This window comes from Pseudomonas sp. NFACC14 (assembly GCF_900106885.1).
In the GTDB taxonomy this organism is placed as follows: domain Bacteria; phylum Pseudomonadota; class Gammaproteobacteria; order Pseudomonadales; family Pseudomonadaceae; genus Aquipseudomonas; species Aquipseudomonas fluorescens_AA.
This window is the reverse complement of record NZ_FNOA01000007.1, coordinates 235102-280544: the sequence shown is the minus strand read 5'-3', so window position 1 is coordinate 280544 and position 45443 is coordinate 235102. Positions and strand designations below refer to the sequence as shown.

The 45443-nt window shown below is 59.1% G+C and carries 38 protein-coding genes and 2 pseudogenes (1 of these 40 running past the window's edge); 24 read left to right on the top strand and 16 right to left on the bottom strand.

The genetic code is table 11. The annotated features are described in order from the left end of the window. Positions 1 to 2208, bottom strand: a 2208-nt coding sequence (locus tag BLU85_RS13975) for a condensation domain-containing protein (RefSeq protein ID WP_139208000.1), incomplete at its 3' end; no start/stop codon positions are given. On the opposite strand from BLU85_RS13975, the gene BLU85_RS30535 reads away from it, so the two are divergent. After that, positions 2174 to 2407 carry a hypothetical protein gene (locus tag BLU85_RS30535; protein WP_139208001.1) on the top strand — a complete coding sequence of 78 codons (234 nt, stop codon included), beginning with the start codon at positions 2174 to 2176 and terminating at the stop codon, positions 2405 to 2407. The genes BLU85_RS13975 and BLU85_RS30535 overlap by 35 nt on opposite strands. Before the next feature lie 429 nt (positions 2408 to 2836). Here the strand turns inward: BLU85_RS30535 and BLU85_RS30530 are convergent, their stop codons facing one another. Beyond that, a complete protein-coding gene (locus BLU85_RS30530) occupies positions 2837 to 3298 on the bottom strand; it encodes a hypothetical protein (RefSeq protein WP_139208003.1) in 462 nt (153 codons plus the stop codon). Between the two features lie 529 nt (positions 3299 to 3827). On the opposite strand from BLU85_RS30530, the gene fdhF reads away from it, so the two are divergent. From fdhF to BLU85_RS31155, 5 genes are all read left to right on the top strand, one after another. Continuing rightward, positions 3828 to 6803 (top strand): formate dehydrogenase subunit alpha, encoded by a 2976-nt coding sequence (fdhF, locus tag BLU85_RS13970; RefSeq protein WP_092202859.1) that lies wholly within the window; start codon positions 3828 to 3830, stop codon positions 6801 to 6803. Next, positions 6803 to 7285: a helical membrane plugin domain-containing protein gene (locus tag BLU85_RS13965; RefSeq protein WP_092202861.1), complete on the top strand. Its 483-nt coding sequence runs from the start codon at positions 6803 to 6805 to the stop codon at positions 7283 to 7285. Before fdhF ends, BLU85_RS13965 begins: the two co-directional genes overlap by 1 nt. A gap of 13 nt (positions 7286 to 7298) precedes the next feature. After that, the gene (locus BLU85_RS13960) at positions 7299 to 8672 is read left to right on the top strand and encodes a cytochrome ubiquinol oxidase subunit I (RefSeq protein ID WP_092202863.1); all 1374 of its coding nucleotides are present in this window, start codon (positions 7299 to 7301) and stop codon (positions 8670 to 8672) included. Beyond that, on the top strand, positions 8672 to 9679 hold the full coding sequence (gene cydB / locus BLU85_RS13955) for a cytochrome d ubiquinol oxidase subunit II (RefSeq protein ID WP_092202865.1): 1008 nt from the start codon (positions 8672 to 8674) through the stop codon (positions 9677 to 9679). Before BLU85_RS13960 ends, cydB begins: the two co-directional genes overlap by 1 nt. A gap of 162 nt (positions 9680 to 9841) precedes the next feature. Further along, on the top strand, positions 9842 to 10150 hold the full coding sequence (locus BLU85_RS31155; protein ID WP_170847607.1) for a hypothetical protein: 309 nt from the start codon (positions 9842 to 9844) through the stop codon (positions 10148 to 10150). Here the strand turns inward: BLU85_RS31155 and BLU85_RS13950 are convergent. Together BLU85_RS13950 and BLU85_RS13945 are read right to left on the bottom strand one after the other, a co-directional pair. Next, positions 10076 to 10381, bottom strand: coding sequence for an NIPSNAP family protein (locus BLU85_RS13950; RefSeq protein ID WP_092202867.1), 306 nt, complete (start codon positions 10379 to 10381; stop codon positions 10076 to 10078). The genes BLU85_RS31155 and BLU85_RS13950 overlap by 75 nt on opposite strands. A gap of 28 nt (positions 10382 to 10409) precedes the next feature. Then, a complete protein-coding gene (locus BLU85_RS13945; protein WP_092202869.1) occupies positions 10410 to 11318 on the bottom strand; it encodes an AraC family transcriptional regulator in 909 nt (302 codons plus the stop codon). Between the two features lie 99 nt (positions 11319 to 11417). On the opposite strand from BLU85_RS13945, the gene BLU85_RS13940 reads away from it, so the two are divergent. After that, positions 11418 to 12173, top strand: coding sequence for an SDR family oxidoreductase (locus tag BLU85_RS13940; protein WP_092202871.1), 756 nt, complete (start codon positions 11418 to 11420; stop codon positions 12171 to 12173). Positions 12174 to 12417: 244 nt separating this feature from the next. Here the strand turns inward: BLU85_RS13940 and BLU85_RS13935 are convergent, their stop codons facing one another. The 5 genes from BLU85_RS13935 to BLU85_RS13915 form a co-directional block, all read right to left on the bottom strand. Further along, entirely contained in the window at positions 12418 to 13491 is a 1074-nt protein-coding gene (locus BLU85_RS13935) for a polyamine ABC transporter substrate-binding protein (RefSeq protein WP_092202873.1), read from the bottom strand. Positions 13492 to 13535: 44 nt separating this feature from the next. Beyond that, positions 13536 to 13877 carry a cupin domain-containing protein gene (locus tag BLU85_RS13930; protein ID WP_092168971.1) on the bottom strand — a complete coding sequence of 114 codons (342 nt, stop codon included), beginning with the start codon at positions 13875 to 13877 and terminating at the stop codon, positions 13536 to 13538. Beyond that, complete coding sequence (locus BLU85_RS13925) at positions 13874 to 15298, bottom strand: NAD(P)/FAD-dependent oxidoreductase (protein ID WP_092202875.1); 1425 nt, start codon at positions 15296 to 15298, stop codon at positions 13874 to 13876. Before BLU85_RS13925 ends, BLU85_RS13930 begins: the two co-directional genes overlap by 4 nt. Positions 15299 to 15355: 57 nt before the next feature. Continuing rightward, positions 15356 to 16156 carry a helix-turn-helix domain-containing protein gene (locus BLU85_RS13920; protein WP_092202877.1) on the bottom strand — a complete coding sequence of 267 codons (801 nt, stop codon included), beginning with the start codon at positions 16154 to 16156 and terminating at the stop codon, positions 15356 to 15358. A 277-nt stretch (positions 16157 to 16433) separates the two neighbouring features. After that, positions 16434 to 17135 carry a hypothetical protein gene (locus tag BLU85_RS13915; protein ID WP_092202879.1) on the bottom strand — a complete coding sequence of 234 codons (702 nt, stop codon included), beginning with the start codon at positions 17133 to 17135 and terminating at the stop codon, positions 16434 to 16436. Between the two features lie 400 nt (positions 17136 to 17535). Here BLU85_RS13915 and BLU85_RS13910 point away from each other — a divergent pair, with 400 nt between their 5' ends. The 12 genes and pseudogenes from BLU85_RS13910 to BLU85_RS13860 all read left to right on the top strand — a co-directional run bounded on the left by BLU85_RS13910 (position 17536) and on the right by BLU85_RS13860 (position 28505). Further along, positions 17536 to 18789 carry a cyclic di-GMP phosphodiesterase gene (locus BLU85_RS13910; RefSeq protein WP_092203048.1) on the top strand — a complete coding sequence of 418 codons (1254 nt, stop codon included), beginning with the start codon at positions 17536 to 17538 and terminating at the stop codon, positions 18787 to 18789. A 248-nt stretch (positions 18790 to 19037) separates the two neighbouring features. Continuing rightward, positions 19038 to 19718, top strand: a complete 681-nt coding sequence (locus BLU85_RS13905; protein WP_256326578.1) for a hypothetical protein — start codon at positions 19038 to 19040, stop codon at positions 19716 to 19718. An 11-nt stretch (positions 19719 to 19729) separates the two neighbouring features. Beyond that, entirely contained in the window at positions 19730 to 20098 is a 369-nt protein-coding gene (locus BLU85_RS13900; protein ID WP_013692986.1) for a response regulator, read from the top strand. A gap of 32 nt (positions 20099 to 20130) precedes the next feature. Continuing rightward, positions 20131 to 20445, top strand: coding sequence for an STAS domain-containing protein (locus BLU85_RS13895; protein ID WP_092202881.1), 315 nt, complete (start codon positions 20131 to 20133; stop codon positions 20443 to 20445). 16 nt (positions 20446 to 20461) lie between these two features. Further along, the gene (locus BLU85_RS13890) at positions 20462 to 22591 is read left to right on the top strand and encodes a chemotaxis protein CheA (RefSeq protein ID WP_092202883.1); all 2130 of its coding nucleotides are present in this window, start codon (positions 20462 to 20464) and stop codon (positions 22589 to 22591) included. A 21-nt stretch (positions 22592 to 22612) separates the two neighbouring features. Next, positions 22613 to 24106: pseudogene (locus BLU85_RS31730) on the top strand (methyl-accepting chemotaxis protein); the annotation flags it as partial. A gap of 63 nt (positions 24107 to 24169) precedes the next feature. Beyond that, positions 24170 to 25003: pseudogene (locus BLU85_RS31725) on the top strand (methyl-accepting chemotaxis protein); the annotation flags it as partial. Positions 25004 to 25006: 3 nt separating this feature from the next. After that, positions 25007 to 25519 carry a chemotaxis protein CheW gene (locus BLU85_RS13880; protein WP_092202887.1) on the top strand — a complete coding sequence of 171 codons (513 nt, stop codon included), beginning with the start codon at positions 25007 to 25009 and terminating at the stop codon, positions 25517 to 25519. Positions 25520 to 25593: 74 nt separating this feature from the next. Continuing rightward, a complete protein-coding gene (locus tag BLU85_RS13875) occupies positions 25594 to 26118 on the top strand; it encodes a chemotaxis protein CheW (protein ID WP_092202888.1) in 525 nt (174 codons plus the stop codon). Beyond that, positions 26115 to 26918, top strand: coding sequence for a CheR family methyltransferase (locus tag BLU85_RS13870; protein WP_092202890.1), 804 nt, complete (start codon positions 26115 to 26117; stop codon positions 26916 to 26918). The genes BLU85_RS13875 and BLU85_RS13870 overlap by 4 nt, the downstream gene beginning before the upstream one ends. Position 26919: 1 nt before the next feature. Next, complete coding sequence (locus tag BLU85_RS13865) at positions 26920 to 27429, top strand: chemotaxis protein CheD (RefSeq protein ID WP_170847609.1); 510 nt, start codon at positions 26920 to 26922, stop codon at positions 27427 to 27429. Next, positions 27429 to 28505 carry a protein-glutamate methylesterase/protein-glutamine glutaminase gene (locus BLU85_RS13860; protein ID WP_092202892.1) on the top strand — a complete coding sequence of 359 codons (1077 nt, stop codon included), beginning with the start codon at positions 27429 to 27431 and terminating at the stop codon, positions 28503 to 28505. Before BLU85_RS13865 ends, BLU85_RS13860 begins: the two co-directional genes overlap by 1 nt. Before the next feature lie 12 nt (positions 28506 to 28517). Here the strand turns inward: BLU85_RS13860 and BLU85_RS13855 are convergent, their stop codons facing one another. Together BLU85_RS13855 and BLU85_RS13850 are read right to left on the bottom strand one after the other, a co-directional pair. Beyond that, entirely contained in the window at positions 28518 to 29147 is a 630-nt protein-coding gene (locus tag BLU85_RS13855; RefSeq protein ID WP_092142311.1) for a response regulator, read from the bottom strand. Further along, positions 29144 to 32128: a PAS domain S-box protein gene (locus tag BLU85_RS13850; protein ID WP_256572867.1), complete on the bottom strand. Its 2985-nt coding sequence runs from the start codon at positions 32126 to 32128 to the stop codon at positions 29144 to 29146. Before BLU85_RS13850 ends, BLU85_RS13855 begins: the two co-directional genes overlap by 4 nt. Positions 32129 to 32376: 248 nt before the next feature. Here BLU85_RS13850 and BLU85_RS13845 point away from each other — a divergent pair, with 248 nt between their 5' ends. The 3 genes from BLU85_RS13845 to BLU85_RS13835 all read left to right on the top strand — a co-directional run bounded on the left by BLU85_RS13845 (position 32377) and on the right by BLU85_RS13835 (position 37285). Next, positions 32377 to 35274 (top strand): sensor histidine kinase, encoded by a 2898-nt coding sequence (locus tag BLU85_RS13845; protein WP_092202897.1) that lies wholly within the window; start codon positions 32377 to 32379, stop codon positions 35272 to 35274. Next, positions 35259 to 36320: an HD-GYP domain-containing protein gene (locus tag BLU85_RS13840; protein ID WP_092202899.1), complete on the top strand. Its 1062-nt coding sequence runs from the start codon at positions 35259 to 35261 to the stop codon at positions 36318 to 36320. The genes BLU85_RS13845 and BLU85_RS13840 overlap by 16 nt, the downstream gene beginning before the upstream one ends. A gap of 182 nt (positions 36321 to 36502) precedes the next feature. Further along, positions 36503 to 37285 (top strand): DUF4253 domain-containing protein, encoded by a 783-nt coding sequence (locus tag BLU85_RS13835; RefSeq protein WP_256572868.1) that lies wholly within the window; start codon positions 36503 to 36505, stop codon positions 37283 to 37285. Positions 37286 to 37344: 59 nt separating this feature from the next. Here the strand turns inward: BLU85_RS13835 and BLU85_RS13830 are convergent, their stop codons facing one another. From BLU85_RS13830 to BLU85_RS13815, 4 genes are all read right to left on the bottom strand, one after another. After that, positions 37345 to 38457, bottom strand: coding sequence for an alkene reductase (locus BLU85_RS13830; protein WP_092202901.1), 1113 nt, complete (start codon positions 38455 to 38457; stop codon positions 37345 to 37347). 147 nt (positions 38458 to 38604) lie between these two features. Beyond that, the gene (locus BLU85_RS13825) at positions 38605 to 40842 is read right to left on the bottom strand and encodes a xanthine dehydrogenase family protein molybdopterin-binding subunit (protein WP_092202903.1); all 2238 of its coding nucleotides are present in this window, start codon (positions 40840 to 40842) and stop codon (positions 38605 to 38607) included. After that, the gene (locus BLU85_RS13820; RefSeq protein WP_092202905.1) at positions 40839 to 41312 is read right to left on the bottom strand and encodes a (2Fe-2S)-binding protein; all 474 of its coding nucleotides are present in this window, start codon (positions 41310 to 41312) and stop codon (positions 40839 to 40841) included. The genes BLU85_RS13825 and BLU85_RS13820 overlap by 4 nt, the downstream gene beginning before the upstream one ends. After that, positions 41309 to 42574 (bottom strand): c-type cytochrome, encoded by a 1266-nt coding sequence (locus BLU85_RS13815; RefSeq protein WP_092203057.1) that lies wholly within the window; start codon positions 42572 to 42574, stop codon positions 41309 to 41311. Before BLU85_RS13815 ends, BLU85_RS13820 begins: the two co-directional genes overlap by 4 nt. Positions 42575 to 42885: 311 nt before the next feature. Between BLU85_RS13815 and BLU85_RS13810 the strand changes: the two genes are divergently transcribed. Then, positions 42886 to 44085, top strand: a complete 1200-nt coding sequence (locus tag BLU85_RS13810) for an MFS transporter (RefSeq protein ID WP_092202907.1) — start codon at positions 42886 to 42888, stop codon at positions 44083 to 44085. Positions 44086 to 44185: 100 nt separating this feature from the next. Beyond that, positions 44186 to 45100, top strand: coding sequence for a LysR family transcriptional regulator (locus BLU85_RS13805; RefSeq protein ID WP_092202909.1), 915 nt, complete (start codon positions 44186 to 44188; stop codon positions 45098 to 45100). A gap of 98 nt (positions 45101 to 45198) precedes the next feature. Here the strand turns inward: BLU85_RS13805 and BLU85_RS13800 are convergent, their stop codons facing one another. Beyond that, positions 45199 to 45443, bottom strand: partial view of a hypothetical protein gene (locus tag BLU85_RS13800; protein WP_092202911.1) — the 3' portion only. It continues 55 nt past the right edge of the window; the window shows 245 of its 300 coding nt (coding positions 56-300); its start codon lies off the right edge, out of view; it ends in the stop codon at positions 45199 to 45201.

The window sequence follows — 45443 nt, the reverse complement described above, 5'->3', positions numbered from 1 at the left end:
CAGGACCTTTTCGATGCGCCGCGGATCGAGCACGTCGCCGCCGACCATCAGGTAGCGCAGCGCGCCGAAGGCCGGCGCCAGGGCCTCGGCGTACTGATGGAACAGCCCGGCGGTGAGCCAGAGCACGCTGACTTCGTGGCGCAGCAGGTGCTCGTTGAAGCGGGCCGCGTCCAGCAGTGTTTCCCTCGGGCAGACCACCAGGCAGCCACCGTTGAGCAGCGCGCCCCAGATCTCCAGGGTACTGGCGTCGAAGGCCGGGTTGGCGGCGAGGGCGAAGCGGTCCTGGGCGGTGAACCCGGCGAAGCCGTTGTTGCGCACCAGTCGGGTGATGGCGCGGTGCGGCACCTGCACGCCCTTGGGCGTTCCGGTGGAACCGGAGGTGTACATGATGTAGGCGACATCGCCGGCCCGGCGGGCCGGGTGGGATTCAGCCAATCCATGGTCCGGCGCTGCAACGTCAATGAAGCGGACGTTTTCCAGTGCGGGCCGATCGTCGCCCGCCACCAGCAACCAGGCGCTGCCGCAGTCCGCCAGTACCCTTGCCTGATGGGCCGTCGGGGCCTCCCGGTCGATGGGTACGTAGCATGCGCCGCGCTTGAGGATCGCCAGGATCGACACGATCAATGCCGCGCCCCGGGCCAGGCACAGCGCCACCGCATCACCGGTGCCAATCCCACAGGCCGCCAAATGCCCAGCCAGGCGCTCGGCCCGTTGGTCGAGCTGGCGATAGCTCAGGGTCTGCGCGCCGTCCACCAATGCACACGCATCGGGGCGCTGTTGCACCTGCCCGGCGAAGAGCGCCGGCAGCGGTTCATCGGCCGGGTAGTCACGGCTGGTGGCATTGAAATCGTCAAGGATCTGCTGCCGTTCGGCTGTGTCCAGCAGCACCCAGTCGCCCAGGGCCCGGGTTGGCTCGGCGAGGACCTGATCGGTCAAGCACTCCAGGCGCCGCAGGTGCGTGACCATCTGCTCGGCACTGAACAGTCGCGGGTCGTAGTTGAATTCCAGGAAGGGTTCGACTTGGGCTTCGTAATGCCGCAGATAGATCGCCAGCGGATAGCGCTCATAACCATTGTGCCAGGTGCGCAGAGCGCAGCGGGCCGAGGCAAGGTTGACGTCGCCGGGGTACTGTTCGACCGACAGCATCAGCTCGAACAACTGGCCGGGGTGGCCGGCGCGGGCCCGCAACTCACGATGCAGACTTTGCAGGGGGTAGCGTTGGTGGCGGTAGCTGCGCAGGGTCTGGCTGGCTACCTTTTGCACGGTCTCGACGAAGCTGGCGGCGGGATCGACCTCGACCGTCAGCGGCAGCACCGAGGAGAACATGCCCACCGTCCGTTTCTGCAGGGGATTGCTGCGGTTGTGCACCGGAACGCCGATGACCAGCCGCTCACGCTGGTCGGTCACCCGGCTGAAGTAGCCGGCCAGCAATGCGCTCAGACAATGGCTCAATGTCGCGCCCTGGGTTCTTGCCCACTGGGTCATGAGGGCCAGGCGCTGGTGGCCCAGGATCCAGATCGCCTGGGCACTGGGCTGCGGCTCGCTGGCGCTGGCCGGATCGCGGGACGGCGAAGCGCTCTGGAACAACGGTTCCGGCAGTGCCGGGAACTGCTCCAGCCAGAAATCCCGCGCCTTGGCGTGGCGCGCCGAATCGAGGTAATCGCGGTCGCTGGCGACAAAGCTGCGATAGCCCTGAGCCAACACCGGGTCCAGTTGGAGTGGCTCGCCGACGAGCAGTTGGTTGTAGGCGGCGCTGACAGCCTGGCCGACCAGGCCCACCGAAGTGCCGTCGCTGATCAGGTGGTGGTAGCGGCTGTTCCACAATGCATGGGTGTCGGACAGTTGAAACCATTCCATGCCCCACAGAGGTTGCCCGCGGAGCGAGAACGGCGTGCGATTCAATTGCTCGATGGCGGCCATAGCCCGGCCTTCGGACTCATCGCGCCAATCGTGGAAGGTGAACGGCACCTGCAAGTGCTCGGCGACCTGCTGCTGCACCTGCCCATTGCCGTCGCTGATTATCAGCCGCAACGCATCGAATTGGGCCACCACGGCTCGCAGCGCCGCGGCGAACAGCGCGTGGTCCACCGTGCCGTGGATTTCCACGGTTACGCCGATGTTGTAGGAGGGCGTGTCGGGCGATAGCAGTTGGTCGAGCCAGACGGATTGTTGCGTGGAACTCAACGAAAAGCATCGCGGTTCGATCATGACACCTCCTTGTGCAGGGGTCGTGCCCCTGGGTCGACGCGGCAAGGCTTGTGGCCTGCGCGATACGGACCGGTCCTGTTTAGAAAACAACGGCAGACAAGCCTCGACGCCGATCCCCTGGCCGGATATGGCCGCGCTGGAAACGGTTTTCCGGCGTCTTTCGATGGGGTGGGGCGGGCTCGATGCGCATTTAAAATAACAGCGCTTTTGCGAATGGGAAGCTCTTTTTTAATCGTTGTACGATGTCATATCGCAATCATTTTCCCACCCCGCCGCGGACTAGAGCCGCCGCGCAGGCTTGAGCCCGGGCGTTGTCCGATCGCTAACCAAGGACGAGGGACATTGAGAGGCGAGCGTAGGAGCGGTCACTAGGATGCAACGGCGAACGGTGGAGCCCTGACACCTAGAATGGGCTGAATCGCCCGATTGGCACCGAAGGAACACCCCCTTTTAATGCTGACCGAACCTTGGTTGCCGAAACCGAACTATCCCTGCGAAGCCCTTCGCCAAGGGATTCCACCAGATAATCAGTTGCCCTGCCTCAATTGCCTGTTGAACGGTCTCTGCACGGTCATCTGTTTCAGCAGGCTTGACGGCAATCAAAGTTTTTAGAGATTGCTCAATATTTTTAATTGATGCCCATGTAATGAAGCGCTCCAGTGTTTCCTAGCCCTGACCCAAATATTCCACAATTCCCCTTTACCTCATAATAATCTATTACACTACTGTTATTATTAACCCAGAATGCGACGGTGCAGCGCTCCTGAATATTTTTTGTTTGAATCTGCTGGACATTGACTAGTTGTCCGGATGAAGTGTCCATGTTGGAGCCTACAACTGTTTGCTGGTCGTAATTGGTTCCATAGCGGTCGAATACATATATTTTTTGTCCATATAATTCATGGCTTGAGCTTACTGAATGCTCTGTCAAGGTCAAAGAGGGTTTGCCAAATTTTTTATAGGCTTCCTGAATGTTTTTTCCCATAAGTTCACTTGCGGCGGAACGCTCGGGTGCGATTGTAGAACACCCTGTTGATGAGAGTGCAAGCACAGAGAGGAGTGTGAGTAATGGTGTTTTATAAGAAAACATACAGTCTTTCCTTGGCTGGGTTGGAAGTTTTTAAAGGTGTGAAGCTGAACTGCGTCGCTTTGTTTTAGAATGAGTGCTTGTTAGTCAGGAAGCTAAAAGTGGGCGCTACAGTCTTGCTGGGGCATTGCATTATTTTTCAATGCCCCAATGAGTGGCAAGTACAGAAACACTATTGAATCAGCGAGCACGCTCCTCAGGTCCATTTGATGATGGAGAGTCATCTATATCAATAGTGCAAGTGACCTAGTCGTTCGCCGCAAAGGGACAGAGGAACGCCAGAATTAGCTTGGGTATGAATGGCACTTTCCTTACGGCGATTCATGACCGAGCCGGTTATCACGCCAAAGGGCCTCTCATCGGACACCCTCTGGGCAGAAGTGACCGCCGGTGTCACCACCTAGCAAAATTAATGAACAATCTCAGCGCTCAGATATCGATTCTGTAACCGAACATTTCCGTCCAGGCATCCGGCCTCAAGCTTCGCAGGGGCGCTGTAACGGCGGTGAGTTGGCTAATGAGGCGAGTTTCCATGAGCGTCAATAACCAGTGCAGTGTCGAATACAATGGTCTTACCCTTCGTGGACAGGCTGATCAGCCGCTGATCGATTTCTTGGCAGAGCAGGGCATCGACCTGCCTCACGTCTGCTATCACCGAGCCCTCGGGCCGATTCAGACTTGCGATGTTTGTTGGATCGAACACGACGGCGAAATGGTCCGCGGGTGCACCCTGCGTTCTGCCGACGGCATGAAGCTGGTGAGTGACACGCCCTCCGTAAAGGCGGCGCAGGAAGAAGGCATGGACCGGATCCTTGCCAAGCATGAGCTCTATTGCACGGTCTGCGAGCACAACACGGGTGATTGCACGCTCCATAATACCGTCGCCGACATGAACCCCGTGATCCAGCGCTACAAATACCAACGCAAGCCCTACAACAAGGATCATTCGAACCCTTTTTATACGTATGACCCCGATCAATGCATCCTCTGTGGCCGTTGCGTGGAGGCGTGCCAGAACATCGAAGTCAATGAAACGCTGAGCATCGATTTCACCATGGACCATCCACGTGTGTTGTGGGATGGCGGCACCGAGATAGAGGATTCCAGCTGCGTGAGCTGCGGTCATTGCGTCACGGTTTGTCCCTGCAATGCGTTGCTGGAGAAAACCATGCAGCCGGATGCCGGACCACTGACGTCGATACCCGAGAACATCAAGCGGCCGCTTATCGACGCGGTAAAGACCCTCGAGAATACGATTGGTGCACCCCCCATTACCGCTATTTCGGTCATGGACATGCATTGGCGGCAGCCCGAAATCAAGCGCACCAAAACCGTATGCACCTATTGCGGTGTGGGCTGTTCATTCGAAATGTGGACCCGTGACCGCAAACTGCTCAAGGTGCAGCCGGTGGTGGACGCACCGGCGAATGGCATATCGACCTGTATCAAAGGCAAGTTCGCCTGGGATTTCGTGAACAGCGAAAAGCGCCTGACGACGCCGCTGATCCGCGAGAACGGTCAGTTCCGTGAGGCAAGCTGGGATGAGGCGCTGACGAGGGTCGCGGGCCGCCTCTTGGCGATAAAACGTGAGCATGGTTCCGATGCCATTGGATTTATCGGTTCCAGCAAGGCCAGCAACGAAGAAGCTTATCTGACACAGAAAATCGCTCGCCTGATCATCGGTACCAACAGCGTCGACAACTCTTCGCGTTACTGCCAGAACCCCGCGACACAGGGGCTTTTCCGCACGGTCGGGTACGGTGGTGACGCCGGTACGATCAACGACCTCGAACAGGCGGACCTGATCGTCCTGGTTGGCAGCAACCTGGCGGAGAACCACCCGGTTATCGCTTCGAAAATCAAGGCCGCGCGCAAGCATCGGGGACAAAAGCTGCTGGTGGTCGATCCGCGCAAGCATGAAATGGCGGAGCGCGCCGACTTGTTCCTGCAGATCAGATCGAGCACGGACATTGTCTGGGCCAGCGCAATGTCACGTTACCTGTTTGACCATGGCATGGTGGACACGGCGTTTCTGCAAGCACGGGTGAGCCAGGTGGACGAGTACCGCCGCTCGCTGGAGCCTTTTACCCTGCCGTTCGCTTCGCAAGTCACCGGGTTGGCGGAGGCAGACCTGGTCAGCGCTGCGAACATGATCGGCAAGGCAAAACGTGTGTGTCTGTTATGGGCAATGGGCATTACTCAGCACAGCCATGGGGCCGATACCAGCACCGCTCTGTCCAATTTGCTGTTGGTCACCGGCAATTACGGACGCCCTGGCACCGGTGGTTACCCCATGCGCGGACACAACAACGTTCAGGGGGCCAGTGACTTCGGTTGCTTGAAGAATGTTTATCCAGGCTATGAAAGTGTTACTGACGAAGGCGTCCGGGCTAAATGGGCAAAGGCCTGGGGAGTTGTTCCCGAACGACTGTCCAACAAGGTCGGCGAAGACAATTTCCTGATGGTCCAGCACGCCGCCGAGCAGAAGATCAAGGCCATGTATGTCATTGGTGAGGAGACGGCCTTTTCCGACGCCGATACTGAAAATGTGCACGAGGCCTTCAAGAAGCTCGACTTCATGGTCGTGCAGGATATTTTCTTCAGTCGCACCGCGCAGTTTGCCGATGTCGTGCTGCCAGGCTGCCCAAGCGTTGAAAAGGACGGCACTTTCGTCAACACCGAGCGGCGGATCCAGCGCTTTTATGAGGTGTTTGCGCCGCTGGGAAACAGCCTGCCGGACTGGCGCATTCTGACCGAACTGGCCAAGAGGATGGGACATGATTGGGGGTATGAACATCCCTCGCAGATCTTTGCGGAGGTGGCTGGTATCTCCACATTGTTCGCCGGCGCGAGTTATGAGCGCCTGGAAGGTTGGAAATCACTCCTCTGGCCGGTGAAGCCGGATGGCACCGATACACCGTTGCTCTATACCGAGCGATTCCACACCGACGATGGCAAAGCCGTGCTGTACCCGCTCGAGTGGAAAGCCCCAGCGGAAGCACCCGACAGCGAATTCGACCTGATGCTGGACAACGGACGCATGCTGGAGCACTTCCAGGGCAACAATCAGACGGGACGTGGCGCCCGTCTCGATTCGTTGTCACCAAACTGGTTTGTCGAAATCAGTCCCGAGCTTGCCGCGGAACGAGGCCTCGTGGAAGGCACCCAGGTGCGGATCACGTCACGCCGAGGCTCGGTCGTGGTACCGGTGGTCATCACCGACCGGATGCGCGGAAAAGTCCTGTTCCTGCCAATTCACCAAGGCAAGCCCGGTATCAATGAGCTCACCGGGGAACACCATGATCCAGACGTCAACACGCCGGCTTATAAGGAAACCGCTGTGAAGATGACAATACTGAAGGAGCCTGTTCAGCCGTCGGCATTGCCTCGCGGCAATTTCCGAAACGGCCGCAGGACGCCGAATGAGGGCGTGGCTGTGGCGGTGAAGTGGGCCAGAGCTGATTACGCGCCGATCGATGCACCGGCGCCCCATCCGGAGAGGTTCTGATGGCCGAGCCTATTGATTACAACGTAAAACCGAGCAAGACCGAGCCTGATGCAAAAGACGAACTGGATCGTCTGATCCAGAACCTTCATGAGCACGGTGTGCTGCGCATGGCCAATGACCTGGTCTGTGCCAACACCGCGATCACCAAGGTGCTGGTGGACGGTTTGAACAAGGAAGGTACGCTCAACTTCATTCAGAACCTGTCGATCCTCGCGATGGCGCTTTCGCGCGTCCCGCCCGATGAGTTCTACCGGTTGGTCTTCGCGCTGAAGGATGCCGGCGCCGCGGTCAGTCAATGGACCTCGCCGGACAACGACGACATCGCGCCAGGCGTGCGAGGCGCCTACCGTTTGTTGCATGACGAATCGCTTTGGCGCGCGATCATGCCGCTGGTGGAAGGCTTGAAAGCGATGGGTGAGGGCATGAACAGGCCGGTCGACAAACCGATCAGCCAGTTCGCCGGCAAGCCCAGCGGCGCTTGAGCGGAGCTTGCACATGGAATCGGTGGATTCGGCGCTGATGCTGGCGCGGTACCAGTTCGCGTTCACCATCAGCTTTCATATCGTGCTTGCCGCATTTTCCATCGGCTTGGCCAATTACCTGATGGTACTGGAGGCACTCTGGTTGTGGCGCAAGCGTCAAGTCTATATGGATGTCTACCGATTCTGGCTGAAGATATTTGCCCTGACTGTCGCCGTGGGCACGGCATCCGGGCTGGTCATGGAATTCGAGTTCGGGACCAACTGGAGCGCGCTGGCCAGCAGGGCAGGAGGCATCCTCGGGCCTCTGATGTTCTATGAAGTCATGGTCGCGTTTTTTCTGGAGGCAGGCTTTATCGGGGTCATGCTGTTCGGCATGAACAAGGTCGGGCCGTGGTTACATTTTCTTTCTACGTGTGCCGTGGCCGTTGGCTCGCTGTTCAGTGCATTCTGGATATTGTCAGCGAACTCCTGGATGCACACCCCCGCAGGCTTCAGCATTGCCAGCGACGGTCGCTTCGTGGCCGAGGATTGGCTGCAGATCATATTCAATCCCTCGTTCCCCTACCGCATGGTGCACATGAGCCTCGCCGCATTTCTCGGCACAGCCACCCTGGTGGGCGGCGCGGGTGCTTGGCATCTCCTGCGCGATCATACCCATGCGCCTGCGCGGGTGATGTTTTCAATGGCATTGTGGATGGCGGCGGTGGTCGGACCTATCCAGCTCGTCGCGGGGGATCTGCACGGTGAAAACACCCGGGACCACCAACCGCAGAAGCTGGCCGCGATGGAAGGTTCCTGGCAGCGCCCGGAAGCGGGGCAGGGGGAGCCACTCAGGCTGTTTGCGATACCTGACCAAGCCAACCATAGAAATGATTTCGAACTGGCGATTCCCCATCTCGGCTCGCTTTATTTACGACACGATTGGACCGGCACCATACAGGGCCTCGATGAATTCGTGCCCGAAGACATCCCGCCAGTGGCCGCGGTCTTTTTCGCGTTTCGTATCATGGTGGGCATAGGCTTGCTCATCGTGGCACTCGGTGTCGCCAGTCTTTTTCTGCGCTGGCGCGGTGGGTTGTTCGAGTGTCGATGGTTGATGCGCTGTGCGGTTCTCATGGCTCCGGCCGGGTTTGTGGCCATGATCTGCGGGTGGATTGTCACCGAAGTCGGACGCCAGCCATTTACGGTCTATGGATTGATGCGCACTGTCCACAGCAGTTCGCAGCAACCGCTTCCATTCGTCGTGGGCAGCACGCTCGCTATCGTGGTCGTGTACCTGCTGGTTTTCGGCCTGGGGCTTTTCTATTTGCTGCGAGCGATCAGCCGACTGCCGGCGAAATCAACGGACATCACGGATAAACGGCAGCGCAACGCGGGGGAATCGTGATGTCCATATCTGAAGCGCTGTTACCCAATCTGGCGGCCGCTGCGATTGCATTTACCATCATTACCTATGTGATTCTGGATGGCACCGATCTGGGGGTCGGGATTCTCTTTGCAACCCGCCATGATCCTGATGAAAAGCAAATCATGGTCAACTCCATCCTGCCGATCTGGGATGGCAACGAAACCTGGCTGGTGCTTGGCGGCGGCGGTCTGCTCGCGCTGTTCCCCATGGTTTACGGCGTCTTGTTTTCCGCGCTCTATATCCCGGTCATTGCGATGCTGCTGGCGTTGATTACGAGAGCGGTAGCGTTGGAGTTCCGGGCTGACGCGTCCGCACGAATGAAGCGCTGGCTTGACATCAATCTCGTGACTGGCTCGTTAATCGCAACGCTTTGCCAAGGTGTCATCATGGGCTCCGTGATACAGGGCATCGATCAACAGGATGGCAAGTTTGCCGGAGACGGTTGGGAGTGGCTGAGCGCATTTCCGCTGGCGTGTGGCGCGGTGCTCGTGGTGGGCTACGCGTTGCTGGGCAGTTGCTGGCTGTACTGGCGTACTGAGGGAGCTCTACAAACGGCGGCCAGAAGACAGGCGCGGATGCTCGGGTGGCTGACGCTGACAGGCATTGCAACCATTTTGGCGTGGACCAGCTTGTTGGCACCGTTCTATCGAGAACATCTTCTTCTATCGAACCTGAGCCTGACGCTTTTGCTGATTCAGTGCGCTCTGCTGGTCGGGTTTCACCGGGCGTTTTCCAGCCGCTTCCACTTTCTTCCGCTGTTCGCGGTGCTGGGATGGTTCGGCACGGCGTTCATTGCTGCGATCATTGCGCTCTATCCATTGATTTTGCCTCCCTCGCTGACAATCAGCCAAGCATCTGCTCCAGCCTCAAGCCAGGGCTTCATGCTCATCGGTTTCGCTGTTCTGGTGCCCGTGACACTGGCTTACAACACATGGGGATTTTGGGTCTTTCGCGGTAAGGTCAAAGCTGAACCTGCGCATGAGTAGCCAGGTCTTCCTGCCGCTCAATAGCAAAAATAAAATATCTCATTCTGTTGGAAACTATGCCCGGTGAACGGGACAACACATTCAGCCACACCCGACGCGACTTTGGAGCCTGACTCAAGAGCGGCATGCATCCGTTTCTGCGAAAGCCAGCCAATCGCGGCCGTGCTTCGCAGCATCAAGCAGGGTGGATCTGAATGGGCGTACCGATATGTCACGCTGTGCTTCGCCGGTTCCGCCAATGGCTGGGGGTCGCTGTACCCGTTTCAGGGTTCGCAGGCGCCGTACTTTGACTTTATGTATGGTGCTAATGAGGATCCGCAGCAAGTGCTGGCGGCGCTGCTTGAAAGCCAAAAGCAACCTCTTTGGCGCGCCCGAGCGCGGCTGAAAACAGTCATTTCAATCAAGAATGGGACGAAGGAAACTGCGCTCGTAGCTCAGGATGAATTTTTGCTCGGTAGCCTGCGTCACTAATTGAACGCACTCAGGATCTACTCCGGCCTCCCTACGGTACTGCTCATAATCTGCCAGGCTGGAGAAGCTGAATAGACAGTAAGCGATGTTGTTGGGGCCTTCAGCTGGTAGAAAGTAGCCGTGGTGGCTCCCTCCCATACGGTTCACCACACGAATCCAATGGCGAGAATAGCTTTCGAAAGCCGGGATCTGGTAGGGATCGATTACATACCTGACGTGGCAAGTGATCACTGGATCATTCCTTTTAAAATGGGGGGAATCATGGAGTAGTGATTATTTCCCGTGAATAACGTCCAGGTGTAATCCCCGTATAGCGTGTAAATGCCACGCTGAAGGCGCTCACGGAGCTATAACCGACCCGTTGCGCGATTTCAGCAACGCTGTCGTCCTGAGTGCGTAGCAGATTTTTGGCCAGCGCCATTCGCCACGTCAGCAAATACTTCATTGGCGCCATGCCCATTGCTTGTTTGAAGCGTTCGAAGAAGATGGAGCGCGAGAGGGCGGCTTCTCTGGCTAGCTGCACCACTGTCCATGGCTGGTTCGGAAACTCGTGAATTCGACGTATCGCCGTAGCTAGACGTTCGTCGCCGAGTCCGCGCAGCAGGCCGGCCGGTGCGGCTTCGGTCGCGGTTGAACGCAGGGCTTCGATGAACAGCACTTCAAGCAGGTGTGCCAGGATGACATCTCGTGCTGGGCGCTGCCCGCGCGCTTCCTCGGTAACCAGTTCCACCAGCACTGCCAGCCGGCGTTCGCCGCGAACGTGTATCAGCTGGGGCAGCAGCGCTACCAGTAACGCAGCGTCCGGCGAGCCGAAGGTGCAGTGACCTACCAGTAATTGAACATCAGCCGCGACGTCGGGTGTGCCGAGACGAATGTCACGCGGCCGTATCTCGACGGGCACGGTATCGGTGTCTTCGGCTGCCATCGGCTGAAGACTCATCATCGTGAAATCATAGGCGGCCGGGACCAGCACGAAGTCGCCGGTCTTCAAGCTTATCGTCGGATTCCCGGCTACTGAAAACCGACATCCACCTTCAAGAATCGCGCAGTAAAAGGGCTGACCGTACACCGAGCGGCGAATACGCCAGGCTCCGGCGCCACTGACGACTTTGGAAAATGAGGCACCCGGTTGCAGCAGGGTGACTACCTCCGCGAGCGGATCGAACATCTCGGACTCCTGCGAAAGATTAGCGGACTGGCGATGATATTAAGTCCGGGTACGACAGCCTATCGTTGTAATCCTGTCAATCATTCAACGGAAACGCCCATGAAAACTGTGCTGATTACTGGCTGTTCCTCTGGCTTTGGTCTGGCCACCACCCGATATTTTCTCGAGCACAACTGGAAGGTTATCGCGACGATGCGGAGCCCAAACGAAAGGCTCTTTGAAGCATCCGAGCATCTGCGCGTGCTTGCCCTGGACGTCACCGATCCGAGCAGTATCCAACAGGTAATAGAGGCCGTGGGCCCCATCGACGTGCTGGTCAATAATGCCGGTATCGGGTTACTCGGCGCCCTCGAAGGCATCTCAATGGAAGCGATTCGTAGCCTTTTTGAGACCAACACCTTTGGCACCATGGCGATGATTCAGGCGGTGCTACCGCAGTTTCGGCAGCGTAGATCCGGGGTTGTCATTAACGTCACTTCAAGCGTAACGATAAAGTCGTTGCCGCTGCTCAGCATCTATACAGCCAGCAAGGCTGCGGTGAATGCGTTCACCGAGTCTCTCGCGCTCGAGCTTGAACCGTTTAATGTCCGGGTGAACCTGGTGCTTCCGGGGCGCGCTCCCTCGACCGATTTCGGTAAGAATGCACAACCACGGATGCAAGGCAGCATCCCGGAGGCGTACTCCGATCTGGCGCAGCAGGTGTTTGCAGAGTGGTCGCTATCAACCGTCGTCACTGAGGCCCAGGACGTCGTTGAAGCGATATGGCGTGCAGCGAATGACCCAGCCTCGCCAATGCGCATTGTTGCTGGTGCTGACGCCGTTGCTCTGGAAAGTGAGCAAAGGACATCTGCATAAATGCGTGATTGATGAAACTCGTGATTGAACTTGTATCAGTTGCCCATCGACTCTAGGAGCGCTTGCCCGGAGGCGCCCGAGTACCAATATGGAAGTGCGTCATCGTTTTGTGGGCGCCTAACGAGTCCAGCCTCTTCAAGTGTTCAGACTTGCGTCGATGCTGCTGCATTTGGCCACAGGCTTTTGAATGAGGCCTGGGAGATGTCGCCGATGATCCGGGTGCCTGCTTCATCGGCGACAGGTTTCATTGCCCGCTCTTAATCCGGCTCCAGACCCGTGTGCGCAGCCGGTCGTTCTCTAAGGGCATTGCCTCCAGTACAAAGAGTTTTTTCATCACGCTGTCAGGCGGGTACACCATCGGGTCGTTGAGGATGGCCTTGTCGACGAGCCCCTCGGCGGCGGTGTTGCCGTTGGCATAGTGCACATGATTGCTGATGCCAGCCATCACCTTGGGGTCCAGCAGGTAGTTGAGAAATTCGTAACCGGCGCTTTCATTCGGCGCATCGGCGGGCATGGCGACCATGTCGAACCACATCGGTGAGCCTTCCTTGGGGATGGCGTAGGCGATCTGCTGGCCGTTCCCGGCTTCATTAGCTCGCGCTGCGGCCTGCATCACGTCGCCGGAAAATCCCACGACCAGACAGACGTCACCCGTTGCAAGGTCGCTGGTGTACTTGGAATTGTGGAAGTAACTCACATAGGGGCGCACAGCGAGTAGTAGAGCCTGGGCCTTCTCGTAGTCGGCCTTGTCCTTGCTGTGATGCGGCAGGCCAAGGTAGTTCAAGGCGATGGGGAGGATCTCGGGACCATTGTCGAGCATAGCCACGCCGCATCGGGCGAGTTTCTTCATGTTTTCCGGCTTGAACACGATGTCCCAGGAGTCTATCGGTACATCGCCCAGGACTGCCTTGACCTTGGCCACGTTGTAGCCGATGCCGGTGCTGCCCCACAGGTAGGGAAAACCGTAGCGGTTACCAGGGTCATTGGCCTCCAGAACCTTCATCAGCGTCGGGTTGAGGTTGTGCCAGTTCGGGAGTTTGCCGCGGTCCAGCGGTTTGAGTGCGCCGGCCGTGATCTGTCGGGCCATGAAGTGGTTGGACGGAAACACCACGTCATACCCTGAATGGCCGGCCATCAGTTTGGCGTCGAGCACCTCGTTGCTGTCGTACAGGTCATATTGAGTCTGGTGCCCGGTCTGGGCGGTAAAGTTTTGCAGGGTATCTGGAGCGATGTAGCTGCTCCAGTTGTAGATCCTGACGGTGTCTGCTGCCTGAGCGGTAGACGCGATCAACAGTAACGGAAAGATCGACTTCAACATGCGAGACCTCAACCTTTGTTCTAGGCGTTATGGATGAAGGCAGTTCAGAAAATCAGTACGTAGCTCTTGCGAACGGTTTCTTGTACATCCCAGATTCCCGTCGTGTTCGCAGGGAACATCAACGCGTCGCCGGCCTGGATATGTAGGGCCTCACCACCGTCCGGGGTGAAGGTGCAACGCCCCTGGATGAAATGGCAGAACTCCTGTTGCACGATCTGGCGCCGCCAGCGGCCGGGGGTGCATTCCCACACGCCGGCCTCGACGCCGTCGTCGCGTTCGACGCATGCCGTGGCAACCTGTGAAAGCGGCTCGCCCAGCGGTACACCCACAGCGCCAGGCTCACCGAGAGGCAAACGGGCGGTGTCGCGGAAATGATCGATCTTCATGCAAACGGCTCCTTGGACTTCATTAGACGTTCCATGCAACCGGCCAGCCCTTCAGCCATCCAGCGACGCCAGCGTGGCGCATGGAGATTGGCCAATACCTGATCCTCGTGAACGAAGCTCTGGATAATGGCGTTGTAACCCAGCCAGCGCAGAGGCTCGGGCTCCCATCGTGGCAACGAGGCCAGGGGACGATCATCCAGCACCCAGGGTTGGCGAGTCAGTTCGTTGTCTTGGCCAAGAATCAACGCCGCCACGGTTCGGCCGCCCAGATTGCTGGCGCCTACACCTTCACCTCCGTAGCCACCCGCCAGTGCGATGCGCTGGCGACGGTCGGCGAGCATGTGCGGATGAAAGGACCGGGCAACCCCCAGATTGCCGCCCCAGGCATGGGTCAGGCGTACATTGCGCAGGATCGGAAAGAGTTCACTAAACAGGTGTTGCCGCAATGCTCGTTCGGCCTGAGTGAGGTTGAAGTCACTGCGCAGGCGACCGCCAAAGCGATATCCACCGCGGGCGCCAAACACCAGGCGATCGTCTCGGCTGCGCTGACCGTAGGTGACTTGTCGGCTGTTCTCGCTGAACGCCTGGCCACGGGTCAGGCCGATTTCGGCCCATACATCGGCCGGGAGTGGCTCAGTCGCGATGATCAGGCTTTGCGCGGCCAGTTGATGTTTGTTCAACGGGGGCAGGGTGCTGGCATAACCTTCGACTGCCGGCACCACCCAATCGGCGCTCACCCGACCGTGCTCGGTTCGGACCTGGCCTGGCTTCCAGTCGAGCACCGCGCTTTGCTCGTAAATGCGCACACCCATCCGTTCGACGGATTCGGCCAGCCCCCGTACCAACCGTGCAGGCTGGATGGTCGCGCAGTGAGGTGAGTACAGGGCGCCGTACGCCTGGGCCACATTCAACTGTTCATGCAAGGCCTGGGGGCTCAACCAGTGGTAGTCGTCTTCCCCCAGGCCTTGCGCACGGACAGCATCGAGTTGTTCGCGCAGGCGCCGTTCTTGCTCGGGATAACGTGCCGCGCAGTACAGCACGCCGCCTTTGCGCAGCTCGCAATCGATGCCTTCGAGGTGGCACACTCGCGCCACCTCGTCGGGGATTGCATGCAGCAGTTGGTAACCCGCGTGACGTTGCGCGGCAGGTAAGGGGCCCAGGAGCCGGTCTTCGCCCAGCAGGTTGCCCATCAACCAGCCGCCATTACGGCCGGAGGCGCCGAAGCCGGCAATCTGTGCTTCAACGATGACGATGTTCAGGTGCGGTGCTTGCTGTTTAAGGTAATAGGCCGTCCAGAGGCCACTGTAACCGGCGCCGATAATCACAACGTCTGCTTGCAGATCCTGATACAACGCCGGGCGCGGCGTCAGCGCCTCGCCGAGTTGCTCCATCCACAAACTCACACCACCCCAGCCAGACATCCCATGCTCCATCGGTTGATTGCCGATAGAGATTAATGCGCTGCGACGGGGGCTGTGTTATCTGCGGGCACGCGCGCAATTGGCTTTCAACCACGCCTTGGGTGTGCAGCCGGTATGACTTCGGAAGGCCTTGTAGAACGCCGAGGTGGAATTGAATCCGGCACTCGCCGCAAGGGCATCGATGGGCGCGTTTTCACCGTGATTGGCCAGGTGCTCAAGCAGGTAGGCCAACCGGGCTTGGGTCACGTAGCGATAGAAGCTTTGTCCCAGCACTTGATTCAGCAGGTAAGACAGCTGGTTGCGACTGTACCCGGTGGCGCTGGCAATCCGTGCAAGGTCCAGATCCGGGTCGAGGAAGGGCTGCTGGCGCGTGAAATAGTCGGCCAAGTCTCGCGCCATGAACGTCAGCTGACGCGCCGAGAGCCCCAGTTTACTGATGGCCGGGGCGTGGCGCCCAGTCTGGGGCTCGCTGTCGCGCACCAGTGAGGCATATTCGTTTATGCGAAGGATCAGGCCATCACATACCGTGATGGCTTCGCTGGTGCGAAAAACCACCCGCTCGCCACTGCCTTTCAGCGCTGTCTGGTACTGGATGAATGCGGTACAGCCATCTGCACGGATGCGGTCGTTGTGTTCAAGATACTCGTCGGGATGACGCGGTAGCGTGCTGGTGATGTAAGCGCGCAACTCGGTCAGGCCCATGCTGCGGTTCTGGAAAAAATCGTTGTACTGCACTTGCGGGTGATAAATCGCGAGAATCGCCTCCAAGTCGCGGCGTTTCCACGCCATGTGGTAACGCAGCACCACTTCGAGGGTCAGCGCTGTCTGTTCGGCGGTATCTGGCGGAAGAAGAGGCATTGGCTGACCGGCGTGACACTGAGGGCTAGCGCCAGTCTAGCCCTGCAGTGGCTCACTGGACAAATACAGCCGCCGCATACCTGAGCTCGCCAAGATTTCAATGGGGCGGACGCCAGATGCGAGTCTCGTTTCCCGCTCCAATTATTGTTCCATGGGCTCCACTGAACTCCATGGTGAAAGAAAAAAGGACCTTCGGGTAATGCCAGTCAGTTAAGGATCAAACGATACAAGCCTGTGGGAGCAAAGAGCTGCGCCATATCTGGCGCAGCCAGCACGGTTACAGCGAAGCGAGTGCGGCCTGTTTGGGTTTGACCAGTGCCAGATACACCCCCGCACCATTGCCAGGAGCGATGTAGTTGGCGTCGCACAGGTCGGTCACCAGGGTCGGGGCCATGGTCAGCTCAAGCGGGGGAGCTGTTGCGTATCGGGCAGCGCTGTCGCTCAGGCTTTCGCTGAAGGTGTTCAGAAACTCTTCGCAGGTCGCGAATTTTCCATAGCTGTAGCCACCCTGCTGGTCCCGGTAAAAGCGTGAGTAGACCAGCAGTACGATGCCCCAGCGCTCGATGATTTCGTTGGGCTCAGTCCAGGCAATGGGCTTGATCAGGTCTTTACGAATGCCCTTGATTTTGTTGTAAGCGTCCTTGTTGTTGTGAACGATCTTGAACTCGATAGCTTTCGACGGTGCTTCGCCGTAGCTGTCTTCGACCCAGATATCGACCTTGCGCCGTTCGGCGGCGATCAGCCAACGGGGAACGTTGATGCGGGCGGGCAGGGCGCTGTCCGGCTTGAACGCTTCACAATCATCCAACTGTCCACCGAGACCGAACCGATCACGATGGATGTCCAGCAGAGCTGCCGACTCCAGGCTCAGCCACAGCTCTGGCGCTACGGTGACGACGATTGATTTGAGCATGCGTTTGCGTTCTTCTTGTTGCAGATGGGTCAGCAGAAAATCGGTAAAGGCGGGTACACAGGACATGGGATCTCCGTATCAGGTCCGAGAGGTGGCACAAGGTTGATCAACCGGCCGACATCATAGAACGGGGCAGCGGGAAAAACTGCTGCGCCGACGGACTTTCTCAAGCCACGGAGCTTGCGTTCGCCGCATGCGATGACGCAGGCGCCTCGATCTGGCGAGCATTCTCGTTTGATGGAGTGTTCGGTTTCATTAGACCCCGGCAGCTTGTAGGGAAATTCCTACGCCATCATCCAAAATTCCTAAGCCTAAATAGGACTGCTCTGATTTTATGCTTAATGGCGCATGGCTATTATTCAAGGGCCGGGGTGGCAATCCTGAGATCTATCCAAGACATACCGCGCTTGGATTGCGTTCGGACAATTCAGGGAAGGCGGTTGCGGACAGAAAGGGGATCTGCATCGTGCTGAAACATATCGGTGTAACCGATCTTTGCGTAGGAATGTACGTCCAGGAGCTCTCTGGTTCCTGTGTAGAACGTCCATTTTGGAACAAGAGCTTCCTGATCCAGAATGAAGAGGTGCTGGAAAAAATCCTTGTTTCGGGCATCGCCGGTGCGTGGATCGACCCTTCAAAAGGGGCGGATGTGCCAGCCTCTGCGCCTGATGAAAGCCTTGTGCAGGCGGATCATGGTGAACAGCAACCCCCTTGTGCGTCGAACCGGCCTTGCGCCCAAGCCGCCGGCCCCCATCCCCGGGTGCCCATGAGCGAAGAGTTGTCGAGGGCGCTCAAGCTTTGCTCCAGTTCCAAGGCTGCGGTCATGGAGATGTTCGGCGACTTGCGAATGGGACGGATCGTTCAGCTCGATCGCGTCACGGACATGGTGGGTGAGATATCCGACTCGCTGTTACGTCATCCTGACGCACTGCTCAGTCTGGTGCGCCTCAAGAACGCCGATGAATATACCTACATGCATTCCGTCGCGGTCTGTGGGTTGATGATTGGTTTGGCTCGTCAACTGGATCTACCACCGCAACTGGTGGAGGAAGCCGGGTTGGCTGGCTTGCTGCATGACGTGGGCAAGATGACGATACCCACGGCGATCCTGGCTAAACCATTAGCTTTGAATGACAGCGAATATACGACGATGCGCACCCACCCTGAGGCGGGAGTCAGGATGCTGGCCGACAGCAGCCATTTCACGGCCCGGGTGCTGGACGTTTGTCTGCATCACCATGAGAAGGTGGACGGCAGTGGTTATCCCCATAAGTTATGTGGAACCCAAATCAGCCTGTTCGCGCGCATGGCAGCCGTCTGTGACGTGTATGACGCCGTGACGTCCGACCGGCCTTATCGAGATCGCTGGTGCCCCGCCGAATCCATTCGAAAAATGGCCGGATGGACTGGGCATTTCGATCAGAAAGTGTTTCACGCCTTCGTCAAATGCATTGGCATCTATCCGGTGGGCGCTTTGGTGCGCCTGCAAAGCGGCAGGTTGGCGGTGGTCATGGAACAGCACACCGAATGTTTGCTCACGCCCAGGGTGAAGGTTTTCTTCTCGGCGTCGAGTCGCACGCCGCTGCCGCCCGAAAGCGTTGATCTGGCCTGCGGGCAGGACAGTATTGTCAGCTTCGAGTCGGAGAAAACCTGGGGTTTCAAGAACCTTGAAGCGCTCTGGGCCGGCAAGGTGCAAGGCTGCGAGGCGCGTTTTGGGTAGCGCGGTGCGAGCCTGAGTTTATTACCAGCGCTTGCCGCTGGTTTTTTTTTGCGTTCCAGGGTTCCGTCAGCGGCGCGTAGGAATTCTCCTACGACGCCGCCGCAATCCTTAGCTGTAAATCAGGATGCTCCGATAGTTCCATCGCTATTACTTGGCCATCATCTCTTCAAGCGAACAAAACCGGGCATCCCAAGGGTGGATGTCTGCGCAGGATCCCGCCGGATCCGCACTGAACTGGAGAGATGAAGGTGAAAGGACAGGTAATTTCCTCCCCCCTGATCTTGCTGATGCTGCCCGTGGGGCTGACGGGAGCGCTCGGTTGCGCCGCGATTCTGATCAACGCGGACTTCACCCTGCGCAGTGCGGTCAGTTGCGCTTTTGTCTTGCTGGGCTCGTTGTTCATGGGCATGTGGAACAAGCGTTTGGCGAGTACCCGTTTGCACGCCCGGCAAGCCGATCAGCCAGGTCATCTACCGCTGGCCGTTTCACCCGATGAAGGGCTGGGCGAAGTATGCGCGCAGGTACTGCCGATCTGGAGCCACCAGATCGATGCGGCGCGCATCCTCAGCGAGGAATCGATCCTCAAGCTGAGCAACCGCTTCGCGACGCTGTCGGGGGACATCGGTACTTCTGCTACCCATGGCACAGGCGAAAACGTTGCCGCGCAGATAGCGGGGGTGTTGGTTGCCCTGCAGTTCCAGGATCGGGTCGGCCAGATGCTTTCCCTGGTCAACAACGATCTGCGCAAGCTGCATGCGCATATCGTCGAACGCCAGCAACTGGCCCTCACCGGCGATACGCCTGCCCCGATCGACGCGGATACCTGGCTCGAACAACTGGCAAGCACCTACACGATGCCTGAACAACACGCGATCCATCACGGTAAACCTGTGGTGAGCAGCTCTTCATCCGAGATCACTTTTTTCTAGGGAGTTTCCCCATGAGCAAAACCATCCTGATTGTCGATGACTCTGCTTCCATTCGCCAAGTGGTGAGCATCACCTTGAAGGGCGCCGGATACGAGGTCATCGAAGGTGTCGACGGGCGCGACGCCCTGACCAAGCTCGACGGACGCAAGATCCACCTGATCGTCAGTGACGTGAACATGCCGAACATGGATGGCCTGAGCTTCATCAAGGCCGCCAAACAACTGCCGGCCTACAAGTTCACGCCCGTGATCATGCTGACCACCGAAACCGGTGAGGCCATGAAGCAACAGGGCCAGGCCGTCGGTGCCAAGGCATGGATGGTCAAGCCCTTCCAGCCGGCTCAGATGCTGGGTGCCGTCTCCAAACTGATCATGCCGTAGCGCTGCCCAGAGTCCCTGGGAAGGAGGTTGTCATGACAAACACCACGGCTTGTCTGCGTCGGATCCTGGTTCTCGAAGGGCCGCTGACCATTTACACCGCTGCTGAACGCAAAGACCTGTTGCTGGAGCTGTTTCCCTTGGCCCAGGAGGTCGAAATGGACCTGGGGGGCGTGGACGAAATGGATACCGCCGGGCTCCAGTTGCTGGTGCTGATCAAGCAGGAATCACTGCGTCACGGCTCCAGTCTGCTGCTGAGCAATCACAGCACAGCGGTGCTCGATGCACTGGATATGAGCGGGCTGCACAGCTTTTTCGACGAGTCGACGACCCGTCGGCAGAGAGGTTGAAACCATGAGTTCGCCCATGAATCTGGACGATGTGCTACAGACGTTCATCGCCGAAAGCCAGGAGCTTCTGCTCCTGATGGAAGACGCGCTGTTGCAGATCGAACAGGCGCCGGACGATATGGACACCATCAACGCGCTGTTTCGCGTCGCCCATACCATCAAAGGTTCCGCCGGCCTGTTCGGCTTCACGCCGATCGTTGCCTTTACCCACGTGGCGGAAAGCGTACTGGATCGGGTCCGTGGACATGAACTGCGGGTGGACGAGTCGCTGAGTGCCTTGTTCCTGGAAGTGCGGGACCACCTGTGCACGCTGATTGAATTGCTTGCCAGCCACGGTGACTTGCAAGGCATGACCGCAGCGCATGAGCGGCAGGGCGCGGCGTTGGTCGAGCGTCTCAACCGTTACCTGGAAAACCGTCACGAACCTGAGCCGTCCCAGGCACCGATCGAGCCGCCGCAATCGGCTTGTGCCGCGCGTTGGCATCTGTCCCTTCGCCTGTGTCCGGACGTCCTGCGTAACGGTATGGATCCGCTGTCGTTGCTGCGCTACCTCAACAGTTTCGGCCAAATCGGCGCCGTCGTGTGCATCACCGATGGTATGCCGGGTATCGCAACGATGGATCCGGAAGCGTGTTACCTGGGGTTTGAACTGGGGTTTGTCAGCGATGCCGGCCAGGCCACCATTGAAGGGGCGTTCGACTTCGTTCGCGAGGGTAGCCAGATCTGCGTGTTGCCGTGCAACGGCGACCTGACAGGTTTCCGGGCGCTGATCGGCCGACTCGATGCTGAGCCCGATGCCATGGTGGAGGCATTCATCGCCTGTGGTTCCGTGACCCGTGAGGATTGGCTGGCCGGTTCGTCTCCTGACGAGTCGACGACCGTTGCGGTTGCCCCCGTGGTGCCAGACCAGGCGATGCGCGATGACGTGACCAAGAGCCGGATGGCAAAAGAGGCCCGTCCGGCCGAAGGTAATCTGATTCGGGTCGACGCCGGCAAACTGGATCAACTGATCAACCTGGTGGGCGAGCTGATCATCGCCGGCGCTGGCGCCAACCTGGGGGCCATCCAAAGTGGCATCGGCGAGCTGATTGAAGCGACAAGTTCGCTCTCGCGTCTTGTCGAAGAAGTGCGCGACTGTGCCCTGACCCTGCGAATGGTGCAGATTGGCGGCACATTCAACCGCTTCCAGCGGGTGGTGCGCGATGTCTCCAAGGAGCTGGGCAAGGACATCGTCTTGCAGGTCCTTGGCGCCGAGACCGAGCTGGACAAGACGGTGGTCGAGCGCATCGGCGATCCCCTGACCCACCTGGTGCGCAACGCCATGGACCACGGCATCGAACCTTCCCAACTGCGCCGTGACCGTGGCAAGCCGGAGCAGGGCACGGTTTGCCTCAATGCCTATCACGAGGCTAACAGCATCGTCATTGAAGTCAGTGACGACGGTGGTGGCTTGAACAAGCAACGCATCCTGGCCAAGGCGATGGAGCGCGGCCTGGTTGCCGAAGGGCAACAGTTGGCCGACGGCGACATTCTCAACCTGATTTTCGAACCCGGCTTTTCCACGGCCGATCAGGTCAGCAACCTGTCCGGGCGCGGCGTGGGGATGGATGTCGTCAAACGGAACATCCTGGCCCTGCGCGGTTCGGTCAATCTGGAAAGCGAGGAGGGCGTGGGCACCACGGTGCGTATCCGCCTGCCGCTAACCCTGGCCATCATCGATGGTTTTCTGATCGGGGTCGGCAATGCCTCTTATGTCGTGCCTCTGGACCTGGTCGAGGAGTGCATCGAGTTGTCGACCGATGACGGCGGTAATCAGGAGTTTCTCGATCTGCGGGGCTCGGTTCTTCCGGTCCTGCGCCTGCGCGAGATGTTCGCCATCGATGAGCCTAACCACGGCCGTGAAAACATCGTGGTGGTGCATTACGCGGGGATGCGGGTGGGCCTGGTCGTCGATCAATTGCTGGGTGAGTTCCAGACGGTGATCAAGCCGCTGGGCAAGATTTTCGGTACAGCTCATGGACTGGGCGGCTTCACCATCCTGGGGAACGGAGCAGTCGCGTTGATCCTGGATATTCCCAAACTACTCGGGCAAGTCGTCAGCCAACAGAAGCACGGTACGACCCTCAGCCCTGAATTGACTCAATAGTTTTCCCTGGAGTACAGCATCATGACCGTCAAAAAAAATATCTCGCTGCTGGTCGCCTCTGCTCTGTTGGGCATCCTGGTCCTGGTCAGTCTCAGTCTTTATCTGATGGGTGGGGTCAGGAGCACCGCCAGCTATGCGCAAGTCAATACCGTGCCCAGCCTGCAGTTGCTGGATCAAGTGGCCTTGGCGCTGGCCGATAACCACAGCCGCCAATGGCAGAGCCTGTCCGGACCTGCCGGTAATTCCCAGCAAAGTGACAAGGAGTCGGTCCTCCAGGCACTCGATCGCTACCAGAAAGAGTTCGTCTCCGACGATCGTGATGCAACGCTGCTCAGCGCCTTGCGCAGTACAGTCAACGAATACAACCGGGGCGTGGAACGTTTCGACAATGCCCTCAGGAGTGCAGCTCCTGAAGCCCGTAGTCTGCTGCTCGAGCTGGAGGTGACGCGTGAAAAGGTCACTTCCGCCTTGAATGATATCCGCCAGTACAACCTGGACCTGGGAAGTAAAAAGGCGGCGATCGCGGCGTCGACCGAACAGACGGCGATCTACAGCATTGCCTTGATCGGCGGCGCCACCTTGCTGGTCATCGGCTTGATCGGTTTCTTCCTGGTACGCCGGCTGCTGCATACCTTGGGCGGCGAGCCCGACGATCTGCGCCTGCTGGCCGAGCGGTTCGTGGCTGGTCAACTGGATATGCAAAGTAGCCGCAATGGCCTTGAGCGCACCGGACTGATGGGATCCATGGATCGCCTGAGCGCAACCTTGAATCAACTGATCAACGAAATGAATCACATGTCCGCGGAGCACGACAAAGGCGACATCGACGTGCAAATCAATGCGGCAGGCTTCGCTGGCAGCTATGGGCTGATGGCACAAGGCATCAACAACATGGTCGTCGGGCATATCAACGTCAAGAAGCAAGCCATGGCCTGTATCAAATCGATCAGTGAGGGCGATCTGCAGGCGCCCCTCCAGGCGTTCCCCGGCAAGAAGGCTTTCATAAACGTCACCATCGAGCATCTTCGCAGCACCATCGTGGCGTTGATCGAAGAGATGCGTCACATGTCGGACGAGCATGAGAAAGGTGACATCGATGTGCATATCGACGTACAGCGATTCCAAGGTTCGTACCGTCAGATCGCCCAAGGCATCAACGACATGGTCGATGGCCACATCAGCGTGAAGAAACAGGCCATGGCTTGCATACGCTCCTTCGGTGAAGGCGACCTGTCGGCGCCCCTGGCGCAGTTCCCCGGCAAAAAAGCCTTTATCAACGACAACATCGAACAACTGCGCCGCAACATCCAGGCACTGATCGAAGACACCCAGATGCTCAGCGAGAATGCCGTGATCGGCCGGCTCGATACCCGTGCGGACAGTACTCGTCATCAAGGGGATTTCCGCCGCATCGTGGCGGGGATCAATAGCACGCTGGACTCGATTGTCGCGCCGCTCAGCGAGGCGATGGACGTCATGGTGGCCCTGTCCGGTGGTGACCTGACCCGCAGCGTCAAAGGTGATTACCAGGGCAGCCTGCAAGACCTGAAGAACGCGGTCAACGAAACGGTGAGCAAACTCTCGCAGATCATCGGCGAAGTTCGCAGTTCCGCCGATTCGCTCTCCAGCGCTTCGGAAGAGATTTCCGCCACGGCCCAGAGCATTAGCCAGTCGGCTTCGGTACAGGCGGCGTCGGTTGAAGAGACGTCGGCGTCGATGGAGCAAATGTCGGCGTCGATTTCGCAGAACACCGAGAACGCCAAGGTGACCGATGGCATGGCCGGCAAGGCGAGCAAGGAAGCGAGCGAGGGCGGACAGGCCGTCAAGGACACCGTCTCGGCCATGAAAACCATCGCGGAGAAGATTGGGATCGTCGATTCGATCGCCTATCAGACGAATCTGCTGGCGCTCAACGCGGCCATCGAAGCGGCTCGTGCCGGCGAACACGGCAAGGGCTTCGCGGTCGTCGCCGCTGAGGTGCGCAAGCTCGCCGAACGTAGCCAGATCGCGGCGCAGGAAATCGGCCAGGTGGCCAAAAACAGTGTCGCCCTGGCTGAACGGGCCGGCAACCTGCTGGATGAAATCGTGCCCTCGATCACCAAGACTTCCGATTTGGTCCAGGAGATCGCCGCGGCGTCCGAAGAGCAGTCCATCGGCTCCGAGCAGATCAATACCGCCATGTCGCAGATGAGCCAGATCACTCAGCAAAACGCCTCGGCTTCCGAAGAGCTGGCCGCCACCGCCGAGGAAATGAGCAGCCAGGCCGAACAGTTGCAGGAGTTGATGGGCTTTTTCACCCTGCAGGGTCGGGTGGCGGTGTCAGCCGTTCCTCGGGCCGCTGCTTCCAGTCTGGGCGGCGTGCAAAGCAGTGAGCATGCCCAGGAAGGCGGTTTCATTCGCTTCGGGAGTTGAGCCATGGACGCTGCAGTCTTGAGCCATTTCGAGTATGCGCCGCAGAGTCCGTGTGACAGCGAATTCCTGCAGTTTCTGACGTTCGTGTCCGCCAGGGAGGTCTATGCAATCGATACCTTGTGTGTGCGTGAAATCATCGAATACGGCCAGGTCACAAGCGTACCGATGATGCCGGATTTTATCCGCGGGGTGATCAACCTCCGCGGCTCGGTGGTCCCGGTGATCGATCTGCAGGCGCGCTTTGGCAAGGGCGCCACGCAGCAAGGCAACAGGACCTGCATCGTTGTCCTGGAACTGATCCAGGAAGGCGAACCCCACGTGCTGGGCATCGTCGTCGACTCGGTGAGCGAGGTGATCGAAATCGAGCTGGCCGACATCAAGGCCGCTCCAGCGATCGGAAACCGGATCCGTGAAGACTTCATTCGAGGGATGGTCAAGGTGCGAGGGGCGTTCCTGACGGTGCTTCAGCTCGACCAGGTGCTGTGTGTCAATGAGATCGCCAGCCAGTTGCATTGAGTCGTCGCGCCCAGGCGTGCGTACGTTGTCTTGAGAGGGGGCCGCCGCCTGCGGTGGGTCCCGAGGAGTGAACCATGTCCATATCCGCGTCGCGTTCGCCGGCCCCAGGGACGGCAGCCCCACAGTACCTGACCTTCAGCGTGGGTCAGGAGATGTTTGCGGTAGGTACCCTGTGCGTCCGGGAGATTGTCGAATACGGCCCGATTACCCCGTTGCCGATGGCGCCGCCAAAGGTTCGCGGCATCACCAACCTGCGCGGTGCGGCCATTCCAGTGCTGGATCTCGGATTGTGTTTTGGTGGCGCCCAGACTTTGGAAAACCCACGCACCTGCATCGTCATGCTGGAAGTCGACGGCAGCGGTGGTACAGGCCTGGTGGGCATCATCGTGGACGCCGTCAGCGAGGTGCTGGAGATACCGGCCGAGCAGATCGAACCGGCACCGGCACTCCAGGAGCGCCTTAGCCCTGAATTCGTGGTGGGGGTTGGCAAGCTCAGTGATCGTTTTGTCCTGTTGCTGGACATCGCACACCTGCTCAGTCGCAATGACTGGTCGGCACTCCTTGCTTCGAACATCAACGAAGGCGGGTTGAACGTATGAATGCCGTCCTCTCCGACAACGAGTTCCAGCAGTTTCGGTCAATGATTCACGAAATCGCCGGGATCAGCTTATCCGTTGCCAAGAAGCAACTGGTCAGTGGCCGCTTGGCCAAGCGCTTGCAGTTTTTCAACTTGACCAGCTACGGCAGCTATTACCGGTTGCTGATGAAGGACCGGGCCGAGTTGCAAATGGCGGTGGACTTGCTGACCACCAATGAAACCTACTTTTTCCGCGAACCCAAGCATTTCGAGTTTCTGCGCGACGTGATTCTTCCCGGGCTTCGTGGCAATGGCCCGGTGCGTATTTGGAGTGGTGCCTGCTCCACGGGAGAGGAACCCTACACCCTGGCCATGGTACTGGCCGACAGCTTGGGCACCCGGCCATGGGAGATCCTCGCTTCCGACATCAGTAGCCGGGTGCTGGAAAAAGCCGAGGGCGGACGCTACCCGCTGGATGGTATCCGCGGTATTCCCGAGGCGCTGTTGAACAAGTACTGCCTGAGGGGCGTGGGCTGCAACAACGGCATTTTCATGGTCGACCGCGCGTTGGCGTCACGGATTACCTTCACTTCGATCAACTTGAACAATGCGCTGCCTTCGGTGGGGCAGTTCGACGTGATCTTCCTGCGCAACGTGATGATCTATTTCGATAACCAGACCAAGTCCGAGGTGGTGAAGCGCTTGAGCAAACACCTGAGGCCGGGTGGCTATTTCATCGTGAGCCATTCGGAAAGCCTGAACGGCATCAGCGATGAATTGCAGGTGGTCAAGCCCTCGATCTATCGCAAACCGGATGCTTGAGATGGCTCGGGTGGTCGAATACTTCCTGCAGCCCGGCGAGGTGGCGTTCGGAGGGCGCCAGATGCGCTTATGTACGGTGCTGGGTTCCTGCGTTGCCCTGGTGTTCTGGCATCCGCAACGCTTGTTGGGCGGCATGTGTCATTTCATGTTGCCTCGTCGGGGAGGGCACGGCGCGGGACACCTGAACGGTCGTTATGCGACGGATGCCTTGATGCTGCTGTTCGAGTGCATTCATCAGGCGGGCGCCCGGCCCGAGCAGTTCGAGGTGAGCCTTTTTGGCGGGGCTGACATGTTTCCCGGGGTGGAGCGTGGTGACGCTATCGGCATTGGCCAACAGAACGTCAATGCCGCCATTCGCCTGATCCAGGACCATGGGTTGCAATGCCGGGCCTATCACGTAGGTGGCCGGGGGTATCGCCACTTGGTGTTCGATGTGAGCACCGGACGCCTTCAGCTCAATCATGCCGACTCGGTACGCAAAGTATTCGAATCGCCCAAGAGTAATGTCTGATGACGGATATCAAGGTCTTGATCGTTGATGATTCCGCCGTGGTGCGCCAGGTGCTGAGTGCAGTTCTGAACCAGGCCAGCGGGATCCAGGTGATCGATGTTGCCATCGATCCGATATACGCCATGGAGAAGATGAACAAACAATGGCCTGACGTCATCGTGTTGGACGTCGAGATGCCACGAATGGACGGCATCACCTTCCTGAAAAAACTCATGGCGCAAAAGCCTACGCCGGTGGTGATTTGCTCGACGCTGACAGAGAAGGGCGCCAAGACCACCTTGCAGGCATTGGCGGCTGGTGCTGTGAGTATCGTCACCAAGCCACAGTCCAACCTGCGGCAGTTCCTGACTGAAAACGCGGACGAACTGGTCCAGGCCGTCAGGGCGGCGGCGAAGGCCAACATGCGGTGCGTAGCGGGCGCCCGGGCGCCTGTCGAGGTAGCGCCCCGGCTCAGTGCCGATTCGATCCTGCCCCCTGCGTCCGTAGCCATGGCCCGCACGACTGAAAGCATCGTGGCCATAGGCACTTCCACCGGGGGCACCCTGGCCCTGGAACAGGTTCTCCAAGGGTTGTCGCGGGTATGTCCTGGCATCGTCGTCGTGCAGCATATGCCGGAGAAGTTCACCGCCGCCTTCGCCGAGCGTCTCAATCACGTTTGTGAGATCGAGGTCCGTGAGGCGGTACAGGGCGATCGCATCATTCCCGGGCGTGCGCTGATCGCACCGGGTGGCAACCATATGCTGGTCAAGCGCAGTGGTGCCCAGTACCAGGTGGATATTGTCCAAGGGCCTCCCGTCAGCCGGCATCGACCCTCGGTGGATGTACTGTTCCGTTCGGTCGCACGTAGCGCCGGCAGCAATGCCTTGGGCATCATCATGACGGGCATGGGGGATGATGGCGCTCGCGGACTCAAGGAAATGCGCGATGCCGGCGCCAGGACCCTGGGTCAGGACGAAGCGTCTTGCGTGGTGTATGGAATGCCGCGCGAGGCATTCAAGCTGGGCGCGGTCGAGCGCGAGCTGCCTCTGGAGCAGATCGCTTCAGCCATCCTTGGCGTCCGCGGGCATCCAACCTGAATCGCGCCGTTTTCAGACCAGCCCTTCATTCAAGGCATAGCGCACCAGGTCTGTGCTGGTGGCAAAGCACATCTTTTCCATCAGCCGAGTCTTATGCGTGCTGACGGTCTTGTTGCTGATCACCAGTTGTTCGGCGATCTGGTTGACACTCAGCCCTTGGGCCAGCATGCGCAGGATCTGGAATTCACGCGAGGTCAGGCTCTGCGAGGCGTTCTCGGGCGTCACACCGCTGCTCTGCAGGGCGATCTGTTCGGCCAGTTGCGGGTCGAGGTAGCGTGCGCCGGTGCTCACCTTGCGGATCGCCGCCAGCAGCGCTTCCGGGTCGCGGTCCTTGGTCATGTAGCCTGAGGCGCCGGCGCGTAGGGCTCGCTGGGCAATGTGGGCTTCATTGTGCATGCTCAGGATGAGCATCGGCAGCTTGGGGTAATGGGCGTGGATACGGCCGATCAGGTCCTCGCCACTCGAACCGGGCATGGTCATGTCGAGCAGGAGCACATCGATATCGGTATGGCGCAACAACTCCAGGACCTGGGCTCCGTTCTCTGCTTCCGCCACCACGGCAATATCCTTGACCAGCGCGAACAATTGCTTGAGGCCTTCGCGCATGATCGTGTGATCGTCGGCCACCATTAAACGGATCATGAGTCTTGACTCCTTGAAGCCGGTACACGTAATTGGACAGTGGTGCCGCTGCCAGGGGTGCTGGATATGGTGGTGGTTCCCCCCAGGGTCAGGCCCCGTTCGCGCATTCCCAGCAAGCCGAGGGTCCTGGACGCTTGTTCGCGTTGCTCGAAGCCTTTGCCGTTGTCGATGATTTCCAGTGACCAGCCGTTCTCGCCTTGCTCGAACCTGATATCGACCCGAGTGGCTTCGGCGTGTCGGGCGATGTTGGTCAGCGACTCCTGGGCGATCCTGAATGCAGCGGTTGCACTGGCATCGTCCAAATGGATTTTCTGCGGGTGAATCTGCAGGTTGCAGTCGATGCCCTGTTGCTGCTTGAACGTATCGCTCAGCCATTCCAGTGACGCGGCGATACCCATGTTGAGGATCGAGGGGCGCAGGCTGGTGGAAATGTTCCTGACCACCTGCACCGTTTGGTCGATCAGTTGCAGCAGGCGTGCCACTTGTTCGCTGAGCTGGGGCAGTTGCTCGCCGTACTGGAAGCGCAGCAGCGAAGTGCCCATGCGTATGGCGGTCAGATGTTGTCCGAGCTCATCGTGGATCTCCTGCGCAATGAGCTTGCGTTCCTCCTCCCGCGCACTTTCCCGACTGGACATCAATTGGCGCAGTTGCTTGTTGAGCGAAGCCAGGCGCAGTTCGGCCAGGCGCAGCTGCGATATGTCGCGAACGACAGCCAGCACGGTGGCGATTTTCCCCTGGATGTCCTGCTCGGGAACCAGACTGATGTGATAGACGCGCTGCAATCGATGTTGCTCGGTGAGCACATACTCATGCTCCAGAGGCTGGCCTTTTTCCACTGCTTCGATGACGGCTGCATGGAACAATTGGCTCTGCAGGTTTTTCGGCAGGATCTCGAGCAGGTCCTTGTGCAGCAAATCGATTTGCGGGCGATCCAACCAGGCTTCCAATGCCGGATTGACGAACAGCAGTTTCGCCGTTCGACTCAATCGTGCGATACCGTCTGGAGAGTTCTCAACCAGTGTGCCAATTTCCTGCTGCCTAGCCAGTTCGTTGCGCTGAGCTTCCAGGATATCGGTAATGTTGCGAGCAATGCATACCAGGCGATGCAAGCGTCCATTTGAATCCGCTACGGGTACCAGATTGAAATGGACGACGAGTGAGTGCTGACCGCAAGGCAGGTGTGCATCCAGTTCGATGGGAGCACCTACGGCAAGGCAGTGCAGACAGATAGCCTCGACGATACTGGCGGCCTCTTTTTCCAGGCAATGGCCCAGCGATTGGCCGATCAGGTCCGAATGACTTTTGGCGAGCATTTCGCACAGCTTTGGATTGGCCTCCAGGCAACTGAGCTGCTGGTCGGCATCCACGGCGAGCAGGCAAAGCATGTCTTGCGAATGATCGAAGACTTCGCGGTAACGGCGTTCGCTTTGCGCCAGGTGGTTATGGGCCGAGCAGCGCTCCCAGGCGATGGCACCGATATGGCTGGCCATTTGTGCATGCTTGCGGTCCTGCTCGCTCAGTGAGGTGTCGCCGCCGACGAACAATAGGATGGCGCCCATCGTGATACCGGTCTTATTGACCACCGGTTCTACCCAACAACCCCGATAACCTGCCTGCAAGGCGGGCTGGCTGAACGCGAGGTCCGGGGCATCGCTCCTTAAATCAGATATGAAATGGTGGTGTTCGAACAGTTCAGGATGTCGATCAAGATCTTCGGCCAGACAGGTTGCAATCGGGAGCGTGCCCGAAGGGGAGGCGCGAAGGGGCTCGTCGCCAGGCACAGCCTTGAAGGCCATGACGTTGTGGAACTCGGGCGTCAGAATATCCAGGTAGGCGCCGAGCAGTGGCAGCACCTCCAGGAGTGTGTCGTGAGTGACCATTTTTTGAAAAATGGCGGAGCGCGCATTCTCGGCTCGCTCCTGTCGGCGCAACGCACTGATATCCTGGGCTGTGACCAGCACCCCGCACAGCTCGCCTGTTTCGTCCTGCTCTGGCGTCAGGTGGCACAGGAAATCCACGGAACGACGTGAATGCGAGCCCCTGTTTTCCAGCAGGAACGTATTGGCTACGCCGGTTGACAGCGTGAGTTCCACTTGCGTGCGAAAATATTCGTCGAGCTGATTGGGCGTCGAGGCGCGTTCGGTAATGTGAGTGTTGGGAAATCCGCGGGTGCGCTCAAGCTCGGGATTGGCATAGATCTGTTGTCCAAGCCGGTTATAGCGAAGAATGATGTTTTGTGAGTTTTTGGCCAGTGAAAGGTACTTCTGTTCGTTATTGAACAGTGCTTTGCGCAAGGCAAGATGCTCACTGATGTCTTCCAGCTGCGAAACAAAGTAAAGCGCCTCGGCATCAGCGTTACGGGCGATGCCCAGGGTCAAACGTGCCCACAGCGTGCTGCCGTCCTTACGGATGTAGCGTTTCTCCAGGGTCAGGCTCGTGCGGTGTCCCTGGATGAGCCTGTGCAATTCCTCTTTATTGATATCGACGTCGTCCGGATGCGTCAAACGCTGGAAGGATGTGGCGCGAAGTTCTTCTTCGGTGTAGCCAAGCATCTGACACAGCATTCGATTGGCCGCGATCCATTCACCGCTCATTCGCAATAAGGCCAGGCCCGTGCCGGCAGAATCGAACGCCAGGCGATAATCCTGTTCGGCAAGGTGGACGAGTTCGGCGCGGCGGACTTTCACCAAGTAGGTCGATTGTTGTGCCTTGTAGTCGAGGGTCACTTTCAGCGTGTCGCCGCTGGCCGAGGTAATCTGGAAATACCAGTTCCCCTTGAGTCGCGCATGGGTCAGGTGCTGTTCAAACGTCAGCGGCTTGAGCGAAAACAACGCAGGCGAGGGCATCAGGGCGGCGACGCTCTCGCTCAGCCCCAGCAGTCCGCTGGCGCAGTCATCCATGATGAGCAACGATCCTTGGGCATCCAGCAACACGACACCCACATCATCCGCATCCTGCGTGAACGGTGTTGCTACCGCCATGGCTGCATCCATTCGCCCCATCCTCTGGTCACCGTTCTTGAGCATAGCTTAAGTCTTGAAACCGAAATCGAGTGTTCGACTATGGTCATAAGGCTATCCCACAAGCTTTTGATCAATGCTGGGCGGTACCGGCAGGTTGTGTAGCCGGCGGACGAAAGGAAAGGAGTCCCGTTGGACAGAAATCAGGGATGCGACCACAATGATATCGCTGTGATATTAGCGGTGCCGCCAACGGAATGAGCGTGCTTATGCGAGCAGCTTCAAAACAGAGGGTCAGTCTGCGCAGATGGATCTGGCGGGCGTTTGCCAGTACGAGCCTGTTGCCACTCATCTTGGTGGAAGGGGTGCTGATCACCGCTTATTTCATCACGAACCAGTCCATTCGAAGTTCTCAGATCGAGCACCTGCATCAAAGTGCAACGCGAGACATCCAGATATCGGTTCAGCAGAATGCATTGTTGGTGCAAGGACAGTTGGAGCGGATCCACAAGGCGATCGACCTCTATGCCAAGTCCACTGAGCATGAACTCACCGAAAACCAGAATCTCACGGCGGCATCGCTGTCATCGAGTGCTGACGGGGTCCGCTACAGTGCGGTAAACGACGGCGCATCCGCCTCGTTTTATTCGAATATCACTGCCCCGCAAAAGCAGGATCTCTACAAGATCTCTCTCCTGGCAAATCAGGATTTCATGATGAAGCAGTTGAAGGATGGGGATCCGTTGATTGCCAGCATCTATTTCAACAGTTGGGACAGCTATAACCGGATTTATCCCTGGTTCAATACGCTCGAACAGTACCCCCACGATATGGATATCACCCGATACAACTTCTACTACCTGGCCGATGCACAGCACAATCCTGATAAAAAAGTAGTCTGGACGGACGTCTACCTGGACCCCGCGGGTCTGGGGTGGATGATGTCTGCCATTGCGCCGGTCTATAAGGGAGACTTTCTCGAGGGGGTCGCCGGAGTTGATGTCACGGTCGACGGTATCTTGAAGCGAATAGAGCAGTTGCAGATGCCGTGGGACGGCTACCTGATGCTGGTCAATAACAAGCTCGATGTCATGGCGGTACCCAAGGCGGGTCAACGTGATTTCTCCCTGCGAGTCGAGAACCAGCCCGCCGCAGAGCCTGTCGAGCGCGAACGTTTGCAGTCTCCGGATTTAAATCTCACCCGTCATCCGGACCTCGCCAGTCTCAATCAGAACTTACCGGACCATCCGCAGGGCATCGTCGCCCTGACGTTGAATGGACGGCCTCATCTGGTCGCCTGGAACGAGATCCCGTCCACTGGCTGGTTCCTGCTGGCGGTGGTGGACGAAGCGGCGGTCATGCAGGAAACCAATCTGCTCGCCAGTCATTACCGCGAAGTGGGTTATCTGTTGGTCGCGGGGCTGGTCCTGTTCTACGCCTTGTTCTTTGCCTTCATGTGGTGGCGAACACGGGATCTCAGTCGCCAATTGAGCGCGCCGGTGCAGGGGGTCTCACGAATGATGCGAGAAATCGGCCGGGGTAACTGGCAACCGGCGGAGAGCCCCTCCGATATCTCCGAACTCTGGTCAATGTCCAACCAGGCACTGGGAATGGGCAGGCAGTTGGCCCAGGCCGAATTCGTTCGCAGTTCCACACAGCAGCGTCTCGAGTTGGTCATGGAGAGTTTTGCCGAAGGGCTCTGGGAGTATTACCCCCAGCGGCAGCGTTTTATTCTCAAGGGCGCCCTGTGCCAGCGTTTCGGCTTTGCCGCCAATGAAGTACCGATGGCGACACTGCTGGAGAACATTCCCATTGAAGACAGGCAGGCCTTCATGGGGTTTCTGGAGGAGGCCAGGGGCACTGCCAGCGTGGCGCCGGAAGCGGAGTTCCGGATCAGGGACGTGCAGGGCAAGTTGATCTGGATCCTCTGCCGGGGCCGTATGCTGGAACCCTCGCGGCTTGAGGATGCCAGTGTCGTGGTGGTGGCGTGTGTCGACATTACGACGCTCAAGCAGACCCAGCTGGATCTGCGGGAGAAAACCCTGGAGGCAGAGGCCGCCAGTACGGCCAAGTCCAAGTTCATCTCCAGCATGAGCCATGAGTTGCGTACGCCGTTGAATGCAATCTACGGGTTTGCCCAGCTGGGGCTCATGCAGCCGCCTGACGAGGCATCGCAGCAAACGGCCAACCTGCAGGAAATCATCGAGGCCAGCGAGCACCTCATGCAGTTGGTTGACGATCTGCTCGAACTCTCCAGTCTGCAGGCTGAGAGGCCTCTGCTGGATCTCAAGCCGGTGCACGTGGCGAGCCTGTTATCCAACTGCGCTGACATGGTCCAGCAGCAGATCGCTGCCCACGGCCAGACCCTGCACACCCATGCTCCTCTGGATACATGGCATGTCTGGGCGGATAAGCGCCGCCTCAAGCAGGTCCTGATCAATCTGTTATCCAATGCAATCAAGTACAACCGGCCCGGGGGGGACATCACCCTGGGGGCCACGGTTGTCGAGGGGGGAGCCCGGTTGCGTCTTTATGTGACGGATACCGGCATGGGCATTCCCCCGGCGTTGCAGGCCGAGCTGTTCAGGCCCTTCCAGCGTTTGGGTAAAGAGAATTCTTCCATCCAGGGCACGGGCATTGGCTTGGCGCTGTGTCGGGACCTGGCACTGCTGATGCACGGCAGCATGGGCCTTGAAAGCCACGTCGAGGTGGGGTCGACTTTCTGGATCGACATGTGCTCGTCGGCTTTTCCAGCCCCCGGGGGCGATCCCACAGTGTCGGCGATTGGCTTGCCACGCGTGCTGTTGGTCAGCAGCAACCCCAAGGATGGTGAGGTGGTCCGAGAGGCACTGGCCGGTGATTTCGAGTTGCAACGGGTCACCACGTTGCCCGATGCCAGCGTCGTGCTTGATACCACGGCAGTCAGCGTATTGATTGTCGCCACCGCGGACCGTGTGCCTGTGCTGGACACTTTTTTCCGCAGTCTACGCACTAGGATCGCAGAGACTGCCCTGGCGATCGTCGTGGTTCGTGCGGCCGTCGATCACGCTTCGATTAGCCAACTGGAGTGCCAGGCCATCGTGGCTTCTCCCTTGGAGAGGCAGAGTATTCGTCACCTGGTATTGACGCTCGCCACGAAGAGGGCAGATGCATGTTCGCCAAAGTAAATGCTGAAAGCAGGATTGTCATTATCGACGATGTGCCCACCAATCTCCGGCTTCTGGATTCATGCTTGCGAGCCGTGGGCCTGCGCAACATCATGACCTTCAGCGACTCGGGCCAAGGACTGGACTGGCTGCTCTCGAACGCCTGGGACCTGGTGTTGCTGGACCTGGATATGCCCGCGCCCGATGGCTTCGAGATCCTTGAGCGCCTCAGCATACGTGATCGCACGGAGTCTCCGGTGATCATCGTAACGGCCCTGAATAACCAGACGAGCAGGCGAAAAGGACTGGAGAAGGGCGCCAACGACTTCATCTGCAAACCCATCGACCTGCCTGAGGTGCTGCTCAGGGTACGTAATTGCCTGGAGTTGGCGCAGGCGGCGAAGCAGTTGCGCGAGGTCAATGTCGAGCTCGAGCGCAAAGTCGAGCTACGTACGGCCCAACTGGCTTCCAGCTACAAGGCGATCAGCAGCAGCTTGAGTCGAGCAGCCAGCTATCGCGACGATGACACGGGGCATCACATTGTTCGTATTGGCGAGTCCGCCGCGTTATTGGCCAAGGCAATCGGCATGCCCTCCCAATGGTGCGACCTCATGAAGATGGCGGCGCCGATGCACGATATCGGGAAAATCGGCATTGCCGACGCCATTCTGCAAAAACCTGGAGCGTTGACACCGCAGGAAAGAGAGATCATGCAGGAACATGCCCGTATCGGTTATGAAATCCTGCATGACCCGGACGGTTCTCCCTTGACGGATCTGGCAGCGGAAATTGCCCTGGCGCATCACGAGCGCTGGGACGGCACCGGTTATCCCAAGGGATTGCGAGGTAAGGAGATTCCATTATCGGCAAGGATTGTGTCGATATGCGATGTGTATGACGCCATAAGAATGCCTAGAGCCTACAAACAGGCTTGGGATGTCGAGCGTTCGAGGCGTTACATCACCGATCAAGCCGGTACCCAGTTCGATCCCTCCCTGGTGGACGTCTTTTGTAACCTCTTTGATGAAATAGATCGTTTGCGCTTGCCCGATGCGCGAGAGGGCTGAGATTGTTCTATGAGCGTGCAGCTTTGGTATCTCCACGCCGGTTGCGGCGGGGATTGGCAACGGCCACATGCAGTGTGTGTCGCATGCTACTGGTCCTGTTGTAGCTTGGAAGCGGATCTTTCTATGATGATCTTGGAGCGCTTAGGATTACTCCCTCAATTCAATGGAGCAAGGCACGCTTTATGGAGATCGAATTTCGCGGTAATGGCATGCATGGGAATCCGTCTGTAGGTACATGCGATGAGTACGGTGTGAGCGGGATTACCAGCTTTGACGATCTGACCGAGGCTCGTCGTAAGATTGCAGAATCGCACCCAGGCTTTAAACCTCTGTTCTCGCTCGATGATCTGCACCAGGCTCGATACACGTCGGGCCATGCTCGCAGTCATTTAGGAATGGATGACGCCACCGAGGATGACATCGCGGGGCTGCCTCAAGAATGTTTTGAGAACGGTGAATATGTAGGTTATCCGACCACGAAAGCGGAGTTCGCAATCTGCCTTCGCAATTTCACGAACCTGGTAGCAGCTACGTCTTTCGAAGATGCTTGTGCTCATGGTTTGACGCTTGATGAGCAGGCCCTGCAGGAGTGGATTGGTTATCAGGAAAAACCTGTATCGATAATCGACCAGCCCATGTCAGCGCTTTTGGTACCCGTTCAGGAGTCTTACCAGGCGCTCGCTGCTTTTCCCAACGGTTATTTCACTTCCGATTTGGATCCTGCGAAAAACTTTGCGGTTGCGCGTCATTTTTCAGAAGCGCATGGCTATGAGCTAATGGGCGTAGGTGCCTCTTACATCGGCTTCATTCGTGCTGAGCCGCCTGACCTCTCTCTGGCCAATCTTGTTGCGAAAGACTTTTGCGCGCTCTACAACACGAGCATTGAAAAACTACAAGCACGCATTTTTGCGGTCGCTCAGGCGGTCTCGGGTCGGACTCATCTTTGGCTGCGTTATGTGGAGTGATAATTCCAAACAATCCGCGCCGGCCGCCTTTCGGATCGGTCAACTGCGTTAAGCCCAGCTCAGGAATAAGTCGGATAATCCACGTAGCCACGCTGATCACCACCGAAGAAGGTGCTCGGGTCTGGTGTATTGAGCGGTAACCCGTCGCGAATTCGCCGGGGCAGATCCGGGTTTGCCAGGAACGCTCTGCCGAACGCAATGATGTCCGCCCGGCCGTCGATCAAGGCCTGTTCCGCCGTCTTGGGGTCGTAGCCACCGGCGATCATCAACACGCCCTCCCATGCCGCACGTAATTGACCGATGATTTCATCCCAGCGTGGATCGAAGTGCTCGTCCTTGACGGTGCCAACCACGGCGGGCTCGACGAGGTGCAGATAGGCCAGCGTCCATTGGTTCAACGAGCGCACGATGTAGCCGAATGTCGCCTGCGGTGTCTGGTCGCCCATGCCCATGAACCGTCCCATCGGCGTCAAGCGTACGCCTACGCGCTCTGCGCCCACTTCGTCGACTACGGCGGCGACTACTTCCAATAACAGCCGTGCACGGTTTTCCAGGCTTCCACCGTAAGCATCCTCGCGCTGGTTACTGTTACTGTTGATGAACTGGTCCAGCAGATAACCATTGCCCGCATGAATTTCCACGCCGTCCATTCCAGCGTCCAGTGCATTGCGCGCGGCCCGGCGGTAGTCGTCGATGATGTCGGTGATCTCTGGAGCCTGCAGTGCACGTGGCACCGGTACATCGCTCCAGACACCGTTGCCATCCGCGTCGACGATGAACGTCTTGCCTGGCACGGGTAACGCGCTCGGGGCAACCGGGCGCGCGTTGTCAGGCTGAAAGCTCGGGTGGGACACGCGGCCGACATGCCAGAGCTGCATGAAGATCAGGCCGCCGCTCTCATGCACCTGGGTGCTGACTGCACGCCAGGCTTGCACCTGTTCAGCGTTGTAAATGCCCGGTGTCCAGGCATAGCCTTGGCCTTGCCGGGAAATTTGCGTCGCTTCGGTAATGATCAACGCGGCGCTCGCACGCTGGCGGTAATACTCGGCGTTCATGGCCGTTGGCACGTCGCCCGGTTGCCCGGCGCGAGAGCGTGTCAAAGGCGCCATCACCACGCGGTGAGGGAGTGTGTAGGGGCCCAATGCGATGGGTTGGAACAGGTGCTGCGGCATGAGGTGTTCTCCGATAGTGGTACAGAAAGCAGGGCGGCGGCGGACGTTGGGTCAGGCACCGGATGGCTCAAGTTAATCGGCGGGAGGGCGTTTGATAATCCGAGGAAAGCCCAACACTGCGTTGCGTGAAGCGCAACGCAGTGCAGGTCAGGACGGTTGCTCCGAGCGGGTCAGGGGCAGGTTCAACCAGCGTCGGCCGGTGGCGTTCGCCACGGCGTTGCCGATGGCGGCGGCCATGGGACCCTGGACGATTTCGGCGGCGCCGAGAAACGGTTGTCCCGGTTGGTCGAGTAGATGAACATCGACCTTCCTGGGCACCTGCGAAAAGCGCAGGATCGGATAACCACTCCAGTCGTAGCTGCGTATACCCCCGGCGTCATAGGCGACCTGTTCATACAGTGTCCAACTGGTGGACTGGACGATCCCGCCCTCCACCTGATTACGCAGGCCATCGGGATTGACGATCTGTCCGACGTCCACCGCCGTGACCACATGCTCGATCTGGACTTCACCGGTCAGCGGATGTACCTGAAGTCGTACCGCGATAGCGCAGTAGCCCATGATGTTTTTGTACCGGGCAAAGGCGAAGCCGATGCCTGCGCCAGGCTCATTGCTTTTTTGCTGCCAGCCAATGGCGTCGCGAACCCGCTCCACCACGGCCCGCGCCCGGGGATCTTCCAGATGAGCCAGGCGCAAGGCTATCGGATCGACCCTGGCCCTGGACGCAAGCTCATCCATGCACGCTTCGATCGCAAAAATGTTGATGTGCGCACCCAGTGAACGCATGGCCGAGGTGCGAAAGGGCATCTGCGTGACAAAGTTCATGTTGATGCGGGTAGAAGCCCGCGTGTAGAGCGGCACGGCGTTGCGATCGCCATCGCCTTCAGGTTGAGCGATGGGCACCGAAGGTGCGGAGGCGAACGGTCGAGCCAGCAATCGCGCTGGCAGCAACCGGCCGGCGTTGACGATGCGTTCGTTGTGCGGCGTCGTCCACAGTTCATAGTTCCAGTCCTGCAACCGACCTTGGGCGTCCAGGTTGGCTTTGACTTCGGTGACCATCGCCGAGCTGTAGGGCTCCCAGAGATTTTCCTGCTCGCGCATCCATTGGACCCGGACCGGTGTGCCGGGTATGCGCATGGCAATCAACGCCGCGTCGGCGGCCGCATCGTCCGCGCCATTATGGCCATAACAACCGGACCCTTCGGTGTGGATACAGCGAACGCGCTCGGGGGGGAGCTGCACCATTTCGGCGATCCCGGCCCGCAGGGGATACACGCCCTGGGTGTGGGTCCAGACGGTGAGGGTGCCATCCTTGAACCAGGCCACGGCGCAGGACGGGCCAATGGAGCCATGCATCAGGTATTGTTTGGTCACGCGTGCCTGATAGCTGTTGTCGGTCGGACCCTGGGCAGTGCGTTCATGGCTGATCGGGTAGGGGCGTGAAGGGAGGCGTTTGAGCAATGCGTGGATGTCCGCGGATTCGGGTATAGCCTGGCCACCGCTCCAGCGCGCCGTTTCGTATCCGCTGCGCATCGCTTTGATCGCTTGCCATTCATCCCGCGCGACCACCGCAAGATAATTGCCGTCGCGAATCACCTGCACGACTCCGCTGAGCGCTTCGACCGACGCCGCATCAAAGGCCCGCAGCGTGCAGCCGGGTCGGGGTGGGCGAATCACCCGAGCGTGCAGCATGCCCGGCAGGCGGATGTCCTGGACAAACGCGGCGCCACCGCTGACTTTTGCCGGAATATCCAGCCGTTGCAGCGAATGACCGATCAGCCTGAACGCGGTCGCGGCCACTGTCGGCGAATCGGACTGTGCATAGCGGTGCAGATCGACGTTTTTGATGGCGTCGGCATAGGTCATTCGTTGTCCGTTGGGACCGTGAATGATGCCCTCCCGGGTCGTCAACAGTGCCGGTGCAACCTCCCAACGACGCCCGGCCGACTCCAGCAGCAGTTCACGCACTTGTGCCGCTGCGTTGAACAGCGCGGTCCCGCTGTCGAAAATACTGTGGCTGCCAGCGGTGTAACCTTCGTTGGGCGTCAGCGCCGTGTCGGCGGTGAGCAGGTTGATCGCTGATGGAGAAACCTCCAGGCGTTCAGCGGCAATTTGCAGCAAGGCAGTCTTGACCCCGGTGCCCAATTCAACCTTGCCGGTGTAGACGGTGATGCCTTCATGACCGACGCGGATCCAGGCATCAAGATAGGGATTGGTGCGCAGGCTGCCGGGCAGATCCGGTGCCAATACCACCGTGCCAAGCGTGTCGACTTCGGTGTCCGCCCACGCACGTCGCGGCACCGGTACCAGGGTAAACGCCATCAGCAAGGCGCCCCCACGTAGGAATGCGCGACGGCTGTGATTGACCTCGTTGACCACTGTCATGGCGCGCTCCCGTTTTGCCTGGCGACAAGGCTGATCGCGTCGATGATTCGCAAGTGGGTGCCGCATCGACACAGGTTGCCGGCCATGTACTCACGAATGGTCTGTTCATCCGGCTGCGGGTTGCTCTCCAGCAGTGACTGCGCGCGCATCAACATACCGGCGATGCAGTAGCCGCACTGGGCCGCCTGTTTCTCGATAAAGGCCTTTTGCAAAGGGCCGGGATGTTCGGCGGTACCGAGACTTTCCACCGTCCGGACCTGCTTGCCGCCAAGGCCCGCGCACGGCGTCACACAGGAAAATACAGGCTTGTCATCGACGATGACCGTGCAGGCGCCGCATTGCCCCAGACCACACCCGTACTTGGCGCCGTTGAGCCTCAGATGATTACGCAGCGCGTAGAGCAACGGCATGTCCGGTTCGAGGTCCAATGTCTGGGCCGAGCCGTTGACGTTAAGCGTGATTTGAGTCATTTCGTCTCCTGACGTATCGCTTCAAGGGTTGAAGAAAGGTCTGTCCAGGGTTGGTCGGGTCTGGCTTGTCGGCGCAAGTACGAAGCGAGTGCGATGAGTTGATCGTTGTCGAGGCTGGCGGCAAACGGCGGCATCATCGCTCCCGGCATGCCCGGCGTTGCCGGGACACCTTCGAACACGGTTTTCAGGAAATTGCGCGGGTTCGGGGCTTGCAACGATGACGTAAGGTCCAGCGAAGGACGCTTGTCGATTTCACGCATCGGTGCGGCTGGCCCATGGCAGCCGGCACAGGCGCTGGCGAACAGCAGGGCGCCAGTGGTCTGATCGGAGGCCCCTGCATCAGCATCTGCGGCTGGGACCTCGGTGACGACAGTTCTGGCGGGCAAGCTCAGCAGGTACTCGGCAATCGCCTCTACGTCGCCGGCTGGCAAGCGCGCCAGGCCGAGACTGACCGGGCGCATCGGGCCGGCGGCAGTTCCATGGCCGTCCACCACTTCTGCTCGCAGGTAGCTCACCAACTGATCGTAGCGCCAGGCATTTGCACGACGATCCATGCCCAGCAGCGAAGGCGCTTCCCAACCATCCACGGTACCTCCGGCCAGGCTCGCGCCGGACTTCTCGGCACCGATCAGGTTCAGCGGAGAATGACAGCCTGCGCAGTGGCCAGGGCCTTCGACCAGGTAGCGCCCGCGATTCCATGCATCGGATTGCTGCGCCACGGGAGGCAGTGGCTCGCCGTGCAGGAACAGTAAATTCCAGAACGCCACCAACGGCCGGAGGTTCATCGGGAAGCTCATGCGGTTTTGCCGGGCTGGAGCGTGCACGGCAGGGCCACTCATCAAGTACGCATAGGCGTCTTCTATATCGCCTGCCGTCATGCGCCGGTAATGCACGTACGGGAAGGCCGGATACAGGAAGTGCCCATCGCGGGCGATCCCTTCACGCATCGCCCGCTCGAACGCCGGCAGCGACCACTGGCCAATGCCAGTCTGCGGATCGGGTGTGATGTTCGTGCTGTAGAGCGTGCCAAACGGCGTCACCAGCGGCAGTCCCCCCGCCAGGTAAGGGCCGCCGGGTCTCGTGTGGCATACCGCGCAGTCGCCCGCTTCGACGACTCGCGCACCGCGTTGCAACTGCACCGAATCGAAGGTTCGCGGCCGCTCGACGGGCGCAATCGCCGGACGCCACATCAGCAGGGTGGCAGCGATCGCACCTATCGAAGCCAGGACCGCAGCGCCGATCCAAAACGGTCTGGACCTCATGGAAATGCCGATCATAGGCATCCCAAGCCTGAGGGACGCGCGCTGGACATTGAGGATGGATTCGAGGTCATTGACGGCTCCTTGAACAATCGGAAAAGGGCGCCGATGGAGAGTCCTGCGCCGAGTGCCCAAGGGTAGAGAAGCCCCATGCGCCGGAGTATCAGCGGATCACGCAAAAGCCTGTTGCGCCAACCGCAACACCGCTGGCGTTGCGTGTCGCGCATCACTTCATTGCCCGAACAATGGATTCTCCGGGCAGACCGCTGCCCTTAGCCTGACGATCACTTCCCCAAACCTACCGAGGTGTCATCATGTTCATGGGCAATCCCGCCGCGACGGCCAAGGCCGAACAACCCGCTTCACTTTCCGGCCTGATGGTCGCGTTCCTGGCGTTCTGCTGCGGCGCGGTCGTGGCCAATCTTTATTATGCTCAGCCGATTGTCGAATTGATCGCGCCGCAAATTGGCCTGTCCAGCACTAAGGCGAGCCTGATCGTGTCGCTGACGCAATTCGGCTACGCCCTGGGTTTATTGCTGCTGGTGCCATTGGCTGACCTTGCGGAGAACCGGCGCCTGGTGGTGGGCCTCACCCTCGCGTCGGGCGTCACCCTGATGTGTGCCGGGATGACGCACTCGCCGTCGATATTCCTCGTCTTGTCGCTGCTGATCGGCCTCACATCGGTAGCGGTGCAGATCCTGGTGCCCCTGGCGGCACACCTGGCGCCGGAAGCAACACGAGGCCGCGTGGTGGGCAACATCATGAGCGGCCTGTTGCTGGGCATTCTACTGTCGCGCCCGCTGTCGAGCCTGCTGGTGGACGTGTTCGGCTGGCGCGGTGTGTTCTTCAGTGCGGCGGCGCTGATGGCTGTTATCGCCCTGATCACCGCCATTGCGCTGCCGCGTCGCGTACCGACGCATCGGGCGACTTATGCCGCATTGATCGGCTCGGTGTTTGCGCTGGCCCGGCGCCATTCGGTCCTGCGCCAACGTTCGTTGTATCAGGGATTGTTGTTCGCCAGCTTCAGCCTGTTCTGGACCCTGGCGCCCATCGAGCTGATGCGCCACCACGGTTTCAGCCAGGTGCAGATCGCGATCTTTGCGCTGGTAGGCGCCGTCGGTGCCGTGGCCGCGCCCATTGCCGGACGCTTGGCCGATGCAGGTCATGGCCGTCGCGGGACACTCGTTGCGCTGCTGTTGGCTCCGGTCTCCTTGTTGATTGCTGCGCTGCCCGGCAGTGGCTACATCTGGCTTGTCGTGTGCGCGGTGCTGCTGGATTTCGCCGTGCAGCTGAACATGGTGCTGGGCCAGCGCGAGGTGTATTCCATCGACCCGCACAGCCGGGCTCGATTGAATGCCGTGTACATGACCAGCATCTTCGTCGGCGGTGCCTTGGGATCGCTGGTGGCGAGCCCGCTCTATGAGCATTTCGGCTGGAGCCTCTCTGCGATGGCGATTGCGTTGCTGCCTGCCTTGGCCCTGGTGATATTCATGAGTCGCAAGGCAGATGTCTGACCAACAGGCATCGAGGTGCGCGGCGAAGCACAGTCCTGCAAGACGGCGGGCGAACGGTCATGCACAATCAGCTCCGTTCCCTTTCGACCGGATTCCGCTGATGGACAAATTGCTGGCGTTGAAGATGTTTGTTGAAACCGTGCGTTGCGGCGGTTATTCCTCCGCGGCGCGCAAACTCGGAATCTCCACCTCTTCGGTGACACGCCAGGTGGCGGGCCTGGAAAGCGAGCTGGGCGCCAGCCTCCTTAACCGCACGACCCGCAACACCAGCGTGACCGTCGCCGGGCAAGCCTACTTTGAAAAAGCCGTGGCTATTCTGGAGGCCATCGATGAAGCCGATGCCGTGGTCGCCGACCGCGGCAGCGAGGTGCAAGGACGCCTGCGGATCAGTGTCCCCGTCGAGTTTGGCCGGCGAATCATCGCGCCACATCTGGGCCGGCTGCTCGACCGTCATCCGGGACTGGAAATCAGCGTGTCATTGAGCGATCAGGTCGGTGACCTGTTGAGCGAGCAGATCGATGTGTCCGTGCGCCTCGGCTCGTCGGTGGTCAGCGAGGACATCGTCAGCAAACGGGTAGGGGCCTTCCAGCGCTGGGTCGTCGCCAGCCCGGATTACCTGGGCCGTCACGCGGCGCTGAGTCATCCTGATGACTTGCTGGGGCACCAGTGCCTGCGCTTCGATTACGGTGGATCGCATCATCACTGGACGTTTCAGGGCGACGGGCAACCCCTTCAGCTCAACGTGCATGGCCGGTTGCAAAGCAACAACGCCGACATCTTGCGCGAGGCCGCAATCGCGGGCGGCGGGGTGACTCTCCTGGCCGACTGGCTGGTGCGCGATGACGTCGCCGCAGGTCGACTGACACGGTTGCTGGAGCATTACGAAGTCAATCCGGGCAGTGCGAGCAGCTGCATCAATGCACTGTATTTGCCCAATCATCGCGGCTCCAGCCGCATCAATGTGTTCATCGATTTTCTTGCGGAGATTCTTGCCTCTGATCGAATGGCCCAATGAGGGATATCGCCGAGATGTGTAGCGCCGGATCCTCAAATGACGTACTGAGGACCTTCATGACTGGTCGATAGCCTCTTTTTATCACCGCTGCAGAGCGACTATTGATGGGTGTTCGCTTCCTCAGCCGGATAAAACTCGCCTTCCTTGCCCATCTTTGTCAGCCGTTCGCGCGCGATCCGCTCAACGCTGGCCACTGCGGCCTGATCGTCAGGGTTGACCAACTGCAGGCACAGGCGTTGGACATTCTGATCGTGGGCGCCTTCGCTGAGCATTTCGTGGGTGAAGACTTGTGCGCCACGCCAGAGGCATAGCTGGGTATGAGTCCCGCCGAGCCATATCTCGT

Excerpts from the sequence above, each read along its gene's own strand:
- BLU85_RS13890 (WP_092202883.1), top strand. The coding sequence starts at position 20,462 with ATGAATCTGGACGATGTGCTACAGACGTTCATCGCCGAAAGCCAGGAG.
- BLU85_RS13880 (WP_092202887.1), top strand. The coding sequence starts at position 25,007 with ATGGACGCTGCAGTCTTGAGCCATTTCGAGTATGCGCCGCAGAGTCCG.
- BLU85_RS13940 (WP_092202871.1), top strand. The coding sequence starts at position 11,418 with ATGAAAACTGTGCTGATTACTGGCTGTTCCTCTGGCTTTGGTCTGGCC.
- BLU85_RS13900 (WP_013692986.1), top strand. The coding sequence starts at position 19,730 with ATGAGCAAAACCATCCTGATTGTCGATGACTCTGCTTCCATTCGCCAA.
- cydB (WP_092202865.1), top strand. The coding sequence starts at position 8,672 with ATGTCCATATCTGAAGCGCTGTTACCCAATCTGGCGGCCGCTGCGATT.
- BLU85_RS13965 (WP_092202861.1), top strand. The coding sequence starts at position 6,803 with ATGGCCGAGCCTATTGATTACAACGTAAAACCGAGCAAGACCGAGCCT.
- BLU85_RS13925 (WP_092202875.1), bottom strand. The coding sequence starts at position 15,298 with ATGTCTGGCTGGGGTGGTGTGAGTTTGTGGATGGAGCAACTCGGCGAG.
- BLU85_RS13830 (WP_092202901.1), bottom strand. The coding sequence starts at position 38,457 with ATGCCGCAGCACCTGTTCCAACCCATCGCATTGGGCCCCTACACACTC.
- BLU85_RS13850 (WP_256572867.1), bottom strand. The coding sequence starts at position 32,128 with ATGGCGGTAGCAACACCGTTCACGCAGGATGCGGATGATGTGGGTGTC.
- BLU85_RS13920 (WP_092202877.1), bottom strand. The coding sequence starts at position 16,156 with ATGCCTCTTCTTCCGCCAGATACCGCCGAACAGACAGCGCTGACCCTC.
- BLU85_RS13840 (WP_092202899.1), top strand. The coding sequence starts at position 35,259 with ATGTTCGCCAAAGTAAATGCTGAAAGCAGGATTGTCATTATCGACGAT.
- fdhF (WP_092202859.1), top strand. The coding sequence starts at position 3,828 with ATGAGCGTCAATAACCAGTGCAGTGTCGAATACAATGGTCTTACCCTT.
- BLU85_RS13835 (WP_256572868.1), top strand. The coding sequence starts at position 36,503 with ATGGAGATCGAATTTCGCGGTAATGGCATGCATGGGAATCCGTCTGTA.
- BLU85_RS13815 (WP_092203057.1), bottom strand. The coding sequence starts at position 42,574 with ATGAGGTCCAGACCGTTTTGGATCGGCGCTGCGGTCCTGGCTTCGATA.
- BLU85_RS13935 (WP_092202873.1), bottom strand. The coding sequence starts at position 13,491 with ATGTTGAAGTCGATCTTTCCGTTACTGTTGATCGCGTCTACCGCTCAG.
- BLU85_RS30530 (WP_139208003.1), bottom strand. The coding sequence starts at position 3,298 with ATGTTTTCTTATAAAACACCATTACTCACACTCCTCTCTGTGCTTGCA.
- BLU85_RS13825 (WP_092202903.1), bottom strand. The coding sequence starts at position 40,842 with ATGACAGTGGTCAACGAGGTCAATCACAGCCGTCGCGCATTCCTACGT.
- BLU85_RS13845 (WP_092202897.1), top strand. The coding sequence starts at position 32,377 with ATGCGAGCAGCTTCAAAACAGAGGGTCAGTCTGCGCAGATGGATCTGG.
- BLU85_RS13805 (WP_092202909.1), top strand. The coding sequence starts at position 44,186 with ATGGACAAATTGCTGGCGTTGAAGATGTTTGTTGAAACCGTGCGTTGC.
- BLU85_RS13930 (WP_092168971.1), bottom strand. The coding sequence starts at position 13,877 with ATGAAGATCGATCATTTCCGCGACACCGCCCGTTTGCCTCTCGGTGAG.
- BLU85_RS13875 (WP_092202888.1), top strand. The coding sequence starts at position 25,594 with ATGTCCATATCCGCGTCGCGTTCGCCGGCCCCAGGGACGGCAGCCCCA.
- BLU85_RS13860 (WP_092202892.1), top strand. The coding sequence starts at position 27,429 with ATGACGGATATCAAGGTCTTGATCGTTGATGATTCCGCCGTGGTGCGC.
- BLU85_RS13960 (WP_092202863.1), top strand. The coding sequence starts at position 7,299 with ATGGAATCGGTGGATTCGGCGCTGATGCTGGCGCGGTACCAGTTCGCG.
- BLU85_RS13895 (WP_092202881.1), top strand. The coding sequence starts at position 20,131 with ATGACAAACACCACGGCTTGTCTGCGTCGGATCCTGGTTCTCGAAGGG.
- BLU85_RS13915 (WP_092202879.1), bottom strand. The coding sequence starts at position 17,135 with ATGTCCTGTGTACCCGCCTTTACCGATTTTCTGCTGACCCATCTGCAA.
- BLU85_RS13820 (WP_092202905.1), bottom strand. The coding sequence starts at position 41,312 with ATGACTCAAATCACGCTTAACGTCAACGGCTCGGCCCAGACATTGGAC.
- BLU85_RS13865 (WP_170847609.1), top strand. The coding sequence starts at position 26,920 with ATGGCTCGGGTGGTCGAATACTTCCTGCAGCCCGGCGAGGTGGCGTTC.
- BLU85_RS13855 (WP_092142311.1), bottom strand. The coding sequence starts at position 29,147 with ATGATCCGTTTAATGGTGGCCGACGATCACACGATCATGCGCGAAGGC.
- BLU85_RS13945 (WP_092202869.1), bottom strand. The coding sequence starts at position 11,318 with ATGTTCGATCCGCTCGCGGAGGTAGTCACCCTGCTGCAACCGGGTGCC.
- BLU85_RS13810 (WP_092202907.1), top strand. The coding sequence starts at position 42,886 with ATGTTCATGGGCAATCCCGCCGCGACGGCCAAGGCCGAACAACCCGCT.
- BLU85_RS13870 (WP_092202890.1), top strand. The coding sequence starts at position 26,115 with ATGAATGCCGTCCTCTCCGACAACGAGTTCCAGCAGTTTCGGTCAATG.